Source organism: Halomonas smyrnensis AAD6, from assembly GCF_000265245.1.
Classification (GTDB): domain Bacteria; phylum Pseudomonadota; class Gammaproteobacteria; order Pseudomonadales; family Halomonadaceae; genus Halomonas; species Halomonas smyrnensis.
The window spans coordinates 54,672-110,226 of the sequence record NZ_AJKS02000006.1; the positions used below are offsets into that span (position 1 = coordinate 54,672).

General features: G+C 69.5%; 54 protein-coding genes (1 of these 54 running past the window's edge). 26 read left to right on the forward strand and 28 right to left on the reverse strand.

Translation table 11 applies throughout. The annotated features are described in order from the left end of the window. Positions 1 to 121 precede the first annotated feature (121 nt). A complete protein-coding gene (gene chrA / locus UYS_RS0208535; protein ID WP_016855091.1) occupies positions 122 to 1,309 on the forward strand; it encodes a chromate efflux transporter in 1,188 nt (395 codons plus the stop codon). A gap of 115 nt (positions 1,310 to 1,424) precedes the next feature. On the opposite strand, the gene UYS_RS0208540 is transcribed toward chrA, so the two are convergent. Then, the gene (locus tag UYS_RS0208540) at positions 1,425 to 2,138 is read right to left on the reverse strand and encodes a DUF3581 domain-containing protein (RefSeq protein ID WP_016855092.1); all 714 of its coding nucleotides are present in this window, start codon (positions 2,136 to 2,138) and stop codon (positions 1,425 to 1,427) included. 247 nt (positions 2,139 to 2,385) lie between these two features. On the opposite strand from UYS_RS0208540, the gene nhaD reads away from it, so the two are divergent. The 6 genes from nhaD (at position 2,386) to UYS_RS0208565 (ending at position 9,538) form a co-directional block, all read left to right on the forward strand. Beyond that, on the forward strand, positions 2,386 to 3,858 hold the full coding sequence (gene nhaD / locus UYS_RS0208545; RefSeq protein WP_040478195.1) for a sodium:proton antiporter NhaD: 1,473 nt from the start codon (positions 2,386 to 2,388) through the stop codon (positions 3,856 to 3,858). Positions 3,859 to 4,203: 345 nt separating this feature from the next. Further along, complete coding sequence (locus UYS_RS0208550) at positions 4,204 to 4,653, forward strand: hypothetical protein (protein WP_016855094.1); 450 nt, start codon at positions 4,204 to 4,206, stop codon at positions 4,651 to 4,653. Continuing rightward, positions 4,622 to 5,842, forward strand: coding sequence for a TonB-dependent receptor (locus UYS_RS0208555; RefSeq protein ID WP_237738438.1), 1,221 nt, complete (start codon positions 4,622 to 4,624; stop codon positions 5,840 to 5,842). The genes UYS_RS0208550 and UYS_RS0208555 overlap by 32 nt, the downstream gene beginning before the upstream one ends. A 44-nt stretch (positions 5,843 to 5,886) precedes the next feature. Then, positions 5,887 to 6,684 carry a cache domain-containing protein gene (locus tag UYS_RS19005; protein WP_337587458.1) on the forward strand — a complete coding sequence of 266 codons (798 nt, stop codon included), beginning with the start codon at positions 5,887 to 5,889 and terminating at the stop codon, positions 6,682 to 6,684. After that, entirely contained in the window at positions 6,662 to 8,668 is a 2,007-nt protein-coding gene (locus UYS_RS17165; protein WP_337587459.1) for a putative bifunctional diguanylate cyclase/phosphodiesterase, read from the forward strand. The genes UYS_RS19005 and UYS_RS17165 overlap by 23 nt, the downstream gene beginning before the upstream one ends. A 51-nt stretch (positions 8,669 to 8,719) precedes the next feature. Then, positions 8,720 to 9,538: a PEP-CTERM/exosortase system-associated acyltransferase gene (locus tag UYS_RS0208565; protein ID WP_016855096.1), complete on the forward strand. Its 819-nt coding sequence runs from the start codon at positions 8,720 to 8,722 to the stop codon at positions 9,536 to 9,538. Here UYS_RS0208565 and UYS_RS0208570 read toward each other — a convergent pair. Continuing rightward, entirely contained in the window at positions 9,460 to 10,590 is a 1,131-nt protein-coding gene (locus UYS_RS0208570) for a DUF3541 domain-containing protein (protein WP_016855097.1), read from the reverse strand. The genes UYS_RS0208565 and UYS_RS0208570 overlap by 79 nt on opposite strands. Beyond that, positions 10,587 to 11,336 (reverse strand): trimeric intracellular cation channel family protein, encoded by a 750-nt coding sequence (locus UYS_RS17170; RefSeq protein ID WP_016855098.1) that lies wholly within the window; start codon positions 11,334 to 11,336, stop codon positions 10,587 to 10,589. The genes UYS_RS0208570 and UYS_RS17170 overlap by 4 nt, the downstream gene beginning before the upstream one ends. A gap of 357 nt (positions 11,337 to 11,693) precedes the next feature. On the opposite strand from UYS_RS17170, the gene UYS_RS0208585 reads away from it, so the two are divergent. The 8 genes from UYS_RS0208585 to UYS_RS0208620 all read left to right on the forward strand — a co-directional run bounded on the left by UYS_RS0208585 (position 11,694) and on the right by UYS_RS0208620 (position 19,343). Then, entirely contained in the window at positions 11,694 to 12,593 is a 900-nt protein-coding gene (locus tag UYS_RS0208585) for a LysR family transcriptional regulator (protein WP_016855099.1), read from the forward strand. Between the two features lie 109 nt (positions 12,594 to 12,702). Next, positions 12,703 to 13,503, forward strand: coding sequence for a putative hydro-lyase (locus tag UYS_RS0208590; protein ID WP_026068435.1), 801 nt, complete (start codon positions 12,703 to 12,705; stop codon positions 13,501 to 13,503). A gap of 108 nt (positions 13,504 to 13,611) precedes the next feature. Next, entirely contained in the window at positions 13,612 to 14,694 is a 1,083-nt protein-coding gene (locus UYS_RS0208595) for a TRAP transporter substrate-binding protein (RefSeq protein ID WP_016855101.1), read from the forward strand. 53 nt (positions 14,695 to 14,747) lie between these two features. Then, a complete protein-coding gene (locus tag UYS_RS0208600; RefSeq protein ID WP_016855102.1) occupies positions 14,748 to 15,323 on the forward strand; it encodes a TRAP transporter small permease subunit in 576 nt (191 codons plus the stop codon). Next, positions 15,323 to 16,609, forward strand: coding sequence for a TRAP transporter large permease (locus tag UYS_RS0208605; protein ID WP_016855103.1), 1,287 nt, complete (start codon positions 15,323 to 15,325; stop codon positions 16,607 to 16,609). Before UYS_RS0208600 ends, UYS_RS0208605 begins: the two co-directional genes overlap by 1 nt. Before the next feature lie 88 nt (positions 16,610 to 16,697). Next, a complete protein-coding gene (locus UYS_RS0208610) occupies positions 16,698 to 17,381 on the forward strand; it encodes a DUF2848 domain-containing protein (RefSeq protein ID WP_016855104.1) in 684 nt (227 codons plus the stop codon). Continuing rightward, the gene (locus UYS_RS17175) at positions 17,378 to 18,784 is read left to right on the forward strand and encodes an amidase (protein WP_016855105.1); all 1,407 of its coding nucleotides are present in this window, start codon (positions 17,378 to 17,380) and stop codon (positions 18,782 to 18,784) included. The genes UYS_RS0208610 and UYS_RS17175 overlap by 4 nt, the downstream gene beginning before the upstream one ends. 25 nt (positions 18,785 to 18,809) lie before the next feature. Then, the gene (locus UYS_RS0208620; RefSeq protein WP_040478158.1) at positions 18,810 to 19,343 is read left to right on the forward strand and encodes an ureidoglycolate lyase; all 534 of its coding nucleotides are present in this window, start codon (positions 18,810 to 18,812) and stop codon (positions 19,341 to 19,343) included. A gap of 93 nt (positions 19,344 to 19,436) precedes the next feature. Here UYS_RS0208620 and astB read toward each other — a convergent pair whose 3' ends face one another. The 5 genes from astB to UYS_RS0208645 are packed head-to-tail and all read right to left on the reverse strand — an operon-like array spanning position 19,437 to position 25,642. Continuing rightward, positions 19,437 to 20,777 carry an N-succinylarginine dihydrolase gene (astB, locus tag UYS_RS0208625; RefSeq protein WP_016855107.1) on the reverse strand — a complete coding sequence of 447 codons (1,341 nt, stop codon included), beginning with the start codon at positions 20,775 to 20,777 and terminating at the stop codon, positions 19,437 to 19,439. A 14-nt stretch (positions 20,778 to 20,791) separates the two neighbouring features. Next, a complete protein-coding gene (astD, locus tag UYS_RS0208630) occupies positions 20,792 to 22,261 on the reverse strand; it encodes a succinylglutamate-semialdehyde dehydrogenase (protein WP_016855108.1) in 1,470 nt (489 codons plus the stop codon). Next, positions 22,261 to 23,307: an arginine N-succinyltransferase gene (gene astA, locus UYS_RS0208635; protein ID WP_016855109.1), complete on the reverse strand. Its 1,047-nt coding sequence runs from the start codon at positions 23,305 to 23,307 to the stop codon at positions 22,261 to 22,263. Before astA ends, astD begins: the two co-directional genes overlap by 1 nt. Then, positions 23,307 to 24,377, reverse strand: a complete 1,071-nt coding sequence (locus tag UYS_RS0208640) for an arginine N-succinyltransferase (protein ID WP_016855110.1) — start codon at positions 24,375 to 24,377, stop codon at positions 23,307 to 23,309. The genes astA and UYS_RS0208640 overlap by 1 nt, the downstream gene beginning before the upstream one ends. Positions 24,378 to 24,427: 50 nt before the next feature. Then, on the reverse strand, positions 24,428 to 25,642 hold the full coding sequence (locus tag UYS_RS0208645; protein WP_016855111.1) for an aspartate aminotransferase family protein: 1,215 nt from the start codon (positions 25,640 to 25,642) through the stop codon (positions 24,428 to 24,430). Positions 25,643 to 25,831: 189 nt separating this feature from the next. Between UYS_RS0208645 and UYS_RS0208650 the strand changes: the two genes are divergently transcribed. Then, on the forward strand, positions 25,832 to 26,464 hold the full coding sequence (locus UYS_RS0208650) for a class I SAM-dependent methyltransferase (RefSeq protein WP_016855112.1): 633 nt from the start codon (positions 25,832 to 25,834) through the stop codon (positions 26,462 to 26,464). Between the two features lie 43 nt (positions 26,465 to 26,507). Here the strand turns inward: UYS_RS0208650 and UYS_RS0208655 are convergent, their stop codons facing one another. Then, positions 26,508 to 27,389, reverse strand: a complete 882-nt coding sequence (locus UYS_RS0208655; RefSeq protein ID WP_016855113.1) for a LysR substrate-binding domain-containing protein — start codon at positions 27,387 to 27,389, stop codon at positions 26,508 to 26,510. 106 nt (positions 27,390 to 27,495) lie between these two features. Here UYS_RS0208655 and UYS_RS0208660 point away from each other — a divergent pair, with 106 nt between their 5' ends. Together UYS_RS0208660 and UYS_RS0208665 are read left to right on the forward strand one after the other, a co-directional pair. Further along, positions 27,496 to 28,200 (forward strand): SDR family oxidoreductase, encoded by a 705-nt coding sequence (locus tag UYS_RS0208660; RefSeq protein WP_016855114.1) that lies wholly within the window; start codon positions 27,496 to 27,498, stop codon positions 28,198 to 28,200. 78 nt (positions 28,201 to 28,278) lie between these two features. Further along, a complete protein-coding gene (locus tag UYS_RS0208665) occupies positions 28,279 to 29,187 on the forward strand; it encodes a DMT family transporter (protein ID WP_016855115.1) in 909 nt (302 codons plus the stop codon). Between the two features lie 101 nt (positions 29,188 to 29,288). Here UYS_RS0208665 and UYS_RS0208670 read toward each other — a convergent pair whose 3' ends face one another. From UYS_RS0208670 to fabV, 3 genes are all read right to left on the reverse strand, one after another. Next, positions 29,289 to 30,290, reverse strand: coding sequence for a GlxA family transcriptional regulator (locus tag UYS_RS0208670; protein WP_016855116.1), 1,002 nt, complete (start codon positions 30,288 to 30,290; stop codon positions 29,289 to 29,291). Between the two features lie 114 nt (positions 30,291 to 30,404). Then, on the reverse strand, positions 30,405 to 30,614 hold the full coding sequence (locus UYS_RS0208675) for a hypothetical protein (protein WP_016855117.1): 210 nt from the start codon (positions 30,612 to 30,614) through the stop codon (positions 30,405 to 30,407). A 54-nt stretch (positions 30,615 to 30,668) separates the two neighbouring features. Then, positions 30,669 to 31,865 carry an enoyl-ACP reductase FabV gene (gene fabV / locus UYS_RS0208680; RefSeq protein ID WP_016855118.1) on the reverse strand — a complete coding sequence of 399 codons (1,197 nt, stop codon included), beginning with the start codon at positions 31,863 to 31,865 and terminating at the stop codon, positions 30,669 to 30,671. A gap of 166 nt (positions 31,866 to 32,031) precedes the next feature. On the opposite strand from fabV, the gene UYS_RS0208685 reads away from it, so the two are divergent. Together UYS_RS0208685 and UYS_RS0208690 are read left to right on the forward strand one after the other, a co-directional pair. Next, positions 32,032 to 32,424 (forward strand): DUF7079 family protein, encoded by a 393-nt coding sequence (locus UYS_RS0208685; RefSeq protein ID WP_016855119.1) that lies wholly within the window; start codon positions 32,032 to 32,034, stop codon positions 32,422 to 32,424. Positions 32,425 to 32,522: 98 nt separating this feature from the next. Continuing rightward, entirely contained in the window at positions 32,523 to 33,077 is a 555-nt protein-coding gene (locus UYS_RS0208690; RefSeq protein WP_016855120.1) for a cytochrome b, read from the forward strand. Positions 33,078 to 33,090: 13 nt separating this feature from the next. Here the strand turns inward: UYS_RS0208690 and UYS_RS0208695 are convergent, their stop codons facing one another. The 5 genes from UYS_RS0208695 to UYS_RS0208715 are packed head-to-tail and all read right to left on the reverse strand — an operon-like array spanning position 33,091 to position 38,107. Then, positions 33,091 to 33,576 carry a glutathione peroxidase gene (locus UYS_RS0208695; RefSeq protein WP_016855121.1) on the reverse strand — a complete coding sequence of 162 codons (486 nt, stop codon included), beginning with the start codon at positions 33,574 to 33,576 and terminating at the stop codon, positions 33,091 to 33,093. Further along, complete coding sequence (locus tag UYS_RS17180) at positions 33,563 to 35,713, reverse strand: transglutaminase TgpA family protein (protein ID WP_016855122.1); 2,151 nt, start codon at positions 35,711 to 35,713, stop codon at positions 33,563 to 33,565. Before UYS_RS17180 ends, UYS_RS0208695 begins: the two co-directional genes overlap by 14 nt. Next, entirely contained in the window at positions 35,710 to 36,642 is a 933-nt protein-coding gene (locus UYS_RS0208705; protein ID WP_016855123.1) for a DUF58 domain-containing protein, read from the reverse strand. Before UYS_RS0208705 ends, UYS_RS17180 begins: the two co-directional genes overlap by 4 nt. After that, the gene (locus tag UYS_RS0208710) at positions 36,639 to 37,562 is read right to left on the reverse strand and encodes an AAA family ATPase (protein ID WP_016855124.1); all 924 of its coding nucleotides are present in this window, start codon (positions 37,560 to 37,562) and stop codon (positions 36,639 to 36,641) included. Before UYS_RS0208710 ends, UYS_RS0208705 begins: the two co-directional genes overlap by 4 nt. Further along, positions 37,559 to 38,107, reverse strand: coding sequence for an NUDIX hydrolase (locus UYS_RS0208715; protein ID WP_016855125.1), 549 nt, complete (start codon positions 38,105 to 38,107; stop codon positions 37,559 to 37,561). The genes UYS_RS0208710 and UYS_RS0208715 overlap by 4 nt, the downstream gene beginning before the upstream one ends. 165 nt (positions 38,108 to 38,272) lie before the next feature. Between UYS_RS0208715 and kynA the strand changes: the two genes are divergently transcribed. Both kynA and UYS_RS0208725 read left to right on the forward strand, forming a co-directional pair. Further along, positions 38,273 to 39,121 carry a tryptophan 2,3-dioxygenase gene (kynA, locus tag UYS_RS0208720; RefSeq protein WP_016855126.1) on the forward strand — a complete coding sequence of 283 codons (849 nt, stop codon included), beginning with the start codon at positions 38,273 to 38,275 and terminating at the stop codon, positions 39,119 to 39,121. A gap of 75 nt (positions 39,122 to 39,196) precedes the next feature. Continuing rightward, complete coding sequence (locus tag UYS_RS0208725) at positions 39,197 to 40,849, forward strand: acyl-CoA dehydrogenase family protein (protein ID WP_016855127.1); 1,653 nt, start codon at positions 39,197 to 39,199, stop codon at positions 40,847 to 40,849. Positions 40,850 to 40,952: 103 nt separating this feature from the next. Here the strand turns inward: UYS_RS0208725 and UYS_RS0208730 are convergent, their stop codons facing one another. Further along, positions 40,953 to 41,570 carry a LysE family translocator gene (locus tag UYS_RS0208730; protein WP_016855128.1) on the reverse strand — a complete coding sequence of 206 codons (618 nt, stop codon included), beginning with the start codon at positions 41,568 to 41,570 and terminating at the stop codon, positions 40,953 to 40,955. Positions 41,571 to 41,732: 162 nt separating this feature from the next. On the opposite strand from UYS_RS0208730, the gene UYS_RS0208735 reads away from it, so the two are divergent. After that, complete coding sequence (locus UYS_RS0208735) at positions 41,733 to 42,347, forward strand: exopolysaccharide biosynthesis protein (RefSeq protein WP_016855129.1); 615 nt, start codon at positions 41,733 to 41,735, stop codon at positions 42,345 to 42,347. Between the two features lie 22 nt (positions 42,348 to 42,369). Then, positions 42,370 to 43,182, forward strand: coding sequence for a DUF1206 domain-containing protein (locus UYS_RS0208740; protein ID WP_040478161.1), 813 nt, complete (start codon positions 42,370 to 42,372; stop codon positions 43,180 to 43,182). A 588-nt stretch (positions 43,183 to 43,770) separates the two neighbouring features. On the opposite strand, the gene UYS_RS0208745 is transcribed toward UYS_RS0208740, so the two are convergent. From UYS_RS0208745 to UYS_RS0208775, 7 genes are all read right to left on the reverse strand, one after another. Further along, complete coding sequence (locus tag UYS_RS0208745) at positions 43,771 to 44,652, reverse strand: glycine betaine ABC transporter substrate-binding protein (RefSeq protein WP_016855131.1); 882 nt, start codon at positions 44,650 to 44,652, stop codon at positions 43,771 to 43,773. 32 nt (positions 44,653 to 44,684) lie between these two features. Then, entirely contained in the window at positions 44,685 to 44,864 is a 180-nt protein-coding gene (locus UYS_RS0208750) for a hypothetical protein (protein ID WP_016855132.1), read from the reverse strand. Between the two features lie 4 nt (positions 44,865 to 44,868). Continuing rightward, entirely contained in the window at positions 44,869 to 45,072 is a 204-nt protein-coding gene (locus UYS_RS0208755) for a CBS domain-containing protein (protein ID WP_016855133.1), read from the reverse strand. Between the two features lie 86 nt (positions 45,073 to 45,158). Further along, positions 45,159 to 45,854: a FadR/GntR family transcriptional regulator gene (locus UYS_RS0208760; RefSeq protein ID WP_016855134.1), complete on the reverse strand. Its 696-nt coding sequence runs from the start codon at positions 45,852 to 45,854 to the stop codon at positions 45,159 to 45,161. A 129-nt stretch (positions 45,855 to 45,983) separates the two neighbouring features. Continuing rightward, a complete protein-coding gene (locus UYS_RS0208765; protein ID WP_040478163.1) occupies positions 45,984 to 47,501 on the reverse strand; it encodes a tripartite tricarboxylate transporter permease in 1,518 nt (505 codons plus the stop codon). After that, positions 47,498 to 47,983 (reverse strand): tripartite tricarboxylate transporter TctB family protein, encoded by a 486-nt coding sequence (locus UYS_RS17730; protein ID WP_016855136.1) that lies wholly within the window; start codon positions 47,981 to 47,983, stop codon positions 47,498 to 47,500. Before UYS_RS17730 ends, UYS_RS0208765 begins: the two co-directional genes overlap by 4 nt. A gap of 33 nt (positions 47,984 to 48,016) precedes the next feature. After that, entirely contained in the window at positions 48,017 to 48,982 is a 966-nt protein-coding gene (locus tag UYS_RS0208775) for a Bug family tripartite tricarboxylate transporter substrate binding protein (protein ID WP_016855137.1), read from the reverse strand. A gap of 477 nt (positions 48,983 to 49,459) precedes the next feature. Here UYS_RS0208775 and UYS_RS0208780 point away from each other — a divergent pair, with 477 nt between their 5' ends. Both UYS_RS0208780 and UYS_RS0208785 read left to right on the forward strand, forming a co-directional pair. Further along, positions 49,460 to 50,236: an SDR family NAD(P)-dependent oxidoreductase gene (locus tag UYS_RS0208780; protein ID WP_016855138.1), complete on the forward strand. Its 777-nt coding sequence runs from the start codon at positions 49,460 to 49,462 to the stop codon at positions 50,234 to 50,236. Positions 50,237 to 50,431: 195 nt separating this feature from the next. Continuing rightward, positions 50,432 to 52,012, forward strand: a complete 1,581-nt coding sequence (locus tag UYS_RS0208785; RefSeq protein ID WP_016855139.1) for an aldehyde dehydrogenase (NADP(+)) — start codon at positions 50,432 to 50,434, stop codon at positions 52,010 to 52,012. Positions 52,013 to 52,460: 448 nt separating this feature from the next. Here UYS_RS0208785 and UYS_RS0208790 read toward each other — a convergent pair whose 3' ends face one another. The 3 genes from UYS_RS0208790 to UYS_RS0208800 all read right to left on the reverse strand — a co-directional run. Next, positions 52,461 to 53,990 (reverse strand): tripartite tricarboxylate transporter permease, encoded by a 1,530-nt coding sequence (locus UYS_RS0208790; RefSeq protein ID WP_016855140.1) that lies wholly within the window; start codon positions 53,988 to 53,990, stop codon positions 52,461 to 52,463. Between the two features lie 62 nt (positions 53,991 to 54,052). Continuing rightward, positions 54,053 to 54,547, reverse strand: coding sequence for a tripartite tricarboxylate transporter TctB family protein (locus UYS_RS17190; RefSeq protein ID WP_016855141.1), 495 nt, complete (start codon positions 54,545 to 54,547; stop codon positions 54,053 to 54,055). A 174-nt stretch (positions 54,548 to 54,721) separates the two neighbouring features. Beyond that, positions 54,722 to 55,555, reverse strand: the 3' portion of a protein-coding gene (locus tag UYS_RS0208800) for a Bug family tripartite tricarboxylate transporter substrate binding protein (RefSeq protein ID WP_016855142.1). 174 nt of this gene lie beyond the right edge of the window; the window shows 834 of its 1,008 coding nt (coding positions 175-1,008); its start codon lies off the right edge, out of view; it ends in the stop codon at positions 54,722 to 54,724.

A 55,555-nucleotide genomic window follows, 5' to 3' on the forward strand; every position in this document is an offset into this window, starting at 1 on the left:
CGTATCATCGCTCGGTCATCCTTCGACGGGACAATGTCGGCATCTTGCGGCATGGGCCGGCGTTTGCCCCCGGCCGCGGCCGTCCGCCGGCTCGTCTTGCCATATCCTGTCCGGAGCGATCATGTCCCCTGCCTCCCGCGTCGCCGACGTCTTCCGCGCCTTCCTGCTGCTGGGCCTGACCGCCTTCGGCGGCCCCGTCGCCCACCTGGGCTATTTCCGCCAAGAGTTCGTGGTGCGACGCCGCTGGCTCGATGAGCACGCCTACGCCGATCTGGTGGCGCTGTGCCAGTTCCTGCCGGGCCCGGCCAGCAGCCAGGTCGGCTTCGCCCTGGGCCTCTTGCGCGGCGGCCCGCTGGGCGCCCTGGCCGCCTGGGCGGCCTTCACCCTGCCCTCGGCGCTGCTGCTGATGGCCTTCGCGCTGGGCGCGGCAAGCCTGTCCGGCCCGCTGGGCGACGGCCTGCTGCATGGCCTGAAGGTGGTCGCGGTGGCCATCGTCGCCCATGCCGTCTGGGGCATGGCGATCCGCCTGTGTCCCGACCGGCGCCGCGCCACCATCGCCGTGGCCGCGACGCTGCTGGTGCTGGCGGTGAACGGCCCCGCGGGCCAGCTGCTGGCCATCGTGCTCGGCGGCCTGGCCGGCGGGCTGATCTGCCGCGAGGCCGCCCAGGCCACGCCGGCGGTGCTGAGCGTCGGCCTGAGTCGGCGCACCGGCGCACTCTGCCTGCTGGCCTTCGCCGGCCTGCTGGTCGGGCTGCCGCTGCTGGCCCAGGCGGGCGTCGGTCAGGGCATCGCCCTGGTGGACGCCTTCTACCGCTCGGGGGCGCTGGTGTTCGGCGGCGGCCACGTGGTGCTGCCGCTGCTAGAGGCCGAGGTGGTGCAGCCGGGCTGGGTGTCGCCGGACGACTTCCTGACCGGCTACGGCGCGGCCCAGGCGGTGCCGGGGCCGCTGTTCACCTTCTCGGCCTATCTGGGCATGGTCACGGGCGGCGTGCCCGGCGCCTTGCTGGCCCTGGGGGCGATCTTCCTGCCGGGGATGCTGCTGCTCGCGGGGGCGATACCGTTCTGGAGCGCCCTGCGCGCCCGGCCGGGGCTGCAGGCGGCGATGCGCGGCGCCAACGCCGCGGTGGTGGGCCTGCTGGCGGCGACGCTGTATCGGCCGGTATGGACGAGCGCCGTCCTGGGGCCGGCGGAGTTCGCGCTGGCCCTGGTGGGCTTTCTGCTGCTGACGGTATGGCAGCGCCCGGCCTGGTGGGTGGTGCTGCTGTGCGGCCTGGGCGGCATGCTGCTGGGGCTGCCGTCGTCGCCCTGACCGTGGGAGGCCAGACGTGTGGCCCTTACATATGGCCCCAGACGCAAGGACCGCCCCGAAGGGCGGTCCTGTCGCATGCGGTGAGGCGAGTGCGATGCGGCGATGCGAACGAGGCTCAGGCCTCGGCGTCGTGGGCCGCCTTGAGGCGATAGAACTCCTCGACCACGGCGTCCATGGTGCAGGCGTCGTAGTCGCACAGGCCGCTGACCACCAGCTTCTTGGAGCCGGTACCGACCTCCTCGCCGCCGGCCATGATGCGGAACTCGAGCAGCGCATCGCCGCGCTTGCCGATGACCTCCAGCGAGGCGTCGGCCAGCTCCAGGCCGGGCTCGATGCCGTCCAGGCGCTCCAGCGAGAACCCCATGCTGTCGTAGATCACCAGCGGGCGCTTGGGATTGAACATCACCCCGCGGTCTTCCATCAGCGGCTTCAGATAGTGCGGGAAGTTCTTGCCGGAGAAGGCCACGTAGCAGCGGGTGAAGGCCTCGACCACGGCCTCGTCGTGGGTGATGTCGCCGCTGCGCTCCACCTCGAGATAGCACTTGCCGCCGTCGTCGCGCACGCGGATCCGGCCGTCGTCGTCCTCGTCGAAGGCCAGCGGCACCTCGGCGCCGACCATGCTCAGGAAACGGAAGGTCATGTGCTGGGAGAGGCCGAAACGGGCCAGTACCAGGGCAAAGAGCAGGTCGCCGGGCACGCAGAAACGACGCGCATCCGGATTGTGAATGGGGTTGAAGTCACCGGCGACGCGCTTGGCGAAACGGCTGGCCTGCTCGGCGGTGATGCAGAGCCGCGAGTCCGTGCGCGAGTGGTAATCATCGAGAAACATGCGTCGAGAGCCTGCCCTGAAGTCGTTGGCGATGCGGTTCCGGTCAGCGCCGGAGGGGGCAGATGATGCCACAAAATTTCCCTCTTCGGGCGCCCAATCCGACATCCGGTGTCGACCCTAGCGTTGATACGCAGCGCCACCCCCTACCAAAGGGGCAATACCGTCGACGGCGCGCCTCAGTAATCTGTAGGAGACACCTCATTTTCCGGATGCTTCACACACTCTTCGCTACGGGATGATCGTCGCCATGCTGACTCTCCACCGTTCGCCTCCCGCTCGATTCCCTGCCCCCCGCTGGCTGGCCCTCGCGCCGCTGGCGTTTCTCGCCTCTCCCGCCGCGGCCGCCACCGGCTCGATGGACCTGACGCAGTCGTTCGTCGGTGGCCTGGCGGTGATGATCTTCGTGCTGGCCTACGCGCTGGTCATGGCCGAGGAAAAGATCCACATGCGCAAGTCGAAACCGGTGCTGGTGGCGGCCGGCCTGATATGGGGGCTGATCGGCTGGGTCTACGTGCAGTCCGGCATGTCGAGCGAGTCCGAGCACGCCTTCCGCATGACCCTGCTCGAGTTCACCGAGCTGATGCTGTTCCTGCTGGTGGCGATGACCTACATCAACGCCATGGACGAACGCGGCGTCTTCGACGCCCTGCGCGCCTGGATGGTGCGCAAGGGCTTCAGCTACCGCACCCTGTTCTGGATGACCGGCCTGCTGTCGTTCGTGATCTCGCCGGTGGCCGACAACCTGACCACGGCGCTGCTGATGTGCGCCGTGGTCACCAAGGTCGCCGAGGGCGACAAGGCCTTCATCAACCTGGCCTGCATCAACATCGTGGTGGCGGCCAACGCCGGCGGCGCCTTCAGCCCCTTCGGCGACATCACCACCCTGATGGTGTGGCAGGCCGGCATCGTGCACTTCCAGGAGTTCTTCGCCCTGCTGGTGCCGTCGCTGGTGAACTTCCTGATTCCCGCCGCGGTGATGAGCCTGTTCATCGAGAATCGCGTACCGGCCAGCCTCGAGGAAGACGTGTTCCTCAAGCGCGGGGCGCGACGTATCATCGTGCTGTTCCTTCTCACCGTGAGCACCGCCGTGGCCTGCCACACCCTGCTGCATCTGCCGCCGGTGCTGGGCATGATGACCGGGCTCGGTTACCTGCAGTTCTTCGGCTATTACCTGCGACAGACCCTGCCGCGCTCGATCGAGCGCAAGCGCACCCTCTACACCCAGCGCGGCGACTGGAAGATGCTCGAGCAGCTGGGCAGCGTGGTACCCTTCGACGTCTACAAGCGGGTGGCGCGGGCCGAGTGGGACACCCTGCTGTTCTTCTACGGCGTGGTGATGTGCGTGGGCGGCCTGGGCTTCATGGGCTATCTGGCGCTGCTGTCCGATGCCCTCTACACCGGCTGGAACGCCACCGGTGCCAACATCGTGCTCGGCGTGATCTCGGCGGTGGTCGACAACATCCCGGTGATGTTCGCGGTGCTGACCATGGAGCCGGACATGTCCCACGGCCACTGGCTGCTGATCACGCTGACCGCCGGGGTCGGCGGCAGCCTGCTGTCGGTGGGCTCCGCGGCCGGGGTCGCGCTGATGGGCCAGGCACGGGGTAACTACACTTTCATGGGCCACCTGCGCTGGTCGCCGGTGATCGCCCTGGGCTACGCCGCCAGCGTGGCCACGCACCTGTGGATCAACGCCGGCAGCTTCGGCATCTATGGCTGAGGCCAGGCCCGTCGACGGGGCCGCCGGAGCGCCTCCGGGAGGCAGCCGCACCGTGAGTGCATTATCGTTTCGTCATACATTGAATGACGGTAAGCTGTGCGCAAACGCTCATCGCGCCCCGGGCCGGGCCATTCGCCCGGCCGAGGGTCGCCGCGAGCGACATAACGACAACGCCCGACGAGTCGCCAGGGAGATAGCGCCATCGTCCTCATCCCGCACTCCTTCAGCGCCAGTGTCCCGATGGCGCACGATCCGGACCGGCCGGCGTTGCGGCGTGAGTCGTCGTGTCCGCTGCGAGGCTCCTCCAGCGCGAGCCCGGCTCACGTCATCATGGGGAGGGTCTGAATGCTCGGACGTCTGATACAGGCCCTCGGACTATGGCTGCTGCTGGGGCTCGCGCCCTCGGCGGCGGCTCAGGACAACGGCGAGGATCCGCAGGCGGTGCTGCTGGTGGCCCATCCGGGCGTCACCACGCATCATCTGCCCCGCGACGCCACCCGGGCGCTGTTCGCCATGCGCCAGCGCACCTGGCCCAACGGCCAGGCCACCCGCATCTTCGTGCTGCCCAATCGCCACCCCGTGCACGCCCGTTTCGTCAAGCAGCGCCTGTCGGTCTATCCCCACCAGCTGCAGCTGGCCTGGGACCGCGCGGTGTTTTCCGGAACGGGACAGGCACCCGAGCGGGTGAGCAGCCAGGCCGAGATGCTCGAACAGATCGCCAGCACCCCAGGCGCCCTGGGATATCTGGAAAGGGAGAAGCTGGATGACCGTGTCCAAGTCATTACCATGGAATAAGCCATGCACCGCCTGGGCTCTCGGCGCGGTGCTGCTGGCCGCCGTCGCTCCGGCGCACGCCGGGGAGGGCGAGGTGCTGGACACGCTGCAGCTGCACGGCTTCTTGAGCCAGGCGCTGGTGATCACCGATGACAACGACTTCTTCGGCCCCAGCAGCGAACACGGCGGCAGCCTGGAGTTCACCGAGCTGGGGGCCAACGTCTCGCTGCGCCCCCACGAGGACGTGCTGATCGCGGCCCAGGTGCTCAGCCGGCGGGCCGGCGGCGAGAGCGGCGACGCCGAACCGAAGCTGGACTACGGCCTGATCGATTATCAGCTGCTGTCCAACCAGCAGCGCAACATCGGCGTGCAACTGGGCCGCTTCAAGAACCCCTTCGGCTTCTACAACCAGACCCGGGACGTGGCCTTCACGCGCCCCGGCATCCTGCTGCCGCAGTCGATCTACTTCGATCGCACCCGCTCGCTGGCCCTCTCCGCGGACGGGGTGCTGGGCTACTACGAGGAACGCCTGCCTCAGGGCACCTTGAGCTTCCAGGCGGGCGTCGGCCGCGTCCAGGCCGGCGACGACCTGCTCGAGACCCTGCGCCTGGACCGCTTTCCCGGCGATCTTGAGCCGCACACCTCCGCCATCGGCCAGGTCCGCTACGAGCACGACGGGGGACGCATCGTCGCGGCACTGAGCACGGCCGACGTCGGCGCCCATTTCGACTCGCATCAGCCCGGGCTCAGCGATGGCGACTTTTACTTCCGGCCCTGGGTGCTGTCACTGCAGTACAACGCCGAGCTCTGGAGCCTCACCGCCGAGTACGCCCTGCGCAACTCCGGCCTGGAAGGCTTCAACGACCCGCGCTTCAACTTCGATACCACCGGCGAGAGCTGGTACCTGCAGTACCAGCGGCGCTTTTTCGACGACTGGCAGTGGCTGGTACGCTACGACCATCTCCTGGCCAACCGCGACGATCCCTCCGGTGACGATTTCGCCGCCAGCGGCGCCGGTCCGGACCACTCGCAGTTCGCCCGGGACTGGACCTTCGGCCTGCAATGGACGCCCACGCCGCGGATCATGCTGGCCGGCGAATATCACTACATCGACGGCACCGGCTGGCTGCCGGCCCAGGACAACCCCGAACCATCGGACACGGACCGCTACTGGAACATGCTGCTGTTCCAGGTCGCGTTCCGCTTCTAGCGCTCTCCGGACGCCTCCTTCATGACAGCCAAGGAACCGGCGCAATGACCCTGCCCCCGCTGTTTCGCCAGCGCCGACCGCTGAGCCTGACCTGGCGCGTGATCGCGCTCAGCAGCCTGCTGCTGCTGGTACTGGTCTCGCTGTTCACCTGGCTGGGCCATACCACGCTGACCCGCCAGTTCCAGGAAGGTCGCCTGCAGCAGCATGCGCTCCATCACCGCGAGGTGCGCCTGATACTGCAGCGCTCGGAGGAAGAACTGCGCCAACTGGCCGGCCTGGCCGCGGCGTCCTCGGGCTTGGGCGAGGCCCTGGAAGCCGATGATCACGCCGCCGTACGAGCCTCGCTGGCGGCCCAATGGCCGAGCCTGCAGCTGGACGCGGGCATCGACGAGATCCGGATCTTCGACGACCGGGGCGAGGCGATGGCGAGCTGGGGCAGCTCGCCGGAGCACGGCAGCCCCCTCCAGAGCTGGATCACACAGGTGTTCCGCACAGAGACACCGTTGACGACCCTGCGCTGTGACGTCGACTGCCGCCAGTATGCCGCCGTGCCGGTGCTGATCGACGGGCGCAGCGTGGGCCTGGTCATCCTGTCCCGGACGCTCGCCGACGTGATTCTCCAGGTCAAGTCGGTCTCGAACAGCGAGGTGGCGCTGCTGGGCGCGTCTTCTGGCGCCAGCAACGACGCCGTGCCGGCGCGTCGGCTGTCCGGCTGGCAAGGCCAACTGCTGGGCCCAGCGGGTGTCGCTGGACACCCTCGCCGACGGCCCGTTACAGCTGCCCCACGAGCAGCGTCTGAAGGAACTGTCGGCCATCCCCGTGACCCGGATTCGATCCGTTGACGATGCCGGCTATCTGCTGCTGATCTCGGATATCACCGCCCAGGTGAATTCCATCAATCAAGACACGCGGATCCTGCTGGGTGCCGGGGTCGCCGGCTGGCTCGCCGCCGAGCTGCTGCTGCTGGCCATCCTGCTGGGCCCCATGGCGCGGCTGCGGCGGGTCGCCGGCGTGCTGCCGGCCCTGGCCCGGGGCGGCTTCGCCGAGGCGCGCAGTACCATTCCCGCCGCGCCCGGACGCTGGCCCGACGAGATCGACGTGCTGGAGGGCACCACCGTCGAGCTCTCCCACCAGCTCGAGCGACTCGAGGGCGAGGTTCAGGCCCGGGGCGAACAGCTCGCCGAGCGCGTCGACGAACTGGCCAGGGAGCGCGACTTCGTCGGCGGCCTGCTCGATACCGCCCGGGTGTTCATCATCGCCCAGGACGCCGCCAGGCGGATCAGCCTGGTCAATGCCTATACCCTGTCGATCCTCGACGTCGAGGAGGCGACGCTGATCGGGCGCCACTTCGACGACCTCTTCCCGCTCCCCGGACATTCGCCGATCGCGGATGCCGGCAGCACCGAGGAGGAGGAGCGCACCCTGCTCACCGTCGATGGCCAGGTGCATACCATCGTCTGGTATCACGCCCCCCTGACCAGCGGCGGCGACACGGGCATGGCGCGCCTCTCGGTGGGGCTCGACATCACCGAGCGCAAGGCCGCCGAGGGCCACCTGACCTGGCTGGCCGAACGCGACCCGCTCACCGAACTCTACAATCGTCGCCACTTCCAGGAGACCGTCCAGACGGCCCTCGAACGCGGCGGCCACGGCGCCTTGCTGCTGCTCGACCTGGACCAGTTCAAGGTGGTCAACGAGCTGAGCGGCCACCACGCCGGCGACCGGCTGCTGCGCGAGGTCGCCGACGCGCTGCAGTTCCATCTCGGCCGGCGCGGCAGCCTGGCGCGGCTGGGCGGCGACGAGTTTGCCCTGCTGCTGGAAGGCGCCGATGCCGAGCAGGCGATCGGCGTGGCACAGCAGTGCAACCAGCTCCTCGAGGGCATGCACTTCCGGGCCGGCGGGCGGCGTCACCGGGCCATCGCCAGCATCGGTGTGGTCCAGTATCCCGCCCACGGCGATACCCCCGCCGACCTGCTGGCCAGCGCCGACGTCGCCATGTACAAGGCCAAGGAGCACGGCCATCAGCGCTGGCACCTGCTGTCTACGATGGAGAATGCCAAGAGCGAGCTGAAGGAGCGCGTCTACTGGGTCGAGCGGCTGCGCAAGGCCCTGCAGGAAGACGATTTCGTGCTGATGGTGCAGCCGATCATGCGGCTCGCGGATCGCGACGTGAAGCACTACGAGGTGCTGATCCGAATGCGCGAGGAGGACGGCAGCCTGATCTCGCCCGCCCACTTCATCCCGGTCGCCGAGCGCAACGGCATGATCGTCCAGCTGGACCGCTGGGTGCTGCGCCACAGCCTGCAGGCCCTTCAACGGCTTCAAGCGAAGGGCATCAGCCTGGCGGTCAATCTCTCCGGACAGTCACTGCACGACAAGGGAATCGAGCATTTCCTCGCCGAGGAGCTGGCCAGCAGCGGCGCCGACCCGCATCATCTGATTCTCGAGGTCACGGAGACCGCGGCGGTCACCGATTTCTCCACGGCCCGGGGCGTGCTGCAGGCGATGCGCGACCTGGGCTGCCGCAGTGCCCTCGACGACTTCGGCGTCGGGTTCAGCAGCTTCCACTACCTGGGCCAGCTGCCGGTCGATTACATCAAGATCGACGGTTCCTTCATCCGCCACCTGACCGATAGCCCCGACAATCGCGTCATCGTCCGGGCCATCGCCGATCTCGCGGCAGGCTTCGGCAAGCAGACCATCGCCGAATTCGTCGATAACGACGAGGTGCTGCCGCTGCTGGATGCCTACGGCATCACCTACGGGCAGGGCTTTCATCTCGGGCGGCCGCGACCGCTGGAGACCCTGCTCGACGACGGCACCTGATCGGGGCCACGCACCGCCAACCAGAACTCAACGACACAGGGATGCCATGCCATGTCCTCGACCACCGCGAAGGAGACGCCACGCCGCACACGGATCTCCCCTCACCTCTTCGAGCGGTTCCAGCAGACCTTCGCCTTCCGGCTCGCCGATGATGACGAGACGCGACGCCGCATCTTCCGACTGCGTCACGATGTCTACTGCGAGGAGCTGGGGTACGAGGCACCGGCGGATCCGGTGCATCACCTGGAATTCGATGCCCACGACGAGCACGCCATCCTGTGCCTGATCGAACATCGCGAGACCGGCCTCTCGGCGGGCTGCATGCGTCTGGTGCTGCCGAGGGCCACCCGGCATGACGGCGTCCCGCGCCTGCCGCTCGAGGACTATGCCGGCGACAGCCTGGACCACCCGACGCTTCATCCCCAGCGCTTCACCCACGACGCGGTCTGCGAGGTATCGCGACTGGCGGTCTCGCCGCTGTTTCGCCGGCGCTCGACCCAGGAGGAGATCGAGGGCCTGCTGCATGACCAGCACGTCTTCACCCCCGAGCAGCGCGAGACCTTTCCGCTGATCGTGATCGGCCTCTTCCTGGCCACCTACGCCTTGCTGGGCCTGTCCGATCGCCCGCATGCCTTCGCCATGATGGAGCCACGACTGCCGCGGTTGCTGTCGATGTCGGGCTTCCTGTTCACCCCGGTCGGCCGGGTCATCGATTTCCATGGCAATCGCGGCGCCTTCTACATCGACCAGCGCCGGGTCGAGGGGGACATGAACCGCGACCTGCTGCCGCTCTATCGCGACATCAAGCGCACGCTGGCCTCGCAGCTGGAAGGCACCCTGCCCCGGCAGGCGCTCGGCGCCCCGTCCTGACGGCTGGACGACAGGATCGGCCCCGGATAGAGCCGCTCCGGCCAGTCCAGCAGCATGATCGCCAGCACGTTGCGATGCTCGCCGTGCTCGAGATCGGTGCCGCCCCACTCCGAGGGCACCATCCCGGCGACGGGATCATAGGCCGCCACCAGCGCCTCGCGCATGCGCGTCACGGCCGGCGCCTGCTCCCGACCGGCCAGCAGGAAACTGATGCCCACCTCGGTATAGATATCCGCCTTGGTATCGGCCAGGATTCGCGCCAGGTCGTCGGCGAAGTCGTCGAGGACCCAGGCGAACTCGTCCGCCGAGACCGGTCGCTGATAGTAGTCGCTGGCGGCGATCACGAAGTGGGTCATGCCGTAGATCTTGTTGCGGTACAGCGCCCGGTCGAGGGAGGCGTCCCGGGACGGCGGGAAGCGCTGCCGGAAGGCGGCGATGGCCTCGCCGCGCAGGTCCGCCACGCCCAGATCCTCCAGGTAGTAGACCAGGTTGGCGACCTGGGCGGCGTAGACGTCGAGCACCTCCGGGTCGGTCACGAAGGCCAGGAAGTCGATGCCCGAGAGGTACGCCAGCGCCCGACGGTAGCCCGGCAGGTCTCGCTCGTTGAGCAGCCCGTGGTAGTGCGCCTGGGTCAGATCGAAGGCCAGCCCCTTGGCGTAGTGGATCTCGCCCCAATCGGCCAGCATGCGCTTGCGCCGGCGCTGCTTGGCGGTGCGTTCGGGATAGCCCTCGACGCCCTCGCGGCTGCAACGCGCCACATAGCCGGGCTCGTCCAGCCTGGCGATCTCCTCGCGCAGCGACGCCACCAGTCGCTCGCCGTAGGCCCGATTGAGGGGCAACCAGCGCTCGTCGCCGGTGATGCGATACAGCCGCTGGGCATAGTGGCGCTGCTTGCCTGCCGAGAGGGTCGGCAGGGCCCGTTCGTAGGTGGCGCGAATCTCGGCCGCCACCGTCTCGTCGCTGGGTCTCGGGGCGGGGTCGAGGGCACAGCCGGCCAGCAGCAGTGCCAGCCCCCAGCCGAGCAGCCGGCGCCATGGGGCGTGCCGGTTCATGACGACCTCCTGCGGCGGCGTGACCGCTCCGGGGGAATCAGCTTGACCCGTGCCTTGGGCCGGCGCGGCGGCGCGGGCGGCGGTGCGTCGTCGTCCGTCTCGCTCGGCGCCGGGGCGGGCGGCGGCGCCACCGTCACCCAGGCGAAGACCGGCAGGGCGAGGTGCCAGTGGATGGCCGACAGCCGCAGGCCCAGCGTGGTGGCAAGCGAAGCCCCCACGTTCAGCGCGAAGGGCGTGCCCAGCGCTTCCAGGCCCACCAGCACGACGCCGCCGGCAATGGCGGCGGTGGCATAGATCTCCTGGCGCAGCACCATGGGCACGCGGCGCGCCAGCACGTCGCGCATCATGCCGCCGGCCACCCCGGTCAGCAGCCCCATCAGCACCGCCACCACGCCGGGCGCCTCCAGCGTCAGGGCCTTGTGGGTACCGATCACGGTGAACAGCGCCAGGCCGAAGGCATCGGCCACCGGCAGGAAGCCCCGCGACAGTCGATGGATGTAGTGGAAGCCGAGCACCGAAAGACCCACCGTGGCCAGGATCACCCACAGGTAGGCGGGATCGCCGACCCAGAACACCGGCCGAACCCCGAGCACCAGGTCGCGCAGGGTGCCGCCGCCGATCCCGGTCACCGCCGCCAGCACCAGCATGCCGAAGGGATCCATGCGCGAACGGCAGGCGAGGATCACCCCCGAGAGGGCGAAGACGATCACCCCCGCCATGTCCAGCCAGTAGACCAGCCCCGTCACGTCGTCGCTCCTTGCTCTCGTGCCTCGTCTGGACTCAGGATACGCGATATGCGGTGGCGCGGCGTAGCATCGCCGAGAGGCGTGGCACGGGCCCGGTGGCGGCCCCCCCCTCGGCCGGCCGCGGCCGGGTAGCCCTGGGGATGTCACCGCGATGGGGCCGGGGGTATGCTTCATGCATTATGCTTAAATCATGTCATCGTTCTCGAAGGCCCCATTCCCGATGCCGTTTTCGTTGCCGCCTCCTGTCTGCCGTCCTTTCGCCGCCGCCCTGACCGCGGCCGCCGCCGCCCGGTTCGGGTTGCCCGTCGGCGGCCAGACAGGCCGGCGCAGCGGCATGCTGGGCAGCGCCGGCTGACGATGTTCGACTTCAAGGAACTCGAAGCCTTCGTGTGGATCGTGCGCCTCGGCTCCTTCCGGCTGGCGGCGCATCACCTGCACCTGACCCAGCCGTCGGTGTCCGACCGCATCGGCAAGCTCGAGGCGCTGATCGGCGAGCGGCTGCTGGAGCGCTCCCAGCGCCCGGTCAAGCCCACCGCCAAGGGCCGCCAGTTCTACCGCCATGCCGAGCAGCTGCTCGAGGCACGCCAGCAGGCGCTCACGATGCTGGAGCTGGAGACGCCCTTCCAGGGCACCCTGCGCCTGGGGGTGGTGGAAACCGTGGCCCACAGCTGGCTGCCCGATTTCCTGGCCGAGCTGGCCAGACGCTTCCCCGAGATGACGCTCGAGCTCGAGGTGGACAGGTCGCCGGGGCTCGCCGACAAGCTCGCCCAGCACGACATCGACCTGGCCTTCCTGATGGGCCCGGTGAATATCGAGAACGTGCTCAACCGCTACCTGTGCCATTACACCATGGGCCTGGTGGCGAGCCCCGCCCTGGGCTTCGACCCGGCCTTCTTCTCGCTGCCGCGCCTGGGCCAGACCCCGCTGATCACCTTCGCCCGTCACACCCGCCCCTACCACGAGCTGGGCTCGCTGCTGCACCAGCAGGGGATCGACGACGTCAAGCTGCACTGCTCGAGCTCGCTGTGGACCATCGTGCGCATGACCCTCGACGGGCTCGGCATCGGCGCCATTCCGCCACGCATCGTGAAGGAGGAACTGGCCAGCGGCGCGCTGGTCCAGCTGCCCTGCCAACTGCCCGCCCTGACCTTCACCGCCTGTTGGCCCCAGCACCTCGACAGCACCCTGGCGGAGGGCGTCACCGAGCTTGCCATCGAGATCGCCCAGCGCGATCAGGCGGCCCACGAGGACGGCTGATCGGCGGATTGAAAGGTTTTGCCGATCAAGATGTATCGTAAGAATCGATTGGATTTATCAAAGGCGGGTTCCTATCGTGAAGGCATAATCACAAACAGAAGATATCGCCATGCCTTCTTCTTCCTCGATGGCCTCGGCAAGCCCCGCCGAATGCCGCCAGGCGATTCGCCGCGGCGAGTGGACGCGTCACACCAGCGGCCTGGCCGCCGGCTACGCCCAGGCCAACCTGGTGATCCTGCCGGCGCAGTATGCCGACGACTTCATGCGCTTCTGCCTGATGAATCCCAAGCCCTGCCCGCTGCTGGACGTGACCCGTCCCGGCGACCCGGTGCCCCACGGCCTGGGCGAGGGGATCGACCTTCGCCACGACCTGCCCCGCTACCGGCTCTATCGCCACGGCGCCCTGGACGGCGAGTGCACCGACATCGCCGAGCTGTGGCAGGACGACTTCGTCGGCTTCTCGATCGGCTGTTCCTTCTCGTTCGAGGAGGCGCTGATCAATGATGGCCTCGACGTGCGCCACGTCACCCATGACCGCAACGTGCCGATGTATCGCACCAACCGTGCCCTGACCCCGAGCGGCGTCTTTCGCGGCGAGCTGGTGGTGTCGATGCGCCCCTTCCCGGCCGCCCAGGCGATCCGTGCCATCCAGCTCACCACCGACATGCCGCGGGTCCATGGCGCCCCGATCCATCTCGGCCACCCGGAGCTGCTCGGCATCGAGAATCTGGCCGCGCCGGACTTCGGCGAGCCGCCGGTGCTGCACGACGACGACCTGCCGGTGTTCTGGGCCTGCGGCGTGACCCCCCAGCTCGCCATCGAACAGGCGAAACTGCCGCTGGTGATCACCCACAGCCCCGGCCACATGCTGATCACCGACCTGCCCAACCAGCAGCTGAAGTTCGGCTGAGGCGGGCCACTCGTTCTCGGGGCCGGCTCGACCCCGCATCCTCGGGCATCGCGATCCGACGTTCCACCACGACAACACGACATAACAGCAACAAGAGGCAAGCCCCCCATGACCGCATTCCGTCGTCCCGTCTCTGCCTGTCGCCCGACCCGCCTGGCCTCCCGCCTGGTCGGCCTCGGCCTGATCGGCCTCGCCGCCTCGGCCAGCGCCGAGACCTCCCTCAACGTGGTCGGCAGCTGGAGCAGCCTCGAGCTGCACCGCCAGTTCGAGAAGCCCTTCTGGAGCGAGACCCTGCCCGCGCAGAGCAACGGCGAGATCGCCACCCAGGTCACCACCCACGACCAGATGGGCATCACCGGCGGCGACGTCTTCCGCTACCTGGGCGATGGCCTCTTCGATGTGGGCATGACGGTGGCCGACTACACCGTGGGCGACGCCCCGGCCCTCGAGGGCCTGGACCTGCCGATGATGGCCAGCGACATCGACTCCGCCCAGCGGGTCGCCGACGCCTTCCGCCCGCTGGCCGAGTCGACCATGAACGAGCGCTTCAACAGCCACGTGCTGGCCATCGTGCCCTACCCGGCCCAGGTGCTGTTCTGCAACACCCCGATCGAGGGCGTCGAGAGCCTGACCGACAAGAAGGTCCGCGCCAGCGGCCGCTCGACCGGCGAGTTCATCGAGGCGCTGGGCGCCCAGAGCCTCAACATCGCCTTCAACGAGGTGCCGGGCTCGCTGGAGCGCGGCGTGATCGACTGCGCGGTGACCGGCTCCCTGTCCGGCTACAGCGCCGGCTGGCACGAGGTCTCGAGCCACCTGCTGGCGCTGCCGATGGGCGGCTGGGACTACGTGATCACCGCCATCAACCTCGACAAGTGGAACGGCCTCGACGAGACCACCCAGGACCAGATCCAGTCGAGCCTCGACAGCGAGTTCGTCGCCCCGGTATGGGACAACGCCCGCACCGAGACCGCGCGCGGCATCGCCTGCCTGACCGGCCAGGGCGAGTGCCCGCTGGGCGACCCCGCCGGCATGACACTGGTGAACGCCACCGAGGATGACCTGGCCGCCGCCCGCCAGGCCCTCGAGGACACCGTGCTGCCCGCCTGGGCCGCCCGTGTCGATGCCGACACCCTTGAGGCCTGGAACTCAAGCGTGGGCCAGGTCGTCGGCCTGACCGCCACCACGCCCTGAATGGCCGTTCGCCGCCCCGCGCTGGCGGGGCGGCCAACCCTCGAGGTACTCCCATGACGACGCTCCTTTCCGCGCTCGATGCCGTGGTCGCCGCCACGCGCCTCGTGTCCCGATTCGCCGCCCGCCTGATGGGCCTCGCCCTGCTGGCGGTGGTGCTGTTCATCGGCGCCGAGATCCTGATGCGCCAGCTGTTCGGCCACGCCCTCTCCGGGGTCCACGAGTATTCCGGCTATGTGCTGGCGGTGCTCTCCGCCTGGGGGCTCTCGCACACCCTGCTGGAACGCGCCCATATCCGCATCGACGTGATCCACGGCCAGCTCTCGCCGCGCTCGCGCCAGGCGCTCGACATCATCGCCCTGCTGGCCCTGAACCTGGTCGCCTGGACCATCGCCCTCAACGCCTATCCGGTGCTGGCCAAGTCGCTGGCCAACGGCACCACCGCCAACACCCCGCTGGCCACTCCGCTGTGGATCCCGCAGCTGGTCTGGCTGTCCGGCTATGCGTGGTTCGCGATCACCACCAGCGTGCTCGGCGTGCGCGTGCTGGCCGCGCTGTTCACCCGTGACGCCGCCACCATCGAGGCCCTGGCCGGGCCGGACAAGGGCGACACCGCCCGGGAGGCCACCTGATGCTTGCCTTTCTCTCCATCGGTATCCTGAGCCTGCTGCTGGCCGGGATTCCGGTCGCCGTGACGCTGTTCCTGCTGGCCTTCGGCGTCGATCAGTTCTTCTCGATCTTCCCGCTGACCAAGGCGCTGGGGCAGAACCTGTGGTCCGCCGCCGACTCCTTCCTGCTGATCGCGATCCCGCTGTTCGTGCTGATGGGCGAGATCATCGTGCGCGCCGGCATCGCCGAGAAGGCCTACCGGGCCATGGATCACTGGCTGTCCTGGCTGCCGGGCGGCCTGCTGCACGCCAACATCACCACCTCGGCGCTGTTCTCGGCCACCTCCGGGTCCTCGGTGGCCACCGCCGCCACCGTCTCCACCGTGGCCCTGCCCCAGGGCAAGACGCTGGGCTACGATGCCAAGCTGTTCTGCGGCAGCATCGCCGCCGGCGGCACCCTGGGCATCCTGATCCCGCCCTCGATCAACCTGATCGTCTACGGCTTTCTCACCGAGACCTCGATCCCGCAGCTGTTCATGGCCGGCCTGGTGCCGGGGCTGGGGCTGGCGCTGCTGTTCATGATCGCCTCGCTGCTGCTGTGCCTGTGGAAGCCTGCGCTTGGCGGCCCCAGCAACGTGGCCTCCTGGGCCACCCGCCTCAACAGCCTCAAGTTCCTGCTGCCGCTGCTGGCGCTGTTCCTGGTGATCGTCGGCTCGATCTACCTGGGCTGGGCGACCCCCACAGAGGCCGCCGCCATCGGCGTGATCGCCTCGATGGGGCTGGCCGCCCTCAACCGCACCCTGGATCGCAGGATGCTGATGGCCGCCCTCGACGGCACCATCAAGACCAGCTCGATGATCCTGTTCATCATCCTGGCCGCCTCCTTCCTCAACTTCGCGCTGGCCTCCTCGGGCATGGTGCAGCAGCTCACCGGCCTGCTGAACGCCTACGACCTGTCGCCCTTCGCGCTGCTGATGGCGGTGATCGTGCTGTTCATCGTGCTGGGCTTCTTCATCGAGACCCTGTCGCTGATGGTGATCACCATCCCCATCGTCACCCCGCTGATCATCGCCGCCGGCTTCGACAAGGTGTGGTTCGGCATCGTGATGATCCTGTTCGTGGAGCTGGCGCTGATCACCCCCCCGGTAGGCCTCAACCTCTACATCGTCCAGGCCTCGCGCCGCGGCGAGGCCTTCTCCGAGGTGATCATCGGCACCCTGCCGTATCTCGCCGCCATGCTGGTGATGGCCGTGCTGCTGGTGAGCTTCCCGTCCATCGCCCTGTGGCTGCCCCAGACCCTGAGCCAGTAGCCCCGACGCGATCGCCCCGAGTCGATCGTCCCGATCCCGGGCGCCGGCCCACCGGCCGGCGCTCCCGACAACAAGACCGGAGTCCTTCATGCTGAGTTTCACCCATGCCGACGGCACCCTCACCCTGACCCCCGAGCGTCTGGCGATTGCCGGCTGGGCCGGCCGCGACCAGGCCGGCGTGCAGCACCACATCGACGAACTGGCGGAGCTCGGCGTCAAGCCGCCCTCCACCACCCCGCTGTTCTACCGGGGCGGGGTCGAGCTGCTGACCCAGCAGGAGAAGGTACAGATGCTCGGTACCCATGGATCCGGCGAGGTCGAGGCCTGCCTGATCAGCGACGCCGAGGGCACCCTGTGGGTGACCCTGGCCTCGGACCACACCGACCGCCAGCTGGAGGCCGTCGGCGTCGCCGAGTCCAAGCAGCTGTGCGCCAAGCCGATCGGCCGCGAGGTGTGGCGCTACGAGGAGGTACGCGACCACTGGGATCGCCTGGAGCTTTCCAGCGAGATCGAGGAGGACGGCCGCACCGTCACCTATCAGCAGGGCACCCTGGCCGAGCTGCTCGATGTGCCGGACCTGCTGGAGAAGCTGCCCCCGGCGCTGGCGGCGAACGGCGGCCTCGCCCCCAACAGCGTGCTGCTGTGCGGCACCGTGCCGGCCATCGGCGGCATCCGTCCCAGCAAGCCCTTCACCATGCACCTGACCGATCCGGTACTCGGCCGCACCCTCAGCCACCATTATCGGGTCGAGGCCCTGGAGGTGGCGCAATGAACGAGCCTTCCCTCACGACCTCCCAGGCGATGGCGGATGCCTTCTGGGCCCGCCCGCCGGCAAAGCGCCGGCTGTCCGATCTCGCCGTCGCCTTCGAGGCCGGCGACTTCGGCTACCGCGAGGCCGGCGAGGCGCTGAACCGGCGCGCCGCGGCTCTCGATGAGATCGCCCGCGAGACCTTCGTCGAGCACTCCCCCGAGCGCCTCACGGCCCAGGCCGAGGCCCAGCAGGCCCTGCAGGCGGCCGGCGAGGCGCCGCGCGCCCTGTCCGGCGTGCCGGTCAGCATCAAGGATCTGTTCGACGTGCGCGGCGAGGTGACCCGCGCCGGGTCGCGGGTGCTCGAGGCGAATCCCCCGGCGACCCAGGACGCCCCCGCCGTGGCCCGCCTGCGCAAGGCCGGCGCCCTGCTTGCCGGACGCACCACCATGAGCGAGTTCGCCTTCTCCGGCCTCGGGCTCAACCCCCACGTCGGCACCCCGCCCAACCCCCATGACGCCGCCCGCATCACCGGGGGCTCGACCTCGGGCGGGGCCGCCTCGGTGGCCTTCGGCCTGGCGGCGGCGGCGCTCGGCAGCGATACCGGCGGCTCCCTGCGCATCCCGGCGGCCTTCTGCGGGCTGGTCGGCTTCAAGCCGAGCCAGGCGAGCGTGCCCGGCGAAGGGGCCTACCCGCTGTCGCCGAGCCTCGACTGCGTGGGCCCCATCGCCCCGAGTGTCGCCTGCTGCGCCACCCTGTGGCAGGCCCTGAGCGGCCAGTCGCCGCGCCTGGATCCCACGCCCCGCCCGCTGCGCCTGGCGATACCCGACGGCGCCCTGCTCCAGGGGCTCGACGACGCCGTCGCCGCCGCCTTCGAGGAGGCCGTGGCCAGCCTGCATCGCCTCGGCTGGCACCTCGAGCGCCTGCCGCTGGCCGCGGTGGAGGATGCCCACGCCATCAACCAGCAGGGCGGGCTGGTGGTGCCGGAGGCCGCGGCCCTGCACCACGAGCAGCTGGCCGAGCGGGAGGCCGACTACGACCCCTTCATCGCCGAGCGACTGCGCGGCGGCCGCGAGGTGCTGGCGAGCGACTACCTGGACCGGCTCTGGCAGCGCCCCGGCCTGCAGGCCCGCTTCGCCGCCGAACTGACAGGCTTCGACGCGGTGCTGCTGCCCACCGTGGCCATGCTGCCCCCCGAGCGCCGGGCGCTGGAAACCGACGCCGAGGCCTTCCAGGCCGCCAATCGCCGCGCCCTGCGCAACACCAGCGTCTTCAACTACCTGGACGCCAGCGCCATCTCGCTGCCCTACACCGCGGCCGGCGCCGAGCTGCCGATCGGCTTGATGCTGGCCCGCCCCCGGGGCGAGGACGCCGCGCTGCTGCAGGCCGCCAGCGTCGTGGAGACCGTGTTGCAAGGTCACGGCTGATCCCCTCGAGGAGGACATTACCACCATGATGCTGCCGATCGCGCCACTCTCCCCGAGTGCGTTCTCCCCTTACGGCAAGGTTATGGGCTGGCCGGAGGATCTCGCACGACGCGAGCCGAGACACAGCTCCCCCGCCAGCGATTTCGTCCACCAGCTCAGCTTCGATACCGGCGCCGATGGAGGGCCCGCCGAGGTACTCTGGGTGAATTACCGCGATGGCGCGTCGCGCATCGACCGGCTGGAGATGCACCGATTGACCCACCAGGCCGTGGTGCCGATCCACGGCGGCGATCTCGTGCAGATCGTATGTCTCGATCGGGACGATGCCCCGGACATCGATTCGCTGAGGGCCTTTCACCTGCCTCAGGGCCTGGGCATCGCCATGTCTCCGGGCTGCTGGCACGCCACCAGGCTGCTCGACAGGGAGTCGCCGGTGACGGCACTGATGCTGACCCGTCATTCCACCACGCGGGATCTGGTCGCCATGCTGAACGAGCACACCACCGGCCGTGAGAGCCTGCTGCGGCCGCTATCGATCACGGTCGAGCTGGAGGCATGACGATAGGACCGTCAACGCGAGGCGCGAAAAACGACAGGCCGGGTCGGCTCGACGCCTCCCCGGCCTTGTCGTGTCTGGCGCCGCGCGATCCCCTCAGCCGAGCTGGAAGGGGTAGACGCTGCCGAGACGGAGGATGCCGGTGAGCTCGTCCAGGGCGGCGAGGGTCTCGCTGGCGAGCGCCGGGTCGGCCAGGTCGGCCGGGGCCAGGCGGTCGCGATAGTGACGCTCGACCCAGGCGACGAGCTCGCCATGCAGGGCATCGTCCAGCAGCACCCGGCCGGAGATCGCGGCGCGCTCGGCCTCGGAGAGGGCCACCCGCAGCCGCAGGCAGGCGGGGCCGCCGCCGTTGCGCATCGACTGCTTGACGTCCTTCACCACCACCTCGGAGATCGGGTTGTGGCCCGCCAGCAGGTGATCCTGCAGGCAGCGCCACACCGCCTCGCGCTCCTGGCATTCGCCGGGCACCACCAGCGTCATGGTGCCGTCGGGGTTCGTGAGCAGCTGGGAGTTGAACAGGTACGAGACCACGGCGTCCTCGAGGCTCACCGCCTCCACCGGTACCCGCACCGGAATCAGCGGCGAGGCCATGCGCTCGCGCAGCGCGTCCAGGGTGCCCTGCTCGTCGCGGAAGGCAACCTCGTGATAGAGCAGCACCGGGCCGTTGCCCACGGCGATGACGTCGTTGTGGAAGACGCCGGCGTCGATGGCCTCGGGATGCTGCTGGGCGAACACCGTCTGGGCATCGCCGAGGCCGTGCTGGCGGGCCACCGCCTGGCTGGCCTCGAGGGTCTGGCGGGCCGGATAGCGCCGCGGCGCGACGCCGTCGCCGCCGAACGCCTGGCGGCCGTAGACGTAGAGGTGCACGCCCGGCTCCCCATGCTCGCCGGCCAGCCGGGTGTGGTTGGCCGCGCCCTCGTCGGAGAAGGCCGGCGTCGCCGGCAGCGCCGGATGGTGGGCGAAACGGGCCTCGTCGGCGAAGATCGACGCCAGCACCCGGCCGGTGGTGGTCGGCTCCAGGTAGCGGTGGAAGCTCGACTGCAGGTTGGCCGGCGTGAAGTGCGCCCGCCCGTCCGGCGCGTCGACGCTGGGCGTCACCGTGGCGGCGTTGGCGGTCCACATGCTGGAGGCCGAGCACACCGCGCGCAGCAGCTGGGGCGCCTCGTCGGCGGCCCGGGCCAGCACCCGGGCATCGCTGCCGGCGAAGCCGAGCTCGCGCAGCGCGCCCAGGTCCGGGCGCTGCTGGGGCGGCAGCACGCCCTGGGCGTAGCCTGAGTCCATCAGCGACTTCATCTTCTCGAGGCCCTGCAGCGCGGCCTCGCGGGGGTTGGCCACCAGCCCCTCGTGGCTCATCGAGGCCACGTTGCCGTGGGCCAGGCCCGAGTAGTTGTGGGTCGGGCCCACCAGGCCATCGAAGTTGATCTCGCGCATGCTCATATCGGGTTCCCGGTTCACAGCGTCACCCCCGGCGGCAGCTTGTCGGGCAGGCTCAGTGCCTCGCTCTCTATGGAGGCCACGGGGTAGGCGCAGTAGTCGGCCGCATAGTAAGCGCTGGGACGATGGTTACCGCTGTCGCCCACGCCGCCGAAGGGCGCGTCGCCGGAGGCGCCGGTGGTCTGGCGGTTCCAGTTGACGATGCCGGCGCGGATGCGCAGCAGGAAGTCGTCCCAGTCCTCGCGTTCGCCGCCGATCAGCCCGGCGGAGAGGCCGTAACGGGTGTCGTTGGCCAGTGCCATCGCCTCGTCCCAGTCGCGGTAGCGGTGGACCTTGAGCAGCGGGCCGAAGTGCTCCTCGTCGGGCACCTCGAGGCCGGTGACGTCGATCAGCGCAGGCGTGAGCAGGCTGGTGTTCTCCTCCAGGCGCTGCATGCGCGCGAGCACGCTGCCGCCGCGGGCCTCGAGGTCGTCCTGGGCCGCCAGCAGGCCGTCGGCGGCGGCCACGCTGACCAGGCCGCCGTAGAACGGCGCCTGCTCGCTGAACTGGCCGGCCACGTGCAGCCGCGAGATGGCATCGGACAGGGCGTCCAACAGGCGGTCGCCCACCTGCCCCTGCGGCACGATCAGCCGGCGGGCGCAGGTGCAGCGCTGGCCGCCGGACAGGAAGGCCGACTGCAGGATGGTCAGCACGGCGGCGTCCTGATCGGGCACGTCCTTGATCACCAGCGGGTTGTTGCCGCCGAGCTCGAGGGCCAGGATCTTGTCCATCTGGCCGGCGAACTGCCGGTGCAGCAGGCCGCCGACCTTGGCGCTGCCGGTGAACAGCAGGCCGTCGATGCCGCCATGAGAGGACAGCGCCTGTCCCACCGGGGCCGCGCCCTGCACCAGGTTGATCACGCCCTCGGGCAGGCCGGCCTCGCGCCAGCACTGCAGCGTCAGGTCGGCGGTCAGCGGGGTCTGCTCGCTGGGCTTGAAGACCACGGTGTTGCCGGCCAGCAGCGCCGGCACCATGTGGCCGTTGGGCAGGTGGCCGGGGAAGTTGTAGGGGCCGAACACCGCCATCACGCCGTGGGGCCGATGGCGCAGCACCGCCCGGGCCTCGCCCAGGTCACGCTCGCGCTCGCCGGTACGCTCCTGGTAGGCACGGATCGAGATCGCCACCTTGCCGATCATCGCGCCGACCTCGGTGCGCGCCTCCCACAGCGGCTTGCCGGTCTCGCCGGCGATCGCCGTGGCCAGGTCCTCGCGGTGGCTCTCCAGCACCTCACGGAAGCGCTCGACCAGCGCCTGGCGCTGCTCGAACGTGCGCCGCGCCCAGGCCGGGAAGGCGGCGCGGGCGGCCTCGACGGCGGCGCCCACCTGGGCCTCGGAGGCGGCGTGGCCCTGCCACAGCGCCTCGCCCGAGACCGGGTCCTGCTTGGCGAAGCCCTCGGCCTCGCCGTCCTGCCACTCGCCGCCGATCAGCAGCCGTTGCGTCGCCTTCATCACGCCTCCTCGTCGCTATCCAGAATGCGCAGGGTGTCGCCGGCGCCGACTTCGAGGCGTGCCGCCTCGGCCTCGCTCAGCGTCACCACGCCGTCGTCGTCGGGTCCGCGGCCCAGCCAGGCCGCGCGGAAGCCGGCCATGGAGGTGGTCGCGGCCAGCCAGCGCGGCCGTTCGGCCCGCTCGGGCTCGCCGGCCTTGATCTCCACGCGGCAGGTCCGCGACAGGCGCACGCCGCGAACGTCGTCGATATAGGCCTCCACGGTGGGGCCGCCATCGAAGATGTCGATGAACCCTTCCCAGCGCAGGCCCTCCTTCCTGAGCATCGCCAGCGCCGGGCGGGTGTGCTCGTGGACCTCGCCGATGCAGGCCCGGGCCTCCTCGGAGAGGAAAGGGGTGTAGATCGGGAACTTGGGCATCAGCTCGCCGATGAAGCTCTTCTGGCCCAGCCCGGTGAGCCGGTCGGCCTCGTTGAAGTCCATGGGGAAGAAGTTGCTGCCCAGGCACTCCCAGAACGGGCTCCTGCCCTCGGCGTCGAACCTGCCGCGCATCTCGGCCAGCACCTTGTCGGGGAAGCTGTCGCGGAACTGGGCCATGAACAGCCAGCGCATCATCGACAGCAGCGCGCCGTTGCGCTCGTGCCGGCGGTCGCCGCCGCGGTACTCGGGACGCAGGAACAGCGACGCCACCTCGGCGTCGCCGGTGTGATCCGAGCTCAAGAACAGGGTGTCGATAGTGCGGTGCAGGTCAAGCTGCACCGAGGAGTGCGCCAGGGTGCCCAGCCGGTAGTGATAGAAGGGCACCTCCCGGCCCACCTGGCCCTCGATGGCGCAGCAGCCGGCCAGCTTGCCGCTGGCCTCGTCCTCGAGCACGAAGAAGTAGAGGCGCTGGTCCACCGGCGTCTGCTGGGCGAAGGCGCTGACCGCGGTGTCGATCTTGGCGGCCAGGAAGTCGCGGTTGTCGGGCAGCGAGGTGAAGCCCACCCCGGTCTCCCGGGCCACCGCCTGCAGCTCGTCCAGGTCGGACGGGGCGATCGGTCGAATGCGCATCACAGCTCTCCCTCATCGTAGCCCGGGTCGTGGGCGTCGCCCGGCAGACCCAGCGGCGCGGCCAGCACGGCGCGGCCCTCCTCCACGCCGAGCCGCTCGGCGTGCTCCGGCGACAGCATCAGCTGGCCGGTGGGCGACAGCGCATAGCGCGCCACCACGCAGCGGAAGTCGCCGAGGCGCTGGTTGGCGACCATCGCCGGCTCGGCGTCCGGCAGCGAGTGGGCCGGACGGATGCGCACCGGGTGCCAGGCGGCACGGCGGAAGCTCTCGAGCCGCTCGCGCTCGGCCTTGATCACCGGGCCGGCGTCGAAGATGTCGACGTGGCGCGAGCGCAGGAAGCCCTCGGCCAGCATCTCGTCGAGCGCCGCCTCGTGGTCCGGGTGCTCACGGCCGATGGCGGCCCGCGCCTGGGGCGTCAGCAGCGCCAGATAGAGCGGGAACTGGGGCATCACCTCGGCGATGAAGCTCTTCGAGCGCACCCCGGCCACGTAGTTGATGTCCTGATAGTCGCGCTGGAAGAAGTGGCGCCCCACGCTGTTCCAGAACGGCGACTGCTGGTCGTCGTCCAGGAAGCCGGGGAAGGCCATGGCCAGGATCTCGGCGAAGCGCTCCGGGTACTGGGCGATGAACATCAGCCGCGCCCGGCGCAGCAGGCTCTCGGCGCTGGTGCCGCGGTAGCGCGGGTCCAGCGAGTAGGCGCACAGCAGGCTGGCCTCGGAGACCTCGTGGGACAGCGACAGGGTCTGCACCTCGCGGCGCACGTCGAGCTGCTGCGAGGCGTGGATCAGGGTTTCCTGGCGATAGGTGTAGTAGGCCTCCCGGGCGCCGGCCTGGGCGCGCACGGTGGCGGTGCCCACCACCTCGCCGCGCTCCAGGTCCTCGAGCACGAAGGTGTAGTGCTCGTCGCCGGGGAATTCCACCTCGGCCTCGAAGGCCCGCTGGGAGCGCATGATGCGCTCCTCGAGGCGGTCTCGATGGGCCGGCAGGTTGGTCAGGCGCGGCGTGGCGTTGCCCGCCAGCCGCTCCAGGGCCGGCAGATCCGCCGGCCGGGTGGGACGTACGACCAGCATGGCTTGGCCTCCCGCGGATGATTCCGATGCGTCCATGGCGTGGCCGCGGCTCACTCGGACGCCACCAGCCGGGCGATGGCCCGCTCCAGGCGCGCCATGCCCTCGGCGATATCGGCCTCGGGGATCACCAGCGACGGCGCCATGCGCAGCACGTTGGGGCCGGCGACCAGCGCCATCAGGCCCTCCTCGATGGCCAGCGGCAGGATGTCCTTGGCGCGGCCCTCGTAGGCGTCGGTCATCTCGGCGCCGATCAGCAGGCCCATGCCGCGAACTTCCTTGAATACACCGTGCTTGCGGTTGATGGTCTCGAGATGCTCGCGGAACAGGTCGTGGCGGCGCTTGACGCCCTCCAGCACCTCGGGGGTGTCGATGTGCTCCACGGCGGCCAGGGCCACGGCGGAGGCCAGGGCGTTGCCGCCGTAGGTGGAGCCGTGGGTGCCGATGGCCATGGCCGGGGCGATGCGGTCGGTGGTCAGCATGGCGCCCACCGGGAAGCCGCCACCCAGCGACTTGGCGCTGGTCAGGATGTCCGGCGTCACGCCGTACTCCATGTAGGCGAACAGCGAGCCGGTGCGGCCGACGCCGGTCTGCACCTCGTCGAAGATCAGCAGCGCGTCGTGCCGGTCGCACAGCTCGCGCAGGCCCTGCAGGAAGTCCGGCGTGGCGGGCAGGATGCCGCCCTCGCCCTGCATCGGCTCGACCATCACCGCGCAGGTGTCGTCGCCCATCAGCTCGCGCACCGCCTCGAGGTCGTTGAACTCGGCGTGGACGATGCCGCCCGGCACCGGGCCGAAGCCCTGGGAGTACTTGGGCTGGCCGCCGACGCTGACGGTGAAGAAGGTGCGGCCGTGGAACGACTGGCGGAAGGAGATGATCTTGTCCTTCTGCTCGCCGTGGGTGTTGTAGGCCCAGCGACGCGCCAGCTTCAGCGCCGCCTCGTTGGCCTCGCCGCCGGAGGAGCACAGGTAGACCTTGTCGGCGAAGGTGCGCTCGACCAGCGAACCCGCCAGCTTCAGCGCCGGCTCGTTGGTGTAGACGTTGGACAGGTGCCAGACCTTGTCGGCCTGTTCCTTGAGCGCATTGACCAGCACCGGGTGGCAGTGGCCCAGGGAGTTCACCGCGATGCCGCCGGCGAAGTCGATGTACTCACGGCCCTCCTGATCCCACAGTCGGCTGCCCTCGCCACGCACCGGAATGGCCTTCTGCGGCGAGTAGTTGGGCACCATGTACTGGTCGAAATCGCTGCGGGTCGGGGTGTGGATCATGACGTTCTCCGTGGTCTCGAGTCGAACTCGTTCAGGATGAATCGGGGATCATTCGAGTATAGGGAGCCCCCTGGCGAGGGGCTTTCAGCAATGGGACGACGACTTGTGAAAAAGGCAGCAACGCCGGACCGGGGGAATCGGCTAAGGTAGGAAGCGTCGACAGCAGGCGACTGCGAGGAGAAACGCCCCATGCTCAACACCACCGCCTGGAATCGGCGACGCTACGACGCCTATGCGCCGATCTACGACGCCGTGGCCGAGCGAGCCTTCCGCCGCGCCCGGCAGGCCGCGCTGACACAGGTGCACTGGCGCCCCGGCCTGCGCGTGCTGCTGGTGGGCGCCGGCACCGGGCTCGACCTGCCCTGGCTGCCGCGGGACATCGAGCTGCACGCCACCGATCTCTCGCCGGCCATGATCCGGCGCCTCGAACGGCGCGCCGAGGCGCTGCGCCGCGACGTCCAGGCCGAGGTGATGGACGCCGAGGCCCTCGACTATCCCGATGGCCACTTCGACGTGGTGGTGATGCACCTGATCCTGGCGGTGATGCCCGACCCGGCCCGCGGCCTCGCCGAGGCGTACCGGGTGCTGGCCGACGACGGCCAGCTGTGCGTGATGGACAAGTTCCAGGCCGACGCGCGTCCGGCCGGGCTCGGCCGTCGCGCGCTGAACCTCGTCACCTCGGCCATCGCCACCGACATCACCCGCCGGGCGCGGCCGCTGCTGGACGACGCCGGCTTCACCATCGAGCAGGACAGCCCGGTCATGATGGGCACCTTGTTCCGCGCCCTGCTGGCCCGCAAGGCGCGGCCGGCCGACGACTGACCTGCCGCGGGCCCGGTTCACGCGAAGGCGATGGCCGGTCCCGCTACTCGACGGGGAGCGACAGCCGCGCCAAGCACCATTCCCATACCGCCTCTTGCCGGGCGTGAGGCGGGGATGACCGCTGGCGCACCAGGTAATAGCTGGGCGCTTCGATCATGGCCTCCCCCGTGACCTGCACCAGGCGCCCGGCCGCGAGATCTCCCGCCACGAACGCCCGACATGCCAAGGCGATGCCCTGGCCCGCCAGGGCGGCGTCCAGCGCCAGTGTCGTCTGATTGAAGACCGCACCGGGCAGTGGTCCCTCGGCACGCAGAAACCTCGGCCAATGATCGTGCGCGTCATGCAGGAGCGGCAGCTCCCGCAGCCGCTCGGCAGAGAGGGGGAGCGCTGACGCCTGGACCAGATGGGGGCTCGCGACCGCGACCAGCTCCTGGTGAAACAGCAACTCGGCCTCCAGCCCGGACGGGAACGGAGGCCGGGTGAGGCGCACCGCGATGTCCACCTCGTCGCGCTCGAAGTCGGCGAGCGTCTCGGTGGCGACCGTGCGCAATGCCACCCCGGGCAGCGCGGCGTTCAGCTCGGCGAGACGAGGGATCAGCAGCTTCGCGGCGAAGGTCGGCGCCACGCTGATCGTGATCGTCTCCGGTCGCTCCAGCAGTCGTCCGGTGGCGTCCCCGAGGGTATCGAAGGCGCGGGTCACATCCGTCAGGTAGGCCTCGCCCTGGGGCGTCAGGACGAGGCCGCGCGGCAGGCGATGGAACAGGGCCTGGCCGAGGTGCGCTTCCAACGCGCGCACCTGCTGCGCGACGGCGCCCTGGGTGACGCCCAGCTCATCGGCGGCGGCCCGGAAACTCCCTCGGCGGCCCGAGACCTCGAAGGCACGCAGGGCATTGAGAGGGGGCAGCTTGCGGCGGGAGAGCGTCATGACGATAGCCTATAGTTTTTCTACAGCCTGGCACGTTTATTCATCACGCGAAACTTCGGCTGTCACTCGCCACAATGCCTCCAGAACCTGACCAAAGGAGGCCGTCATGGCTGAAGAAAAAGTGGCACTCATCATGGGCGGAGGATCCGGCATGGGAGCCGCTGCCGCGCGCAGATTGGCTCAGGATGGCTATCGTATCGCCATCCTCTCCCCGTCGGGCAAGGGCGAGGCTCTGGCCGAGGAATTGGGTGGCGTCGGTGTCACCGGCTCGAATCAGTCACTCGACGACGTCAAGCAGGTCGTGGATCTGACGATGGCGACATGGGGGCGGATCGACGCCTTGGTCAATTCCGCCGGTCATGGTCCGCGCGCACCGATCCTCGACATCCCAGACGAGGACTGGCACCAGGGCATGGAGGTCTATTTCCTGAGCGCCGTGCGTCCGATTCGTCTTGTCGCGCCGATCATGGAAGCTCAGGGCGGTGGAGCCATCGTCAACATTTCGACGACCTGGGCGTTCGAGCCGTCCAGCGTATTCCCGACCTCGGTGGTATTCCGGGCGGGCCTTGCCAGCTTCACCAAACTCTTCGCGGATGCCTATGCGTCGAAGAATGTCCGCCTGAACAATGTGCTGCCCGGCTGGATCGATAGCCTTCCCGAGGTCGATGAGCGCCGTGACAGCGTGCCGATGGGGCGCTATGGGACCGTCGAGGAAATCGCAGGCACCGTGGCCTTCTTGCTGTCAGAAGGCGCGGGCTACGTCACCGGCCAGAACCTTCGCGTCGATGGCGGAGTGACCCGCTCCATCTGACGACGCCTGTCCTGCCACCGCAACGGGCCGCCCTTGCTCAGGAGGGGGCTCGTTGCGCTCTTGCTCGAGGAGAACGCCATGTTGCGTGCCTATGCGGCGCTCGCTGCGCTGGGCATCATCTGGGGCTCGAACTTCATCTTCATGAAGTGGGCCACCGATGTGATCTCGCCGACACAGACGGTATTCCTGCGTGTGCTGTTCGGCTTCCTTCCCCTGGCCCTGGTGGCCTGGCGAGCCGGGGTCCTGTCGCGAGATCAGTTGCGCCATCTGCCGCACTTCGCGGTCATGTCGGTGCTGGCGACGACCTTCTACTACTACGGCTTCGTGGCCGGTACCGCCCGGCTGCCATCGAGCCTGGCCGGACTCCTGAGCGGTTCGATCCCTATCTTCACCTTCCTCTGCGCGGTTCTGTTCCTGCGCCAGGATCGCCCGACCGGCCAGATGGCGGCCGGCGTTGCCCTGGGCTTCATCGGCATTGCGCTGAGCGCACGCCCCTGGGAAGGCACCGAGGGGGTCGCACTCACCGGGGTCCTCTGGATGCTGGCCGGGACACTGAGCCTCGGGGTGTCCTTCGTCTACGCCCAGCGGTGCCTGTCGCCGCTGCGGCTGCCCCCGCTGGCCCTGGCGACCTGGCAGACGGGGCTCGCCTTCCTGACCCTGCTGATCCTGACCGACTTCGACGGCATGACGGCCATCGCGGGAGACCCACGCGCCCTGTTGGGCGCCGTCGTCGGCCTGGGCATGCTGGGCACCGGCGTGGCCTTCTTCACCTACTACTTCATCATCGAAAGGCTCGGCTCCGTGCAGGCCGCAGGCGCCACCTACATCGCGCCGCTGGTGGCCGTGATCATCGGCGCCGCGGTCGGTGAGGACATCACCGCCACCCTCATCCTCGCGCTGGGCCTGATCCTGGGGGGCGTGGTGCTGATCCAGACGGGCAAGCGCCGCAACGCCGATGCGCCCATGTCGTACCAGGCCAAGGAGTAGACACGACCCTGACGGCGTTCCACCACAAGATGCCTGCAGCAGGTTGCCGGACGGACAGGGAGACGTCACCGACGCGAGCCCGGCCAGGGCCGGCAGACGGATCACCGACGCAACGCGCCGCCCATGTCGCCCAGGCGCTCTTCCCGGGGCGTGATGCCGAAGTGGTTGCGATAGGCGGTGGAGAAGTGCGCCGCCGAGGAGAAGCCGGTCTGCAGGGCGATCTCGCCGGCCGGCCGGTCGCTCTCGCGCAGCTGCTTGCGGGCCTGCTGCAGGCGCAGGTTGAGGTAGTAGCGGCTGGGCACCGCCTGCAGGTGCTTCTTGAACAGGCGCTCGAGCTGGCGCCGCGAGATGCCGAGATGCTCGGCCAGCTCGTGGGTGGTCAGCGGCTCCTCGATGTTGGACTCCATCAGCGCCACCGCGTCAATCAGGCTCTGCGGGGCATTGCCCAGCCGGGTGCGCAGCGGCACCTGCTGGGGCTCGTCGCCCATGCGGATACGCTCGAGCACGAAATGCTCGGAGATGCGCTCGGCCAGCTCGGCCCCCTGCTGGGTGCCGATCAGCGTCATCATCATGTCCATGGCGGCGGTGCCGCCGCCGCAGGTCAGGCGGTCGCGGTCGATCTCGAACAGCTGCTGGGAGAGCCGCACCCGGGGATGGTCATGGGCGAAGGCCTCGAAGCGCGTCCATGGCAGGGTCGCCCGGTAGCCTTCGAGCACGCCGGCCCGGGCCAGCACCTCGGTGCCACCGCCGATGCCGCCCAGCACCACCCGGGCGGCGGCCAGGCGACGCAGCCACTCGAGCAGCCCCTCGGGCACGCTGCCGGCGAGCGGCCCGGGGGCGCAGACCAGCAGCATGTCGAGGGCCTGGTCCGGCTCGCCGGCCGACGCCTCGGGCACCAGCGCCTGGCCGGCGGCACTGGGCACCGGACGCTCGTCGATCGCATAGGTGGAGAGCCGATAGAGGCTGCGCTCCGCCAGGCGGTTGGCCACCACCAGCGGCTCGGTGGCACAGGCCTGGGCGAGCAGCGAGAAGCCGGGCAGCACCACCACGCCCACGTGCCGGGACAGCGGCACGGCGGATGCAACGGGCGGGGCATCGGGCATGGGGCACTCTCGAGAACGGGAAAAGCCCCATTCTAGGCCGAAGGCGTCGGGCGTAACAGCCGTGCGGACACGCCGACGCCGGGCGCAAGGCCCGGCGTCGTGCACGATGGCGGCTCAGTCGGCCAGGCCGATCACCAGCAGGCCGACGATCACCACGGCCACCACCACGATCAGCGCGGGCAGCAGCCAGGCCATGCCGCTGTCGGGCTCGCGGGCCTCGGGCTGCTCCACGTCCGGCTCGGGGTGGTCGTAGTCCTCGGGCTGGCTGACCTCGTGCAGGTGTGTCAGCTCCTCGTCCGGCGTCTTGCTTTCCCGTGACTCCATGGGCACCTCCGGGCGCGTGGGTCGGAAAACGGGACGCCGGCGCGCCGGGCCCCGTTACAGGTTCACGACATCGAAGTCCCGCTCGGTCGCCACGTCGGCGTCGTAGTCGACGTCGTCGCGCTCGAAGCCGAACAGCTTCAGGAACTCGTGCTTGTAGCCAGCATAGTCGGTGATGTCGAACAGGTTGTCGGTGGTCACCTGCGGCCACAGATCCTTGCAGGCCTGCTGGACGTCGTCGCGCAGCTCCCAGTCGTCCAGGCGCAGGCGGCCGGCCTCGTCGGTGTCGGCGCTGCCGCCGTATAGGCGCTCGGCGAACAGGCGGTTGAGCTGGTCGATGGTGCCCTCGTGCAGGCCCTGCTCCTTCATCACCTTGTAGACCATGGCGATGTAGAGCGGCATCACCGGAATGGCCGCGCTGGCCTGGGTGACCACGGACTTGAGCACCGCCACGTTGGCGCTGCCGCCCTGCTTGGCCAGGTGCTTGTCGATCTCGCCGGCGGCGCGATCCAGATCTTCCTTGGCCTTGCCCAGGGCGCCGTGCCAGTAGATCGGCCAGGTGATCTCGGTGCCGATGTAGCTGAAGGCCACCGACTTGGCGCCTTCGGCCAGCACGCCGGCCTTGTCCAGGGCGTCGATCCACAGCTCCCAGTCCTCGCCGCCCATCACCGCGGTGGTGTCGTCGATCTCCTGCTGGGTCGCCGGCTCCACCTCGGCCTCGATGATGGCATCCTTGTTGGTGTCGATGGCGGTGGCGCGGTAGGTCTCGCCGATCGGCTTGAGGCTGGAGCGCTTCATCTCACCGCTGTCCGGCAGCTTGCGCACCGGCGAGGCCAGCGAGTAGACCACCAGGTCGACCTGGCCCATGTCCTGCTTGATCAGCTCGATGGCCTTTTCGCGGGCCTCGTGGGAGAAGGCGTCGCCGTTGATGGACTTGCTGTACAGCCCTTCCTGCTTGGCGAACTTGTCGAAGGCGGCGGCGTTGTACCAGCCGGCGGTGCCCGGCTTCTTCTCGGTGCCCGGCTTCTCGAAGAACACGCCCAGGGTATCGGCACCGTAGCCGAAGGCCGCGGTGATGCGAGCGGAGAGGCCATAGCCGCTGGAGGCCCCGATCACCAGGACCTTCTTCGGCCCGGCGCTCTTGTCCAGGTTGCGGGCGCGGGTCGCCTCGATCTGCTCGAGCACGTTCTGCTCGCAGCCGACGGGGTGGGTGGTGGTGCAGATGAAACCGCGGACCTTGGGCTTGATGATCACGTTAGACCTCTTGGCGTTCGCAGCGGGGCGGCGGACAACCGCCGCCCCGGTGAAAGGAAATTCGTTCGTGGCGACATTCTAGCGGCCTCGTCCGGCGCTGTCCGCCCTTGAGCGCGGCCGCCGGCTGGGGCAGGATGCTGGCCATCCCCCACCCTCAGGAGAACCCATGGACGCACAGACCCTCGTCGACACGCGCGGCGACCTCTGGCTGGCGCTGGCGCCGCTGTGGCTGGAGCGGGAACCGCGGGAGACCGACTACGCGCGCATGATCGAGGAGATCGAGCGCCACGGCCTGAGCGAGCGCGAGCTGGAATGGGTGTTCCGCCTGGAGCTGGCCCCGGTGCTGACCCGCCAGCAGATGTCGGTGGCCGGCGAATGGCGCGAGTTCGACGACTACCGGCTGATGAAGCGCCTGGTGGCCCACAACCTGCGGCTGACCGGCTGGCGCCGCCGGACCTGGGCGCTGTTCTCGGGGCTGACCACCATGATGGCCCGCCATCGCTTCAACGAGCTGATGGAGCGGCTGATGATCGCCCGCGGCCAGGACGTGCCTTCCTGACGCCCCCGAAACGCTGTCGCCCCATCCGCCGCTGTGCCAGTCTGTGACGGGCGAGCCGGCGCCGCCGGCATGACGTCCCGACACGGAGCTAGCGCCCCATGGACACCCGCCTCATGGATCACCGCCACGGCTACGGCCTGGTCACCCGCACGTTCCACTGGCTGATGGCCCTGCTGCTGCTGTGGCAGGCCGTCTCGGTGGTGCTGCGGGTGACGGTCGACGACACGCCGCTGGCCGACTTCTTCTTCGGCTACCACTTCTCCAACGGCGTGCTGATCCTCGCCCTGGCGGTGCTGCGCGGCGCCTGGGGGCTGCTCAACCTGTCGCGCCGGCCGCCGCACGACCGCCCCATCGAACGCCTGGCCGCCCTCGCCCACGTGGCGATGTACGCGCTGCTGATCGTGGTGCCCGGCGTGGCCCTGATCCGCGCCTTCGGCTCCGACCGGGCCTTCTCGGCCCTGGGCCTGTCGATCTTCGAGGGGCGCGAGACCGAGGTCGAATGGATGACCGGCCTCGGCAGCCAGTGGCACGGGCTGCTGGGCTGGACGCTGCTCGCCCTGATCGTCGGCCACATCGTCATGGCCTGGGTGCATACCCGCGTGTGGAAGGAGCCGCTGATCCGCCGCATGACCCGCGGCAGCGACCGGGAATAGTCCGCCGGGCGGCTCAGGTCTCGTCGAGGGCCCGCTCCAGCGCCTCGACCAGCACCGCCTCGCCGTCCCGCGGCGAGAAGCGACGGATCACCCGGCCGTCGCGGCCGACCAGGAACTTGGTGAAGTTCCACTTGATCATCCCCGTGCCCAATATGCCGGGCGCCTGACGCTTGAGCTCGACGAACAGCGGATGCGTGCCGCCGCCGTTGACCCGCACCTTCTCCATCAGCGGGAAGGTCACGCCGTATTCCCGCTCGCCGAAGGCACAGAAGGCCTGGGCCGACTCCGGCGACTGGCGGGCGAACTGGTTGCAGGGAAAGGCCAGCACGGTGAAACCGCGGTCGCGGTAGCGACGATAGAGCCGCTCGAGGTCGCGCAGCTGGGGCGTGAAGCCACACTGGCTCGCCACGTTGACGACCAGCAGCACCTGGCCGCGCAGGGCGCGCAGGTTGAAGGGCTCGCCACGGGAGGTGTGGCAGTCGTGATCATGGATGCTCATGGCGCGTGCTCGCAGTCTGTGCTTTCACGATGACACGCCGTGTGGCGCGGCGCCAGTCCCGGCGCGCCCGCCCGAGCGCGGCATGCAGGCGGCGCGCGGCCTCGCGCCGTTCGGACGCGTCGAGCGGCGCGTAGAGCCACTGTTCCAGGGTCTCGGCGGCCGCCTCCAGCGCCGGCCCGGCGGCGTCCCTGTCCCGCGCGACCCGCCTGAAATGCGCCGCCGGCGACTCGCCGGGACGCAGCGGATAGCCGCGCCGCCCGAGCCAGGCCTGGAAGGCCGCGAGGCGGCGGGTCTCGTCCCGCCGCCCGCACCACCATCGCCGCCAGCCGCGCCACCCGAGTGCGCCCCCCGCCACGGCGAGCAGCGCCAGCACGGCGAGGCCCACGACACGCCAGGGGCCGAGCGCGACCAGGGCCCTGCCCAGCTGCGCCAGCGTCTCGGTCAGCTCCGCCATCAGCCGCTCCCGGGCCGCGCCCCGATAGTCGATCACCCCGCGCTGCCACTGATACTCCAGGCGCTCCCATTCGAGACGCATCCCGTTGAGCCAGCCGACGCCACGATAGCGCAGCGGCGAGAAGGGCGAATCGGCGAGGAAGGCCTCGCGCCCCTCGCTCACCGCCGCCGCGCCCTGCTCGATGCGCTCCGGGGCGATGGCCGCGGTGGGATCGAGGCGCTGCCAGGCGCCGTCCTGCCACACCTCCACCCAGGCGTGGGCGTCGTAATCGCGCACCGTGAAGTGGCCGTCGGGATGGCGCTCGCCGCCCAGGAACCCCGCCACCAGCCGGGCCGGGATGCCGGCCATCCGCGCCATCACGGCGGTGGCCGAGGCGTAGTGGGAACAGTAGCCGGCCCGGGCCTCGAACAGGAAATCGTCGACCCGATGCGGGCCGGTGAGCCGCGGCGGCGACAGCGTATAGCGATACGGCGCCTGGCCGAAGCGCGCCAGCACGGCGTCGAGGTAGCGCCGCGGGTCGCCGTCGCTCTGGCGCCACAGCCGCCTCGCCAGCGCGCGGGTGCGCGGGTTGGTGTCGGTCGGCAGCAGCCGGAACCAGCGGGTGCCGGCGGGATCGGCGAAGGCCGGCGCCTCGCCGCTGCTCTCGAGGTCCAGCAGCGCGCGGCTGCGCAGCGCCTCGCGACCGGCCAGGGTGCCGTCGGCCAGGAAGCGCTGGGGCTCGCCGGCGCGCAGCGGCGTGCCCAGGCTCGGCCGCCAGGGGCGGCTGTCGGGCTCCAGCAGCAGCGCGTAGTCGTAGCGTGGCGGATCCTGCCCTGCCCAGGCGCTGGCCCGGCCCTCGCGCACGAAGCGCGACAGCGGTCGCTCCAGGGTCGCGGCCTGCTGCGACGGCGAGACCCGGCTCCAGCTGATGCCGTCGAAGTGCGACAGCGTGTAGACGCGCCAGTAGCGCTCGCCGGGCGGCGGCGCCTGGCCGCGGAACTCGGCGCGGAAGGCCCGGGCATCGCTGCGCGACAGCTCGGCGATGTCGCCGGGCGAGACGCTGTCGGAGAGCCCGGTGGCGGCCCGCGGGGTCTCGGGCATGTGCCACAGCGGCGGCAGTCGCGGCACGACCAGAAACAGCGCCACCATCAGCGGCGCCGAGAGGCCCAGCAGCCAGCCGACCTCGCCCCAGGCCCGACGGCGGCTGCGCGCCCCGGACAGCCACATCAGCGACTGCAGCTGCCAGGTCAGGGCGACGAACGCCGCCAGCGCCAGCGGCAGCCCCTGGCCGTGGAGGAAGGCCACGCCGGTGGCCACCAGGCCGATCGCCACCACCACCCGGGCGTCGCGCCGGTCGTGGGTCTCCAGCAGCTTGAGCAGGTAGACGCCCAGCAGCAGGCCGATCAGCGCCCGCATCTCGCCGAGGCTGCCGTACTGGCCCCACAGCGCCGCCACCAGCGCGCCCACCGCGGCCAGCCGCAGCAAGAGCCCGGCCCGCGGGGCGTCGCGGCGCAGCTGGCGGTAGCGGTAGCCGGCCACCACCACCGCCACGCCGGCGAACCAGGCCGGCATCCAGGCCAGATGCAGCGCCAGCACCAGGCACTGGCCGACGAACAGCCGCCACAGCATGGCGCCGCTCAGCCCGCGCCCGTCGGCCAGCACCGCCGGGGCCTCGGCAGAACGGGGCCGTGACGCCCGGCTCATGGCGCGGCCTCCCCGTCCGCCCCGGGCCGGCAGCGGGCCAGGGCGTCGAGCGCCGCGCGGCGATGGGCCTCGCCCTGCCCCGGCGCCAGCGTCAGGTCCGGCAGGCGCAGGCCGAAGCGCTCGCCGGCACGATGATGGGCCAGCACCCGGGCGCACAGCCAGGACAGCCGACGCTCCGGGTCGCCGCTGCCGTCGGCGTAGTCGAGCCATACAGCGTCCCGCGGGGGCGCCTCGAAGGCCTTGCTGGCCAATGTGCCGGTGCGGCTCCACTGCTTCCAGGCCAGCCGCGCCGGCCCGTCGCCGGGCGCCGCGCGTCGCAGGCCGGCGAAGTCCTCCTCCTCGCGGCCGGGGCCGCCGTCGGCGCGGTACGTCTCGGCCTCGCCCAGCGGCTGCGGCCAGATCACCAGCTCGTGCTCATGGGCCTGCCAGGCCAGGGCGCGCACCAGCCCCAGCGGCCAGCGGCTCTCGAGGCTCAGCGTCGGCACGCGCCACACCCCGCGCGTCGGCGTGGGCACACACAGCTCGCCCTCGCCGCGGCCGTCCTCGACGTCGAACCGGGCCCGCTCGCGGTTGCAGCGCACCTGCAGCGCGGTGCGCGGCCGGCGGGACTCGGCGATCACGCCCAGCCGCGCCGCGCCGCCGGCGAAGGCCTCGGCGGGCAGGCGCAGGCTCAGGCGCACGCCGAGCAGGTTGCGCCAGGCGCGCAGCAGCACCGCCACGCCCAGGGCGAACAGCCAGAAGGCCAGCGCATGGATCAGGCTGTTCTGGTAGTTGATGCCGAGCAGCATCAGCAGCACGATGAGCACCGCCCAGCCCAGCCCGAAGCGGGTCGGCAGCAGGAACAGCCGCCGCTGGGGCAGCGGCGCGCCGAGCGGGGCGGCCAGGCGATGCCATCCGTTCCGCGGCCAGGCGCGGCGCCGCCAACTCATCCCAGCACCGGCACCCGGCCCAGCAGCCGATGGGCCAGCGCCTCGCCCTCGTCGCGCCGGCCGCCGAGGCGGTGGGCCACCACCGGCGCCCACACCGCCTGGACGTCCTCGGGCAGCACGTGGTCGCGCCCGGCGAGCATCGCCCAGGCCCGGGCGGCCCGCAGCAGCGCCAGGGCGCCGCGCGGCGACAGCCCCCAGCCGGCCTCGGGATGCTCGCGGCTGGCGGCGGTCAGCGCCTGCACGTAGTCGAGCAGCGGCTCGGCCACGTGCAGCCGCTCGCAGCGCGCCTGCCAGTGGCGCAGGGTCTCGGCGTCGAGCAGCGCCGGCAGCTCGCCCAGGGTCGAACGCCCGGCCTGGCCGCGCAGGATCTCGCGCTCGGCGCGGGCATCGGGATAGCCCAGCGACAGCCGCATCAGGAAGCGGTCGAGCTGGGACTCGGGCAGCGGGAAGGTGCCGGCCTGCTCCTGGGGATTCTGGGTGGCGATGACGAAGAAGGGATCGGGCAGCGTCCGGGTCTCGCCCTCCACGGTGACGCGGCCCTCCTCCATGGCCTCGAGCAGCGCGCTCTGGGTCTTGGGCGTGGCGCGGTTGATCTCGTCGGCCAGCACCAGGCCGTGGAACACCGGCCCAGGATGGAAGCGGAAGCTGGCCTCGCGGGGATCGAACACCGAGACGCCGAGCACGTCGGCGGGCAGCAGGTCGCTTGTGAACTGCAGGCGCTGCATGTCGAGCCCGGTGACCCGCGCCAGCGCCTGGGCCAGGGTGGTCTTGCCGAGCCCGGGCAGGTCCTCGATCAGCAGGTGGCCGCGGGCCAGCAGGGCGCACAGCGCCAGGCGCACCTCGCGCGGCTTGCCCAGCACCACGCCCTCCAGGGCGGCCAGCACCGCCGCCAGCCGTTCGCCGTCGACGGGGCGGTTCACGCGCCCGCCTCCAGCCACCCGCGCTGCCACAGAGCCTCCACCGCCTGGCGGGTGTCCGGGGTCACGCCCTCCAGCGTCAGCGCCTCCTCGGGCGGGCACCAGAAGGCGTCGGCGACCTCCTCGGCCTGGAGCGTGAGCGGACCGTCGTAGTCGACCAGGTAGGCGCTGCCGAAGATGTGATGGCCGTCGGCGTCGTAGACGAACTCCAGCACGTGGCGCAGCGGCTCGCCGACGATGCCCAGCTCCTCGGCCAGCTCGCGGCGGGCGGCCAGATGCACCGGCTCGCCGGCCCCGACCACGCCGCCGGCGGCCAGGTCCAGCCCGCCGGGGAACACCTCCTTGGTCAGGGTGCGACGCTGCACGCACAGCTCGCCGGCGGCGTTGCGCACCACGATGTAGGTGGCGCGATGCCAGTAGCGATAGCGGCGCATGGTGGCCCGGGACGCGCTGCCGCAGGGCCGGTTGCGGGCGTCCACCAGCTGGATGCTCTCGTCGGCGATGCGGGGGGCGGGCAGCGGCGCGGGCGCCAGGGCGTCGTCGGTCATCACGGCTCTCCGGGGAAATGTCTTCAGCCTACTCAGTCAGGCCCGGAGCGTCACGCGTCATCGGCTCACGCCGGCCCCGCGTCCAGGGTGCACTATCCTCATCCACGCAGGCGCGGCGTAGAGTCGAGGCGACGCCGCCATCCGCACTCTCTCCCGGAGCCCGCCATGACCGACTCGCATCAGCATCGCCCCCGCGTCGACCTCGACAGCGAGGCCATCCACTGGGACCAGGACATGAGCTACGGCCAATACCTGGGCCTGGAGACCCTGCTCGACTGCCAGCATCCGCGCTCCCGCCAGCACGACGAGATGCTGTTCATCGTCATCCACCAGGCCTCGGAGCTATGGATGAAGCTGTGCCTGCACGAGGCTCACGGCGCCGCCGACTGCATCCGCCGCGACGAGCTGCGCCCGGCGTTCAAGATGCTGACCCGGGTCGCCCGCATCCAGGAGCAGCTGATCAAGGCCTGGGAGGTGCTGGTGACCATGACGCCGGCGGACTACTCGAGCTTTCGCGACGAGCTGGGCCAGAGCTCGGGCTTCCAGTCCTTCCAGTACCGCGAGCTCGAGTTCCTGCTCGGCAACAAGAACGCCAGGATGGTCGAGGCCCACCGTGCCCATCCCGGCCACCACGCCCACCTGACCGCGGTGCTGCAGGCGCCGAGCCTCTACGACATCGTGCTGCAGCGCCTCGCCGCGCGCGGCTTCGCCATTCCCGACGGTCACCTGGCGCGCGACTGGGCCGAGCCCTATGCCGCCTCGCCCGAGGTCGAGGCCGCCTGGGCGGCGGTCTACCGCGACACCGCCACCCACTGGGACCTCTACGAGCTGGCCGAGAAGCTGGTCGACCTGGAGTACAACTTCCAGAAGTGGCGCTTCAGCCACATGAAGACGGTGGAGCGCATCATCGGCTATCGCCGCGGCACCGGCGGCACCGCCGGGGTCAACTACCTGGTCAAGGCGCTGGATCTGCAGTTCTTCCCCGAGCTGTGGTCGGTGCGCACCTCGCTCTAGGGAGAGGACGGGCGGCTTTGACCGGCTCGCCGCCAGCCGCCATGCTCAGGGGAGTCCGCCTGCCGGAGGTCCGTCATGCACGATCACGCGCCCCGCGACCGGCTGGCCACCCATGCGGTGACCAATCAGCCGCCCCCGCCCGAAGACCGCGACGCCCTCGCCGACGACATCCCGCTCCGGGAGGCGCTCGCGCGGGAGTCGCCGGACTGGGTCGCCCGCCGCCTGGCCTCGCTGGGCCGCGAGGTGGGCAGCCGGCGGGTGCAGGCGCTGGGCGAGGCGGCGAATCACCACCCGCCCGAGCTCAGGCTGTTCGACCGCCACGGCCGGCGACTGGACGAGGTCGCCTACCACCCCGCCTATCACGAGCTGATGCACCTGGCGCTGGATCACGGCTGGCACGCCGTAGCCTGGCAGGAGGAAGGCCGCGGCGGTCATCAGGCCCACGTCGCCGCCCTCTACCTGCTGACCCAGGCCGAACCGGGCTTCTGCTGCCCGGTGACCATGACCCACGCCGCCCTGCCGGCGCTGCGCGCCTCGCCCGAGGCCATGACCGAGTGGGCGCCGAAGCTGCTGGCCTGGGACTACGACCCGCGCCCGCTGCCCGCGGCGCACAAGAGCGCCCTGACCCTCGGCATGGCGATGACCGAGAAGCAGGGCGGCAGCGACGTGCGCGCCAACACCACCCGCGCCGAAGCCACCGGCGACGGCTGGCGGCTGACCGGCCACAAGTGGTTCTGCAGCGCGCCCATGTCCGACGCCTTCCTGACCCTGGCGCAGACCGACGAGGGGCTCGGCTGCTTCCTGGTGCCGCGCTTCGCCCCGGACGGCACGCGCAACCCCATCGAGCTGCAGCGCCTCAAGGACAAGTGCGGCAACCGCGCCAACGCCTCGGCGGAGATCGAGTACCGCGACGCCTGGGCCCGGCCGCTGGGCGAGCCCGGCCGCGGCGTGGCGACCATCCTGGCGATGGTGCAGCAGACCCGGCTGGACGCCGCCACCGCGCCGGTGGCGATGATGCGCCAGGGGCTCGCCGAGGCCTGGCGCTTCGCCCGGCATCGCCGGGCCTTCGGCCGACGGCTGGCCGAGCAGCCGCTGATGCGCACGCTGATCGCCGACATGGGCCTGGAGGTGGAGGCCGGCGTGGCGCTGACGCTGCGCACCGCCCGGGCCTTCGACGGCGCCGCGCGGGGCGACGAGCACGAACGCGCCCTGGCCCGGCTGCTGCCGGCGCTGGCCAAGTACTGGCACAACAAGCGCGCGCCGGGCTTCCTGGCCGAGGCCATGGAGTGCCTCGGCGGCATCGGCTACGTGGAGGAAACGCCGCTGGCGCGGCTGTATCGCGAGGCGCCGGTCAACTCGATCTGGGAGGGCTCGGGCAACGTGATCTGCCTGGACGTGCTGCGCGTGCTCGGCCGCCATCCCGAGTCGCTGGCCGCGCTGCGCGAGGAGTTCGATGCGGTGCAGGGCGAGTCCGCCGAGCTCGACGCCGCCCTGGCCGAGCTCGAAGGCCTGATCGGCGAGTCGCCCGAGACGCTCGAGCCCCGCGCCCGCTGGCTGACCCAGCGCCTGGCCCAGTGCCTGCAGGCCGCGCTGCTGCTGCGCCACGCCCCGCCGGCGGTGGGCCACGGCTTCTGCCGCGGCCGGCTGGGCGAGCGGGTCGGCGGCGCCTACGGGGTGCTGCCGGCCGAGGCGCGCGTGGACGAGATCCTGGCCCGCCTGCCGAGCTGACGGAGCCGGACCGCTCCCCATCGATCGGCTGGCCGGCGTGACGGCGGCGGTGGGGCTCCATGCCCCGTGTCCGAGGCGTTACCGCCAGGGCGTCACGACCGCGCTACATGATCGGCCCCGCCACCACGCGCAGCGCCAGCCCCAGCAGCAGCACGCCGGTGATGCGATTGATCCAGTGCGCCCGGGCCTGCAGCCAGGGCAGCACCCGCGAGTGGGAGAGCCCGACGGCCACCAGCACGTACCAGCCGCCGTCGATGACCACCGCCGTCAGCACGATGATCGCCCGGGCGGCCAGGCTCATGTCCGGCGTCACGAACTGGCTGAGCAGGGCCACGAAGAACAGGATCAGCTTGGGATTGCCGAGTGCCACCAGCATGCCGTCGCGGGCCGCCTGGCGCCGGGTCGTGGCCATCGCCTGGGCGTCCAGCGCCCCGCCGCGGCCGGCCCGCAGCGCCTTGACGCCGAGCCACGCCAGATAGGCCGCCCCACCCCAGGTGATGGCCTGGAACAGCGTCGGGAAGCGCACGATCAGCGCCCCCAGGCCCCACACGGTCAGCAGCGCATAGAGGCCCACCCCCAGCGCATGGGTGAGCGCCGCCATGATCCCCGGCACGCGACCGCCGCCCAGGGTATGGCGCAGCACCAGCGCCAGGCTCGGCCCGGGCGACATCGCCCCCATGGCACAGATCGCGGCCAGCGACATCCATAGCGAAAACGGCATGAGAGTCTCCTTGTCTCGAGAGCCGGCCGGCGATATCGGGGCTCGCCGGCAAAGCGGGAAGGACGGGGCGTTCAGCATACGATATCGTGATGCCGGACGCCCGGCAGGCGCGACGAGGGCATGCCAGCGCCCATCCTCCCATTTCCCGGACGGCAGGACCGCATGACCGACGACGCCCAGCAAGTACCGCCCCAGGAAGGCCCCGGCAGCCTGACGACGCTGATCACCCGGGTCCAGCAGGCCGGTGAACAGCGCGACGACGTGAGCCTGGAGGCGATCCTCGATACCGTCGGCCGGCGCAGCTTCGCGCCCTTCCTGCTGGTCGCCGGGCTCATCACCCTGGCGCCGGTGATCGGCGACATTCCCGGCGTGCCTACCCTGATGGCCACGCTGGTGGTGCTGGTGGCCGCCCAGTTGCTGCTGGGGCGCGAGCACTTCTGGCTGCCGCGCTTCCTGCTCGAGCGACGGGTCTCCCGCTCGCGGTTCGTGCGGGTCACCGACTGGATGGCGCGCCCCGCCCGCTGGGTCGACCGCTATCTGCGCACGCGGCTGGTCTGGCTCACCCGCGCCCCGGCCCACCTGCCGGTGGCCCTGACCTGCCTGCTGATCGGCCTGGCCATGCCACCGATGGAGCTGGTGCCCTTCTCCGCCAACGGCGGCGGCCTGGCGCTGACGCTCTTCGGCCTGGCGCTGCTCGCCGAGGACGGCCTGATGGCACTGGTGGCCTACCTGCTGACCGGCACCACCCTGGCGCTGGTGGTCATCGGCCTCGCCTGACACTTCGACCGTGGAGCCCACGATGCCAAGATCCGATTCCCGACTGACGCGGGGCGTGGCCCTCGCGGCCGGTGCCGGCTATGCCGCCAAGGGCATCGTCTACCTGCTGGTGGGCGGCCTGGCCTTCCTGGCGGCGGTCGGGCTGGGCGGCGACAACGTCGGCACCAAGGAGGCCCTGTTCGGCCTCGCCCGCCAGCCCTTGGGCGACCTGATGATCATCGCGCTGGGCGCGGGGCTCGCCGCCTATGCCGCCTGGCGCCTGCTCCAGGCCGTGCTGGACACCGAGGACGCCGGGCACGGCCCCAAGGGGCTGGTCACCCGGCTGGGCTTTGTGATCAGCAGCCTCATCCATGCCAGCCTCAGCGTCTACTGCCTCGACCTGCTGCGCGACGTCGCCGAGGCCTCGGGCAGCGATACGGCCAGCGACCGCACCGCCCAGGTGATGAGCCACCAGGGCGGGCTCTATGTGATCTTCGCCGTCGGCCTGGTGTTCATCGCCATCGGCCTGCGCCAGCTGTGGCGAGCCATCCGCCAGTCCTACCTCAAGAACTGGTACCGCCAGGATCTGGGGCCGCTACAGCAGCGGCTGGCCGACATCATCACCTGCTGGGGGCTCTCCGCCCGCGGCCTGGTGTTCCAGGTGATCGGCCTGTTCCTGTGCCTCGCCGCCTGGCACACCGACCCCAGCGAGGCCCAGGGCCTCGGCGGCGCGCTCAACGTGCTGGCCGCCCAGCCCTTCGGCCCCTGGCTGCTCGGCGCGGTGGCCCTCGGCCTGGCCAGCTATGGTCTCTACTGCCTGATCAACGCCGTCATTCGCGACACCAGCCTCGACTGAAACGACTCCACCGAGGCGGCGAACACTCACGGCGCCCCCTGCGCTAGGCGACATGAAAAAACAGCGGCCCGATACAGGGCCGCCGTTCAACAGGGATGGGGCGTACGACCATCGCCGATGCTCGGCGACGATGACGATCCGGCAGGCACCGGGCAGGAACGAAAAAAGCCGCCCTGAGGGGCGGCGAGAGACCGTGACTAACAATGAGGAGGAGCTGGCAGCCGCTGACCCTAGCGGCCGTCAGCCGTGGCGGTTCATCAACGCCACGCCCTCAACGTAAATCCTCCTCGCCGCCCCGTCAATGAAAATGCGAATACTTTTTATCTATCGCTCGAGCTCGGCGACCCGGCGACGCCCTCCCCGCCCGGGAAACGGGCCGAAGAAAAGCGGCCGGAGAAGGCCGTCGAGGGATACGAGGATGTGCCGAGCCGGAGAGGAAACGACACCCTTCCGGTATTCCCGCGTCGCGGGAGTCGCAGTCATTCAACAAGGGCTGATACACGAACCGCCGTCCTTGGCCTCTCTCCGCAGCCAGGCTTGCCCCGGCGAATCGCCAGCACCAAGACGCTGCTAGCGCTGCGTAGTCCGTTAGATCAGGTCCTGCTCTTCGAGGAAGGACTCGGCCACGTCCTCGATGGTCTCACGCTCGACGTCGACCCGGGCGTTGAGGCTTGCCATGGTCTCGTCGTCGAGCAGCGCGGACAGCGCGTTCATCTGCTCGGCGAGCTCCGGATTGGCCTCCAGGGTCTCCTCGCGCACCACCGGGGTCAGCGCATAGGCCGGGAAATAGCCCTTGGTGTCTTCCAGGATCCGCAGGTCGAAGGCCGGAACGCGGCCGTCGGTGGAAAAGACCACCGCGACATCGACCTCGCTGTCGCGCAGGGCCGAATACATCAGACCGGTATCCATGCGAACGATATCGCTACGCCCCACCTTGAAGTCGTAGGTCTCCTGCAGCGGACGCCAGCCGTCATTCCGCGAATAGAACTCGGTATCGAGCCCCACCGTCAGGTCCATGTCGTTGTTGACCTCATCGGCCAGATCCTCGAGCGTCGCGATGCCGTGCTCCTCGGCATGATCCTCGCGCATGGCCATGGCGTAGGTGTTGTTGGCGTCGGACGGCTCCAGCCACACCAGGCCCTTCTCGGCATCGAGTTCCTTGACCTTGTCATAGGTGGCCTCGCGAGACAGCGACTCACTGATATCGTTGTAGACGATCAGCGAGGTGCCGGTGTACTCCCAGTAGAGGTCGATCTGGCCGTTTTCCTGGGCCTGGCGCAGCACGGCGGAGCCCATGCCATCGCGCCGGGTCACGTCATATCCCAAGTCGTCGAGATACAGCTCGGTCATGTTGGCGAGAATGAGCTGCTCGGTATAGTTCTTGCCGCCCACGTTGATCTCGTTGGCCTGGGCGCCGGTCATGGCACCGGCCAGAGCCAGGCCGGAAAGTGTCATCATCACGCGTTTCATGGTGGTCTCCTTGATATTGTCGGCTTGGTCTTTCACATGAGGCCGCCGGACATGAGGGTCAGCCACAAGTGCTGCACGGCCAGGAACTGGACGTCGGGCAGGTAGAAGATGAATTCGTCGATGACCCCGCTGGACTGGCTCCACACGCCGAGGAAGAAGATGGCGATGAGCAGCGCAATGCGCAGGGCCCCCTTCAGGCTGCGGATCGGCATCGGCTTACTCCTTGGTGGCCGGTTCGGCGGTCGCGGCGGATTCCGTGGGGCGAAACCGCGAGCCCAGGTGGTGGGTCATGGCGCGCTGGGTGATCTGGCCGCAGACCCGGCCGGCCTCGTCCACGCAGGGCAGCCAGATGATGTCGTTGGAGAACATCAGCGAGGCGACCTTGCGCAGGTCGTCGTCCAGCGACACGGTGGCCGGCACGTTCTGGAAATGGTCGCGACAGTAGCCCCGGGTAGTGCGCGCCCGGGAACGCCCCGGGCCGTCGTTAGCCGCCCTTTTTCGCGGGGTCAGTGAGTGCCCTCGAACATGCGGCGACGCGCGTTGTCGATGTGTGCCCGCATGGCGGCTTCGGCCCGTTCACCATCCTGCGCCTCGATGGCCTCGACGATATCCAGATGCTCGTCCTGCACCTTGCGCAACCGCGTCTGGGAGGCCATCAGAGAGAGGCCCCGCGTGAGGTTCATGCCGTTCTTGATGCTCTCGTTGAGCGACTTGAGCACGGTGGTGTAGTAGTGATTGCTGGCCGCCTCGGTGATGGCCAGGTGGAAGCGGTAATCCTCATCGGTCGCCAGGTCCTGTCGGGCGTTGGCCGCGTCGATGATGTCATAGCAGCGGCGGATATGATCCAGCTGGTCCTGGGTGCGACGCAGCGCCGCCAGGTGCGCCGCCCTCGCCTCGACATTGGTGCGAAACTCGAAGCAGCGCTGGATGTCGGCGATGCTCGAGATGGGAGCGAACTCGAGCACGGCACTGTCGGGCTGGCGTATCACGAAGCTGCCCGAGCCACGACGCGACACCACCAGCTCGTCTTCCTTGAGGCGGGCCAGCGCATCGCGCAGCACCGGGCGAGATACCCCATAGCACTGACACAGCTGCGCCTCGGTCGGCAGCTTCTTGTTGACCGGGTATTGGCCCTCGATGATCGCCGTCAGAATCTTTTCGTAGACCGCCGAAGCCAGTGAAAACTTCTCGTCTTGTGCCATATTCCTTGTGCTCCGGTTACCCTGCTCTCTGATGACCCCATTCCCCGAGGTGGCGTCTCTGCTACCGTCTGCATCAGGGGCCTGGGGGGCCCGCTCCCGACACCCCAGGCGCCCTTGTCGCGCGGATCTTCAAGCCTCGGCGGCCGTTTCACTGGCCGAGGCACGGCGCCCCGGGCGCTTCCACACCCCGTTGGCGATGATCAGCGTCCAGACCAGGATGGCGAGCCCCGCCAGCACCATGGCGATGGGCCGGTCGACGAAGGCGGTCAGATCACCATCGGACTTCAGGATCGAGCGCATGAAGTTGCTCTCGATGATCGGCCCGAGGATGAACGCCAGGATCAGTGGGCCGAGGGGGAAGTCGTTCTCCATCAGGAAGACACCCACCAGTCCCAGCCCGAGCATTACCCAGACGTCGAACATGCTGTTGTTGGCGGAGAAGGCGCCCACGATACAAAACATCAGGATCAATGGGTAGAGAACCCCCGTCGGCACCGAGAGCAGGCGCCCGGCGCCCTTGATCGCCATGAATCCCAGGGGCAACAGCAGCAGATTGGCCAGCACGAAGACCAGGAAGATGGCGTTGACCAGCGCCCCCTGCTCGGTGAAGACATCCGGCCCCGGGGTGATCCCCTTGGTCGTCAGTACGCCGATGATGATGGCGGTGACGGTATCGCCGGGGATGCCGAACACCAGCGCGGGAATATAGGCCCCGGACAGGGCCGCGTTGTTGGCGGCGCTGGCGGAGACCAGCCCCTCGGGATGGCCGGTGCCGTATTTCTGCGGCTCACGGGACAGCTTGCGACTGATCGCGTAGCTGATCCAGGAGGCGATATCCGCCCCCGCCCCCGGCAAGGCGCCGATCATGGTGCCCAGCAGCCCGCCCCGGGCGACGCCGCCCTTGTAGCGCCAGGTGGTGCCCGCGACACCACCGAACCCTTCACGGCGCGGCGTCTCCTTGCGGGATGCCCCTCGCCCTGCGGTCGGCAGGCTACGCAGCAGCTCGGTGATGGCAAACAGCCCGATCAGTACCGGCAGCAGCGAGATGCCGGCCAGCAGGTTGTAGTTGCCCAGCGTGAAACGCACCTGACCGGAGACGCTATCCATGCCGACCATGGCAATGGCCAGGCCGATCAGCATCGAGATCGCCCCCTTGAGCGGGTCACCTCCGGCCACCAGGATGGCGCAGGACAGCCCCAGCAGCGCCAACCAGAAGTATTCATCGCTGGTGAATTCCAGCGCAAACTCGGCAATACGCGGGGCGAAGAGCGCCAGCACCGCGACCCCGATGACGCCACCGAGCATCGAGCAGGTGACGTTGATGCCGAGCGCCAGGCCAAGCTGGCCGCGCTTGCCCATCAGGAAGGCCTCGTCGGCATACACCGCGGACGCGGGCGTGCCCGGCATGCGCAGCAAGGCACCGGGAATATCCCCGGCGACGATGGCCATGGCGGTGGCCGAGACGATGGCGGCGATGGCCGGCAGCGGGTCCATGAAGAAGGTCACCGGCACCAGCAGGGCCGTGGCCATGGTCGCCGTCAGCCCCGGAATAGCCCCCATGAAGAGGCCGAACAGGGAGGCGGCCACGATCACCAGGATCACCTCCCACTGAAACACCATGGCTGTCGCTTGCAGCAATTCGGTCATGGGTACAACACCTGTTCAAGGAGCCCGGGCTCCAGCGGCACATGCAGTAGCTGGGCAAACAACAGCCAGATGACCGCCGTCGCCAGCACCGCGGTCAACATTGCCCGCGCCCACCCCCGGCGGTGATAGGCACGAAACAGCAGGCTGAGCAGCACGAAGGCCACGATGGGGAAGCCCAGCACCGGCGTCAGCCATACGTAGGCGACCACGCTCGCTACCACGGCGGCGAGCGTCAGCAGGAAGGGGCGAGCCGCGACCTTGCTCGTCCAGCGGCACCAGGGCTGGCGCTGCCTCAGCCCCTTGATCACCATCAAGCCCCCCATCAGCAGCAGCAGCCCACCCACCACCTTGGGAAAGGTGCCGGCCCCGTAGACCTGGCGCGGCAGCGGGCTCAGGTCGGCCGACGCCACGATGAGGGCAGCCCCCAGGGCAGCCCCCAGGGCTGCCGCCATCGCGCCCGACACCGCATCACTGGTGCGCATCTCGAACACCTCCCGGATGTCGGAGCGACCCCATCACTGGGCCAGCCCCAGCTTGTCGATGATGGTCTCGTTATTGCTGTCCTGCTCGGCCATGAACGCCTCGAAGCCCTCGGGCCCCTTCCATACGGCGCCATAACCGCGCCCGCTCATGAACGACTGAAAGTTCTCGGAGTTCCAGACGCTCTCCGCGGCGGCCTCGAGCCGCTGCGCGATGTCCTCCGGCAGCCCCTCGGGGGCCACCAGGCCACGCCAGGAGCCATGGGACCAGTCGTCGCCGGTCACTTCCTTGGCGGCCGGTACATCGGGGAAGGCCTCCTCACGCTCATTGGCCAGCACGGCCAGCGTGCGGACACGGCCGGACTCACGCATGGACTCAATTTCGGGCAGCGACGAGAACACGATGTCCACTCCCCCGGCGGCCAGCTCCTGCAGCCCCGGCGCCGCCCCCTCGCTGGGCACCAGATTGACCGTGTTGGGGTCGATGCCCTGCTGATCGAGGAAGCCGGCGAAGGACAGGTGATAGGCGGCGCCCGGCGCGGACCCGGACACCGTGTATTCATTGGGCGACTCGGCGATATCGGTCAGCGCCTCGTCCAGGGTCTGCCAGGGCGAGTCGGCATTCACGGTGAAGGCCGCATAGTCCAGGTTGAGCAGGGCGATCGGTGTAAAGTCCTCGTAGGACAGAGCCGCGGTACCGATATGCTGGTAGGTGGCGATCTCGGCCGTCCCCAGGCCCAGGGTATAGCCATCGGGCGGCGCCATCTTCATCGCCATGTGGCCCACGACGCCGGACCCGCCGGTGCGATTGACCACGTTGACCGGCTGCCCCAGCTCGTCCTGCAGGCCCGCTGCAAACTGCCGACCGACCGCATCGGTGCCACCACCGGCCGACCAGGGAACGATCAGCGTGATGGGCTTGGCAGGATAGTCATCGCCGAGGGCAACCGTCGAAGAAGCCACCAGCAGGGAGGCACAGAAGAGACGGGTGAGCTTTCGCATGAGTTATCTCTCTTGTCGGTAAGCGTTTAAAAGCCCCCCGGCAGGGCCTGCGAGACTCGCTGCCGGGAAATACACCAGCAAGAGTGACCCGCCCTCATGCAATAGACAAGTTATTACAACTTATACTTTATGCTAACGCCGCCACCTCGACGCGGCAAGGGCGCTCATCCAGGCGCGAGATAGACGCTCAAGGAAAACCAGAAACAGCAATAATATCAGAATATTGCATATACAAAGACATGCTGGATACGCACCAACAGAATATCCGAAACAGCATCTCTAAGACTCATTGGCGTTTCAAGACACTCCGATTTGTTATTATTTGTTTGAAACCCTCTGGGCTCTGGTCTAAGGTTGAGCGAACATCGACTGGCGGGCCATGCCGGGGCCCGGTCACGACCCAGCCCGGCCCGGCCCTCACGCCATCCTCCTTCAGCCCGCGGCCTGATGCAGGCCCGATTCGTTCAGGAGCATTGCATGTTCACCGATCTCAATGACAAGACCGTCCTCATCACCGGCTCTACCAAGGGCATTGGTCGTGCCGCCGCGGTCGCGTTCGCCCGTGCCGGCGCCATCGTCGGCATCAACAGCAGCCAGAAGGACGGCGCCGCCGAGGAGCTGATCGCCCAGCTGGAAAGCGAGGGCGCCCGCTTCGCCTACTACGAGCGCGACCTCACGAAGAGCGGCGAGTGCGAGGCCCTGGTCAACGCATTCGTCGAACAGTTCGGCGGCCTCGACGTGCTGGTCAACAACGCCGGCGGCCTCGGTGTCCGCAAGGGTCTCGAATCCCTCGAGGACGACGACTTCGAGCTGGTGATGGACCTGAACCTGCGTTCCGTGATCATGACCACCCGCTTCGCCATGCCGCATCTCAAGGCCTCCGCCGAGAAGCGTGGCGAAACCGCCAGCGTCATCAGCACCGGCTCCATCGCCGGCCGTGAAGGCGGCGGCCTCGGCGCCTCCCTGTACGGCGGCAGCAAGGCCATGCTGCACAACCTGCATCGCAACTGGGTGAAGGAATTCACCAAGGATAACGTGCGCTTCAACATCGTTGCCCCCGGCACCATCGACACCGCCTTCCACGCCGACAAGAGCGCGGAGGTGAAGGAAAAGATCGCCTCTACCATCGCCATGGGTCGCCTGGGCACCTCCGAAGAGGTCGCCCCGTCCTTCCTGTTCCTGGCGTCTCACGCCACCAGCGGCTACATCACCGGCCAGGTGATCGACGTCAACGGCGGCCAGATGTGCCCCTGAGGCGGATCGCTCAAGCCCCGGTCGCCGGCAGGATCATGCCGGCGCCGTCTGCGTCCTGAGCCCCTCGCGGCCGGCCCCTTGTTCCGGCCGCTCCGCCAAGCGTCGGCACCGAGGCACCCTGGCCCGCCGGGCCAGCCCCCGCGCCCCTCTGCCGAGCCCCCTTCATCGACATCATCCCCATGTTCAGGAGCCCCCATGACTCTCGAAGGTCATCACCTGATCGGTTTCGCCTCCCAGGCCGGCGCCACCGGCGCCCAGAGCATCGAGGCGATCAACCCCGCCTCCGGCGAAGCCCTCGCCCCCCGGTACTCGCTGGCCGGCCAGGCCGAGGTCGAGCACGCCTGCCGGCTGGCCGAGGACGCCTTCCTGGCCTACCGCCGCCTGCCGCTTGAAGCGCGTGCCGCCTTTCTCGAAGCCGCGGCCGACAATATCGATGCCCTCGGTGACACCCTGACCGAGCGCGCCATGGCCGAGACAGGGCTGCCCAAGGCTCGCCTGGAAGGCGAACGCGGCCGGACCTGCGGACAGCTCCGACTGTTCGCCGAGGTGCTGCGCAGCGGCGACTACCTGGACGTGCGCGTCGAGGACGCCCTGCCCGAACGCACTCCCATGCCGCGCCCCTCCCTGGCCCAGCAACAGGTACCGCTGGGCCCGGTAGCGGTGTTCGGCGCCAGCAACTTCCCGCTGGCCTTCTCCGTTGCCGGCGGCGACACCGCGGCGGCGCTGGCCGCGGGATGCCCGGTGATCGTCAAGGCCCACTCCGCCCACCCCGGCACCTCCGAGCTGGTGGGACGCGCCGTCCAGCAGGCGGCCCAGGACTGCGGCATGCCGGAAGGCGTGTTCTCGCTGCTGTATGGCAGCGGCAGCGAGCTCGGCCAGGCCCTGGTCAAGGACCCGCGCATTCAGGCGGTGGGCTTCACGGGATCGCGCAATGGCGGCACCGCCCTGCTGCGTACCGCCCAGGCACGCCCCCAGCCGATCCCGGTCTATGCCGAGATGAGCAGCATCAACCCGGTCCTGCTGCTGCCGCAGCAACTCGAGGCCAACGCCGAGGCCCTGGGCGAGGCCTTCGTCGCCTCGCTGACCATGGGCGCCGGCCAGTTCTGCACCAACCCCGGGCTGATCCTGGCCCTCTCCGGCCCCGCCCTGGAACGTTTCGTCGATCGCGCCGGCGAGGCGGTACGCGAGGCCTCGCCCCAACTGATGCTGACCCCCGGCATCCACGCCGCCTATCAGCAGGGCGTGGCCCGGCTTGACGAGTCGTCGGACGTCTCGCTGGTCGCCAAGGGCAAGGCCACCGGGCACCTCGCCTGCCCCTGCCAGCCCCACCTGTTCCGCACCACCGCCACGGCCTTCATGGGCAATGATGCCCTGCACGACGAAGTGTTCGGCGCCTGCGCGCTGGTCGTCGAATGCGACTCGGCGGAGCAGATCCAGCAGGTGCTGGCCGCCCTGGAAGGCCAGCTGACCGCCACGGTCCATCTCGAGGAGGCCGACTACGCGCTGGCCGACCGGCTGCTGCCGCTGCTCGAGCGTCGCGCCGGCCGCATCCTGTTCAACGGCTGGCCCACCGGCGTCGAGGTCTGCCACTCCATGGTCCACGGCGGCCCCTGGCCCTCGACCTCCGATTCCCGCACCACCTCCGTGGGCAGCGCGGCGATCCAGCGCTTCCTGCGCCCGGTGTGCTACCAGGCGATGCCGGAGGCGCTGGCCCCGGACAGCCTCAAGGCGGACAACCCACTCGGCCTGCCGCGCCAGGTGAACGGCAAGCGCTGAACCGAGGGCCCGCATCGGGCCCGGCGCCATCGACCACCCAAGAGGCCCTCGCCATCGGCGAGGGCCTTCTTCATGATCTGTCCCGCGCTCCCCCTGGACACGGCGGCATGCTCACTGGAAGCCGTGGACAGCGTCTCCATGCAATCTCTCGGGATCCCCCCGCCCGCGACTCATTGAAGCCGCATGTGCCCCCACCCCGAGCCTGCCCGGCCCGTTGTTGTCGTTCGCCGGCCAGTATGGCCTCCGCCTCCTGGCGGCGGGCCCCGGAACACGGAGACAACGCCACGCGAGGCCCCATGGCCGGCTCTTGCGGCTCGCCACGGCGCTGCCAGGGGCCTCCACGGCTCATGGTCGAGCGAGCGAATGCCCCACGCAAAAAAGGCGCCTGCCCATGGCGAGGTGCCAGGGGGCAGGCGCCGAAGCGTCCCGCTTGGGGCGTTTCGTTGCTTCAGCCGGAGTTTTCGCTCCCCTTCAACCGCACCGGCTTACGAATCGCCAGGAAGTAGACGAAGATGCCGGTCAGCACGATGAAGAACAGGCTGTCCGGCTGGGTCACGAACACCGTCAGATCCCCGCTGGACAGCGTCAGGGTGCGACGCAGGTACTCCTCGAGCCCCGGGCCGAGAATGAACCCGAGCAGCAGGGTCACCACCGGGTAGCCGTGCTTTCTCAGGTAGAAGGCCAGCACGCCCATGACCAGGGTCATCATCATCTGGAAGGTCGAGTAGGTGGCCACGTAGCTGCCCACCACCGCCAGCATGGCGATCGAGCCGAACAGCACGTCGCGGCGAATGCGCACGATGCGGATGAAGTAGGGCCCCAGCAGGTACATGGTCAGCGGGATCAGGATCAGCGCGCTGAAGATCAGCGCCGCCAGCATGGGGGCGATCAGGCCGGCCTGGGACTCCATCAGCTGGGGCCCGGGCTGGATGCCGTTGATCACCAGGACCCCCAGCACGATGGCGGTGATCGGGTCGCCGGGAATGCCGAAGGTCAGCATCGGCACCAGGGCGCCGCCGCACACCGCGTTGTTGGCGCTTTCCGCCGCCGCGATCCCCTGAGGGTTGCCCTTGCCGAAGCTGTCGGGCTCGCGAGAGGTGCGCACCGCTTCCACATAGGCCAGGAAGCCGCCCATGGAACCACCGGCGCCGGGCAGGGTGCCGACCAGATAACCGATGGTGGACGACTTCAGGTAGCAGGCCGCCCCGATGCGACGGATCGCCGAGCGCGGGGGAATGAAGTCGCGGCGACGAATCTTCGCCACCCCCTTGAGCTGCTCGCGGATCCGCTTGGCAGCGTCGTTCTCGGCCAGCTGGGTCAGCAGCTCGCTGATGGCGAAGGTACCGATGATCACCGGCATCAGGTCGATCCCCGCCGCCAGGTCCCCCATCCCGAAGCTGAAACGGGCCACCGGCACCATGGCATCGAGCCCCACGGTGGCCAGCATCAGGCCGAGACAGGCGGCGATGGCCGCGCGACGCACGTTGCCACGCTGGGCGATGACGATCACGATCAGCGCGAACAGGATCAGCGCACACTTGCCGGTGGTCTGCACCAGCAGCGACAGGTCGGCGATCAGCGGCGCCAGCAGCACCAGCAACACCGCGCCGAACACCCCGCCGATCATCGAGGCGAAGGAGGCATGGCCCAGCGCCAGGGGGCCTTCGCCCCGTTGCTGCATCGGGTAGCCTTCCACCGCCGTCATCATAGAGGACGGGGCACCGGGAATATTGATGGTGGTGGCGGTGATGCTGCCACCGCACATGCCGGCCATGTAGATGCTGGCGCAGGCCATCAGCGCCGTGGTCACGTCCAGGCTGTAGGTCAGCGGCAGCAACAGCGCCAGCGCCAGGGTCGCGGTCAGCCCGGGAATCGCCGAGAAGATGGTGCCGATCAAAAAGCCGGCCACCACGTAGAACAGTACGGTGGAGTCGAGCAACAGGCCGAAGCTCGCCATCACCTGAGTCAGGAAATCCATGGGTTACCCCCGGAAAGGCGCCCGGCATGCATCGACGGGCGGGTTGCGTCAGTCGTCATGGCTCACCCCCACAGCATCGGCAGACGGACATTGAAGACCTGGTGGAACAACAGATACCCCGCCCCGGTGATCGCCAGCGCGATGGCGGCCTTGCTCGGCCACTTCTCGCGCCCGGAGAACAGCAGCATCACCGTCAGCACATAGGCCAGGGTAGACAGCGCATACCCCAGCGGCTGGAAGAGCAGCACGTAGGCCAGGGTCGCCAGCATCAAGGCCAGCTCGGGCGGGAAGCGTCGCCGGCTGGCGCTGCCCGATGGCGCCTCCTCGGCCGCGCCGGAGGCCCCGGCGCGCACGGCCGACCACCACTGCAGGCCACACAGCAAGGTGGCGAGCAGGCCGATCAACAGCGGGAAGAAAGACGGGGTCAACTTACCCCCCTCGAGGGGCGGCCCCATCGCCAGGGCACCGATCAGGTAGCCCAGCGACAACACCCCCAGCACGCCATGAAACCTGGCCGCACCGGATCCGAACAGGGAAGAAAACAGCAAACGAGACATGCAGCACCTCTCTCGGCCTCCGGCCAGGGAGACCGACACGCAATGATCGTTGAATCGAAACTCGCGGCAGGATGGCAGGCCGCCGCCGTCACCCCCGTGGCCACGCCATGACTTACCTGACGAGGCCGGCACCGGGCGGCAGGCGACGACGCTGCCTCACGAGATCACCGGGAGCTACAGGTCGAGCTCATCCATCGCGGCGAAGGTCCGCTGCTGGTAGTCCTCGATCCACTCGTTGACCTCATCGCTGCCCAGCCAGCCCGGGGTGACACCGATGCCGGTGACCCACTGCTGGAACTCCTCGCTCTCGAAGGCCTGATGGTAGGTGGACTCGAGGGTCTCGATGGCCTCCTCGGAGGTATTGGCCGGGGCCGCGAGCACGATGAAGCTGCCGGTCTCGAGCTCCACGTCGAACTCGGAGATCGGCGGCACGTCAGGATAGGCGGGGTTCTGGGAACCGGACAGCTCGACCACGCCCATGGCGTCACCCGACGACAGGATGCCGGAGAAGTCGCCGAGGCTCGAGATGGCGGCGTCGATCTCGCCGGACAGCAGCGCCTCCGCCTCGGCGGTGGAGGAGCCGGGGTAGGAAATCACATTGAAGGACACGCCGGTCGCCGCCTCCAGCCGCCGCACCGCCAGGTAGGGGCCGGAGCCCTGGGGCGCTACCCCGATGCGGACCGTTCCGGGGTTGGCCCGGGCCGCCTCGATCAGCTCTTCATAGGACGAAAAGCCGGACTGCTTCGACACCACGATGGCGTCGGCTTCCTGGGTGACACGGGCGAAGGGCTCGAGCTTGTCCAGCGAGTAGCCCGGCACCATGTTGCCCCGCGGCAGGGTGACGACGCTGTCGTAGGTCAGCACGCCGATGGTGTGGCCATCGGGCCTGGCCTTGGCGAGCTGCATGAGGCCGGTGGCGGTCACCGCCCCGCCGATGTTCTCCACATAGATGGACGTCGGCAGGGACTCCTCGGCCAGGCTGCTGATCTTGCGCGAGATGGCGTCGGC

Coding starts and splice junctions, on each gene's coding strand:
- chrA (WP_016855091.1), top strand. CDS start 122: ATGTCCCCTGCCTCCCGCGTCGCCGACGTCTTCCGCGCCTTCCTGCTG.
- UYS_RS0208540 (WP_016855092.1), bottom strand. CDS start 2,138: ATGTTTCTCGATGATTACCACTCGCGCACGGACTCGCGGCTCTGCATC.
- nhaD (WP_040478195.1), top strand. CDS start 2,386: ATGCTGACTCTCCACCGTTCGCCTCCCGCTCGATTCCCTGCCCCCCGC.
- UYS_RS0208550 (WP_016855094.1), top strand. CDS start 4,204: ATGCTCGGACGTCTGATACAGGCCCTCGGACTATGGCTGCTGCTGGGG.
- UYS_RS0208555 (WP_237738438.1), top strand. CDS start 4,622: ATGACCGTGTCCAAGTCATTACCATGGAATAAGCCATGCACCGCCTGG.
- UYS_RS19005 (WP_337587458.1), top strand. CDS start 5,887: ATGACCCTGCCCCCGCTGTTTCGCCAGCGCCGACCGCTGAGCCTGACC.
- UYS_RS0208565 (WP_016855096.1), top strand. CDS start 8,720: ATGTCCTCGACCACCGCGAAGGAGACGCCACGCCGCACACGGATCTCC.
- UYS_RS0208570 (WP_016855097.1), bottom strand. CDS start 10,590: ATGAACCGGCACGCCCCATGGCGCCGGCTGCTCGGCTGGGGGCTGGCA.
- UYS_RS0208585 (WP_016855099.1), top strand. CDS start 11,694: ATGTTCGACTTCAAGGAACTCGAAGCCTTCGTGTGGATCGTGCGCCTC.
- UYS_RS0208590 (WP_026068435.1), top strand. CDS start 12,703: ATGCCTTCTTCTTCCTCGATGGCCTCGGCAAGCCCCGCCGAATGCCGC.
- UYS_RS0208595 (WP_016855101.1), top strand. CDS start 13,612: ATGACCGCATTCCGTCGTCCCGTCTCTGCCTGTCGCCCGACCCGCCTG.
- UYS_RS0208600 (WP_016855102.1), top strand. CDS start 14,748: ATGACGACGCTCCTTTCCGCGCTCGATGCCGTGGTCGCCGCCACGCGC.
- UYS_RS0208605 (WP_016855103.1), top strand. CDS start 15,323: ATGCTTGCCTTTCTCTCCATCGGTATCCTGAGCCTGCTGCTGGCCGGG.
- UYS_RS0208610 (WP_016855104.1), top strand. CDS start 16,698: ATGCTGAGTTTCACCCATGCCGACGGCACCCTCACCCTGACCCCCGAG.
- UYS_RS17175 (WP_016855105.1), top strand. CDS start 17,378: ATGAACGAGCCTTCCCTCACGACCTCCCAGGCGATGGCGGATGCCTTC.
- UYS_RS0208620 (WP_040478158.1), top strand. CDS start 18,810: ATGATGCTGCCGATCGCGCCACTCTCCCCGAGTGCGTTCTCCCCTTAC.
- astB (WP_016855107.1), bottom strand. CDS start 20,777: ATGAGCATGCGCGAGATCAACTTCGATGGCCTGGTGGGCCCGACCCAC.
- astD (WP_016855108.1), bottom strand. CDS start 22,261: ATGAAGGCGACGCAACGGCTGCTGATCGGCGGCGAGTGGCAGGACGGC.
- astA (WP_016855109.1), bottom strand. CDS start 23,307: ATGCGCATTCGACCGATCGCCCCGTCCGACCTGGACGAGCTGCAGGCG.
- UYS_RS0208640 (WP_016855110.1), bottom strand. CDS start 24,377: ATGCTGGTCGTACGTCCCACCCGGCCGGCGGATCTGCCGGCCCTGGAG.
- UYS_RS0208645 (WP_016855111.1), bottom strand. CDS start 25,642: ATGATCCACACCCCGACCCGCAGCGATTTCGACCAGTACATGGTGCCC.
- UYS_RS0208650 (WP_016855112.1), top strand. CDS start 25,832: ATGCTCAACACCACCGCCTGGAATCGGCGACGCTACGACGCCTATGCG.
- UYS_RS0208655 (WP_016855113.1), bottom strand. CDS start 27,389: ATGACGCTCTCCCGCCGCAAGCTGCCCCCTCTCAATGCCCTGCGTGCC.
- UYS_RS0208660 (WP_016855114.1), top strand. CDS start 27,496: ATGGCTGAAGAAAAAGTGGCACTCATCATGGGCGGAGGATCCGGCATG.
- UYS_RS0208665 (WP_016855115.1), top strand. CDS start 28,279: ATGTTGCGTGCCTATGCGGCGCTCGCTGCGCTGGGCATCATCTGGGGC.
- UYS_RS0208670 (WP_016855116.1), bottom strand. CDS start 30,290: ATGCCCGATGCCCCGCCCGTTGCATCCGCCGTGCCGCTGTCCCGGCAC.
- UYS_RS0208675 (WP_016855117.1), bottom strand. CDS start 30,614: ATGGAGTCACGGGAAAGCAAGACGCCGGACGAGGAGCTGACACACCTG.
- UYS_RS0208685 (WP_016855119.1), top strand. CDS start 32,032: ATGGACGCACAGACCCTCGTCGACACGCGCGGCGACCTCTGGCTGGCG.
- UYS_RS0208690 (WP_016855120.1), top strand. CDS start 32,523: ATGGACACCCGCCTCATGGATCACCGCCACGGCTACGGCCTGGTCACC.
- UYS_RS0208695 (WP_016855121.1), bottom strand. CDS start 33,576: ATGAGCATCCATGATCACGACTGCCACACCTCCCGTGGCGAGCCCTTC.
- UYS_RS17180 (WP_016855122.1), bottom strand. CDS start 35,713: ATGAGCCGGGCGTCACGGCCCCGTTCTGCCGAGGCCCCGGCGGTGCTG.
- UYS_RS0208705 (WP_016855123.1), bottom strand. CDS start 36,642: ATGAGTTGGCGGCGCCGCGCCTGGCCGCGGAACGGATGGCATCGCCTG.
- UYS_RS0208715 (WP_016855125.1), bottom strand. CDS start 38,107: ATGACCGACGACGCCCTGGCGCCCGCGCCGCTGCCCGCCCCCCGCATC.
- kynA (WP_016855126.1), top strand. CDS start 38,273: ATGACCGACTCGCATCAGCATCGCCCCCGCGTCGACCTCGACAGCGAG.
- UYS_RS0208725 (WP_016855127.1), top strand. CDS start 39,197: ATGCACGATCACGCGCCCCGCGACCGGCTGGCCACCCATGCGGTGACC.
- UYS_RS0208730 (WP_016855128.1), bottom strand. CDS start 41,570: ATGCCGTTTTCGCTATGGATGTCGCTGGCCGCGATCTGTGCCATGGGG.
- UYS_RS0208735 (WP_016855129.1), top strand. CDS start 41,733: ATGACCGACGACGCCCAGCAAGTACCGCCCCAGGAAGGCCCCGGCAGC.
- UYS_RS0208740 (WP_040478161.1), top strand. CDS start 42,370: ATGCCAAGATCCGATTCCCGACTGACGCGGGGCGTGGCCCTCGCGGCC.
- UYS_RS0208745 (WP_016855131.1), bottom strand. CDS start 44,652: ATGAAACGCGTGATGATGACACTTTCCGGCCTGGCTCTGGCCGGTGCC.
- UYS_RS0208750 (WP_016855132.1), bottom strand. CDS start 44,864: ATGCCGATCCGCAGCCTGAAGGGGGCCCTGCGCATTGCGCTGCTCATC.
- UYS_RS0208760 (WP_016855134.1), bottom strand. CDS start 45,854: ATGGCACAAGACGAGAAGTTTTCACTGGCTTCGGCGGTCTACGAAAAG.
- UYS_RS0208765 (WP_040478163.1), bottom strand. CDS start 47,501: ATGACCGAATTGCTGCAAGCGACAGCCATGGTGTTTCAGTGGGAGGTG.
- UYS_RS17730 (WP_016855136.1), bottom strand. CDS start 47,983: ATGCGCACCAGTGATGCGGTGTCGGGCGCGATGGCGGCAGCCCTGGGG.
- UYS_RS0208775 (WP_016855137.1), bottom strand. CDS start 48,982: ATGCGAAAGCTCACCCGTCTCTTCTGTGCCTCCCTGCTGGTGGCTTCT.
- UYS_RS0208780 (WP_016855138.1), top strand. CDS start 49,460: ATGTTCACCGATCTCAATGACAAGACCGTCCTCATCACCGGCTCTACC.
- UYS_RS0208785 (WP_016855139.1), top strand. CDS start 50,432: ATGACTCTCGAAGGTCATCACCTGATCGGTTTCGCCTCCCAGGCCGGC.
- UYS_RS0208790 (WP_016855140.1), bottom strand. CDS start 53,990: ATGGATTTCCTGACTCAGGTGATGGCGAGCTTCGGCCTGTTGCTCGAC.
- UYS_RS17190 (WP_016855141.1), bottom strand. CDS start 54,547: ATGTCTCGTTTGCTGTTTTCTTCCCTGTTCGGATCCGGTGCGGCCAGG.